Source organism: Alkalihalobacillus deserti (assembly GCF_020734105.1).
GTDB classification, from domain to species: Bacteria; Bacillota; Bacilli; order Bacillales; family Bacillaceae_D; genus Halalkalibacter; species Halalkalibacter deserti.
In genome coordinates this window covers 57,672-112,629 of record NZ_JAJAFR010000010.1, presented here as the reverse complement: position 1 = coordinate 112,629, position 54,958 = coordinate 57,672, and the positions used below count along the sequence as shown (strand labels likewise).

At 37.2% G+C, this 54,958-nt stretch carries 68 protein-coding genes (2 of these 68 only partly in view); 33 read left to right on the top strand and 35 right to left on the bottom strand.

Translation table 11 applies throughout. From position 1 onward, the window contains the following. From bcp to LDX58_RS26075, 3 genes are all read right to left on the bottom strand, one after another. Positions 1–192, bottom strand: the 5' portion of a protein-coding gene (gene bcp / locus LDX58_RS17160) for a thioredoxin-dependent thiol peroxidase (RefSeq protein ID WP_504753106.1). The gene continues 285 nt to the left of window position 1, outside the view; only the first 192 of its 477 coding nucleotides appear in the window; the start codon lies at positions 190–192; the stop codon falls past the left edge of the window. A gap of 52 nt (positions 193–244) precedes the next feature. Then, entirely contained in the window at positions 245–664 is a 420-nt protein-coding gene (locus LDX58_RS17155; protein ID WP_227938032.1) for an ion channel, read from the bottom strand. Between the two features lie 393 nt (positions 665–1,057). Next, positions 1,058–1,183 (bottom strand): helix-turn-helix domain-containing protein, encoded by a 126-nt coding sequence (locus LDX58_RS26075; RefSeq protein WP_265416732.1) that lies wholly within the window; start codon positions 1,181–1,183, stop codon positions 1,058–1,060. Positions 1,184–1,426: 243 nt separating this feature from the next. On the opposite strand from LDX58_RS26075, the gene LDX58_RS17150 reads away from it, so the two are divergent. Beyond that, the gene (locus LDX58_RS17150) at positions 1,427–2,722 is read left to right on the top strand and encodes a glutamate-1-semialdehyde 2,1-aminomutase (RefSeq protein WP_227938031.1); all 1,296 of its coding nucleotides are present in this window, start codon (positions 1,427–1,429) and stop codon (positions 2,720–2,722) included. Between the two features lie 283 nt (positions 2,723–3,005). Then, positions 3,006–4,091 carry an FUSC family protein gene (locus tag LDX58_RS17145; RefSeq protein ID WP_227938030.1) on the top strand — a complete coding sequence of 362 codons (1,086 nt, stop codon included), beginning with the start codon at positions 3,006–3,008 and terminating at the stop codon, positions 4,089–4,091. A gap of 28 nt (positions 4,092–4,119) precedes the next feature. On the opposite strand, the gene LDX58_RS17140 is transcribed toward LDX58_RS17145, so the two are convergent. From LDX58_RS17140 to fabL, 4 genes are all read right to left on the bottom strand, one after another. After that, positions 4,120–5,874 carry an ABC transporter ATP-binding protein gene (locus tag LDX58_RS17140; RefSeq protein ID WP_227938029.1) on the bottom strand — a complete coding sequence of 585 codons (1,755 nt, stop codon included), beginning with the start codon at positions 5,872–5,874 and terminating at the stop codon, positions 4,120–4,122. 187 nt (positions 5,875–6,061) lie between these two features. Then, positions 6,062–6,589, bottom strand: coding sequence for a nucleoside tri-diphosphate phosphatase (gene ntdP, locus LDX58_RS17135; RefSeq protein ID WP_227938028.1), 528 nt, complete (start codon positions 6,587–6,589; stop codon positions 6,062–6,064). A 305-nt stretch (positions 6,590–6,894) separates the two neighbouring features. Continuing rightward, positions 6,895–7,077, bottom strand: a complete 183-nt coding sequence (locus LDX58_RS17130) for a gamma-type small acid-soluble spore protein (RefSeq protein WP_227938027.1) — start codon at positions 7,075–7,077, stop codon at positions 6,895–6,897. Between the two features lie 81 nt (positions 7,078–7,158). After that, the gene (gene fabL / locus LDX58_RS17125) at positions 7,159–7,908 is read right to left on the bottom strand and encodes an enoyl-[acyl-carrier-protein] reductase FabL (protein ID WP_227938026.1); all 750 of its coding nucleotides are present in this window, start codon (positions 7,906–7,908) and stop codon (positions 7,159–7,161) included. Positions 7,909–8,007: 99 nt separating this feature from the next. On the opposite strand from fabL, the gene yfhS reads away from it, so the two are divergent. The 3 genes from yfhS to LDX58_RS17110 all read left to right on the top strand — a co-directional run bounded on the left by yfhS (position 8,008) and on the right by LDX58_RS17110 (position 9,973). Continuing rightward, positions 8,008–8,229 carry a mother cell protein YfhS gene (gene yfhS / locus LDX58_RS17120; RefSeq protein WP_227938025.1) on the top strand — a complete coding sequence of 74 codons (222 nt, stop codon included), beginning with the start codon at positions 8,008–8,010 and terminating at the stop codon, positions 8,227–8,229. Positions 8,230–8,364: 135 nt separating this feature from the next. Further along, complete coding sequence (locus tag LDX58_RS17115; RefSeq protein ID WP_227938024.1) at positions 8,365–9,333, top strand: NADPH:quinone reductase; 969 nt, start codon at positions 8,365–8,367, stop codon at positions 9,331–9,333. A 265-nt stretch (positions 9,334–9,598) separates the two neighbouring features. Then, the gene (locus LDX58_RS17110) at positions 9,599–9,973 is read left to right on the top strand and encodes a hypothetical protein (protein ID WP_227938023.1); all 375 of its coding nucleotides are present in this window, start codon (positions 9,599–9,601) and stop codon (positions 9,971–9,973) included. 54 nt (positions 9,974–10,027) lie between these two features. Here LDX58_RS17110 and LDX58_RS17105 read toward each other — a convergent pair whose 3' ends face one another. The 3 genes from LDX58_RS17105 to LDX58_RS17095 are packed head-to-tail and all read right to left on the bottom strand — an operon-like array spanning position 10,028 to position 12,213. Next, positions 10,028–10,786 carry an SDR family NAD(P)-dependent oxidoreductase gene (locus LDX58_RS17105; RefSeq protein WP_227938022.1) on the bottom strand — a complete coding sequence of 253 codons (759 nt, stop codon included), beginning with the start codon at positions 10,784–10,786 and terminating at the stop codon, positions 10,028–10,030. 15 nt (positions 10,787–10,801) lie between these two features. Then, on the bottom strand, positions 10,802–11,905 hold the full coding sequence (mutY, locus tag LDX58_RS17100; protein ID WP_227938050.1) for an A/G-specific adenine glycosylase: 1,104 nt from the start codon (positions 11,903–11,905) through the stop codon (positions 10,802–10,804). Beyond that, positions 11,896–12,213: a hypothetical protein gene (locus LDX58_RS17095; RefSeq protein ID WP_227938021.1), complete on the bottom strand. Its 318-nt coding sequence runs from the start codon at positions 12,211–12,213 to the stop codon at positions 11,896–11,898. Before LDX58_RS17095 ends, mutY begins: the two co-directional genes overlap by 10 nt. Positions 12,214–12,585: 372 nt before the next feature. Here LDX58_RS17095 and LDX58_RS17090 point away from each other — a divergent pair, with 372 nt between their 5' ends. Continuing rightward, the gene (locus tag LDX58_RS17090) at positions 12,586–13,566 is read left to right on the top strand and encodes a metal-dependent hydrolase (protein WP_227938020.1); all 981 of its coding nucleotides are present in this window, start codon (positions 12,586–12,588) and stop codon (positions 13,564–13,566) included. 81 nt (positions 13,567–13,647) lie between these two features. Here the strand turns inward: LDX58_RS17090 and LDX58_RS17085 are convergent, their stop codons facing one another. Then, a complete protein-coding gene (locus tag LDX58_RS17085) occupies positions 13,648–13,917 on the bottom strand; it encodes a YfhJ family protein (RefSeq protein ID WP_227938019.1) in 270 nt (89 codons plus the stop codon). Positions 13,918–14,009: 92 nt separating this feature from the next. Between LDX58_RS17085 and sspK the strand changes: the two genes are divergently transcribed. Further along, positions 14,010–14,168: a small acid-soluble spore protein K gene (gene sspK / locus LDX58_RS17080; RefSeq protein WP_227938018.1), complete on the top strand. Its 159-nt coding sequence runs from the start codon at positions 14,010–14,012 to the stop codon at positions 14,166–14,168. Between the two features lie 59 nt (positions 14,169–14,227). Continuing rightward, on the top strand, positions 14,228–14,389 hold the full coding sequence (locus tag LDX58_RS17075) for a YpzG family protein (protein WP_227938017.1): 162 nt from the start codon (positions 14,228–14,230) through the stop codon (positions 14,387–14,389). Between the two features lie 31 nt (positions 14,390–14,420). On the opposite strand, the gene LDX58_RS17070 is transcribed toward LDX58_RS17075, so the two are convergent. Then, positions 14,421–14,756, bottom strand: coding sequence for a YfhH family protein (locus tag LDX58_RS17070; RefSeq protein WP_227938016.1), 336 nt, complete (start codon positions 14,754–14,756; stop codon positions 14,421–14,423). 286 nt (positions 14,757–15,042) lie between these two features. Further along, the gene (gene recX / locus LDX58_RS17065) at positions 15,043–15,849 is read right to left on the bottom strand and encodes a recombination regulator RecX (protein WP_265416730.1); all 807 of its coding nucleotides are present in this window, start codon (positions 15,847–15,849) and stop codon (positions 15,043–15,045) included. Between the two features lie 83 nt (positions 15,850–15,932). Between recX and LDX58_RS17060 the strand changes: the two genes are divergently transcribed. From LDX58_RS17060 to LDX58_RS17035, 6 genes are all read left to right on the top strand, one after another. Beyond that, the gene (locus tag LDX58_RS17060; protein ID WP_227938014.1) at positions 15,933–16,841 is read left to right on the top strand and encodes a TIGR01777 family oxidoreductase; all 909 of its coding nucleotides are present in this window, start codon (positions 15,933–15,935) and stop codon (positions 16,839–16,841) included. Positions 16,842–17,179: 338 nt separating this feature from the next. After that, positions 17,180–17,734 (top strand): GNAT family N-acetyltransferase, encoded by a 555-nt coding sequence (locus LDX58_RS17055; RefSeq protein ID WP_227938049.1) that lies wholly within the window; start codon positions 17,180–17,182, stop codon positions 17,732–17,734. Between the two features lie 65 nt (positions 17,735–17,799). Further along, positions 17,800–17,919 (top strand): YfhE family protein, encoded by a 120-nt coding sequence (locus LDX58_RS17050; protein WP_227938013.1) that lies wholly within the window; start codon positions 17,800–17,802, stop codon positions 17,917–17,919. A 334-nt stretch (positions 17,920–18,253) separates the two neighbouring features. After that, positions 18,254–18,763 (top strand): diaminobutyrate acetyltransferase, encoded by a 510-nt coding sequence (ectA, locus tag LDX58_RS17045; protein WP_227938048.1) that lies wholly within the window; start codon positions 18,254–18,256, stop codon positions 18,761–18,763. A 74-nt stretch (positions 18,764–18,837) separates the two neighbouring features. Continuing rightward, positions 18,838–20,121 carry a diaminobutyrate--2-oxoglutarate transaminase gene (ectB, locus tag LDX58_RS17040; RefSeq protein ID WP_227938012.1) on the top strand — a complete coding sequence of 428 codons (1,284 nt, stop codon included), beginning with the start codon at positions 18,838–18,840 and terminating at the stop codon, positions 20,119–20,121. Between the two features lie 85 nt (positions 20,122–20,206). Then, complete coding sequence (locus LDX58_RS17035) at positions 20,207–20,599, top strand: ectoine synthase (protein WP_227938011.1); 393 nt, start codon at positions 20,207–20,209, stop codon at positions 20,597–20,599. A gap of 19 nt (positions 20,600–20,618) precedes the next feature. On the opposite strand, the gene LDX58_RS17030 is transcribed toward LDX58_RS17035, so the two are convergent. Then, entirely contained in the window at positions 20,619–20,996 is a 378-nt protein-coding gene (locus LDX58_RS17030) for a hypothetical protein (protein ID WP_227938010.1), read from the bottom strand. 198 nt (positions 20,997–21,194) lie between these two features. On the opposite strand from LDX58_RS17030, the gene LDX58_RS17025 reads away from it, so the two are divergent. After that, entirely contained in the window at positions 21,195–21,488 is a 294-nt protein-coding gene (locus LDX58_RS17025; RefSeq protein WP_227938051.1) for a hypothetical protein, read from the top strand. Beyond that, positions 21,370–21,999: an ABC transporter permease subunit gene (locus tag LDX58_RS17020; protein WP_227938047.1), complete on the top strand. Its 630-nt coding sequence runs from the start codon at positions 21,370–21,372 to the stop codon at positions 21,997–21,999. Before LDX58_RS17025 ends, LDX58_RS17020 begins: the two co-directional genes overlap by 119 nt. A 149-nt stretch (positions 22,000–22,148) precedes the next feature. On the opposite strand, the gene LDX58_RS17015 is transcribed toward LDX58_RS17020, so the two are convergent. The 3 genes from LDX58_RS17015 to LDX58_RS17005 form a co-directional block, all read right to left on the bottom strand. Next, positions 22,149–23,105 (bottom strand): 2-hydroxyacid dehydrogenase, encoded by a 957-nt coding sequence (locus LDX58_RS17015; RefSeq protein ID WP_227938009.1) that lies wholly within the window; start codon positions 23,103–23,105, stop codon positions 22,149–22,151. Between the two features lie 24 nt (positions 23,106–23,129). Next, on the bottom strand, positions 23,130–23,426 hold the full coding sequence (locus LDX58_RS17010) for a hypothetical protein (protein ID WP_227938008.1): 297 nt from the start codon (positions 23,424–23,426) through the stop codon (positions 23,130–23,132). Between the two features lie 532 nt (positions 23,427–23,958). After that, positions 23,959–24,861 carry an aldo/keto reductase gene (locus LDX58_RS17005; RefSeq protein WP_227938007.1) on the bottom strand — a complete coding sequence of 301 codons (903 nt, stop codon included), beginning with the start codon at positions 24,859–24,861 and terminating at the stop codon, positions 23,959–23,961. A gap of 89 nt (positions 24,862–24,950) precedes the next feature. Between LDX58_RS17005 and LDX58_RS17000 the strand changes: the two genes are divergently transcribed. Continuing rightward, positions 24,951–25,214: a hypothetical protein gene (locus LDX58_RS17000; RefSeq protein WP_227938006.1), complete on the top strand. Its 264-nt coding sequence runs from the start codon at positions 24,951–24,953 to the stop codon at positions 25,212–25,214. Positions 25,215–25,250: 36 nt separating this feature from the next. Here the strand turns inward: LDX58_RS17000 and LDX58_RS16995 are convergent, their stop codons facing one another. Further along, positions 25,251–26,195, bottom strand: coding sequence for an alpha/beta hydrolase (locus tag LDX58_RS16995; protein ID WP_227938005.1), 945 nt, complete (start codon positions 26,193–26,195; stop codon positions 25,251–25,253). A gap of 36 nt (positions 26,196–26,231) precedes the next feature. Next, positions 26,232–27,593 (bottom strand): 23S rRNA (uracil(1939)-C(5))-methyltransferase RlmD, encoded by a 1,362-nt coding sequence (gene rlmD / locus LDX58_RS16990; RefSeq protein ID WP_227938046.1) that lies wholly within the window; start codon positions 27,591–27,593, stop codon positions 26,232–26,234. Between the two features lie 165 nt (positions 27,594–27,758). Between rlmD and LDX58_RS16985 the strand changes: the two genes are divergently transcribed. Next, positions 27,759–28,121 carry a GAF domain-containing protein gene (locus LDX58_RS16985; RefSeq protein WP_227938045.1) on the top strand — a complete coding sequence of 121 codons (363 nt, stop codon included), beginning with the start codon at positions 27,759–27,761 and terminating at the stop codon, positions 28,119–28,121. A 283-nt stretch (positions 28,122–28,404) separates the two neighbouring features. Here LDX58_RS16985 and pdaA read toward each other — a convergent pair whose 3' ends face one another. The 4 genes from pdaA to LDX58_RS16965 all read right to left on the bottom strand — a co-directional run bounded on the left by pdaA (position 28,405) and on the right by LDX58_RS16965 (position 32,086). Beyond that, complete coding sequence (gene pdaA, locus LDX58_RS16980) at positions 28,405–29,208, bottom strand: delta-lactam-biosynthetic de-N-acetylase (RefSeq protein ID WP_227938004.1); 804 nt, start codon at positions 29,206–29,208, stop codon at positions 28,405–28,407. A gap of 205 nt (positions 29,209–29,413) precedes the next feature. Further along, a complete protein-coding gene (locus tag LDX58_RS16975; protein WP_227938003.1) occupies positions 29,414–30,958 on the bottom strand; it encodes a fumarate hydratase in 1,545 nt (514 codons plus the stop codon). Between the two features lie 286 nt (positions 30,959–31,244). Next, on the bottom strand, positions 31,245–31,886 hold the full coding sequence (locus LDX58_RS16970) for a histidine phosphatase family protein (protein WP_227938002.1): 642 nt from the start codon (positions 31,884–31,886) through the stop codon (positions 31,245–31,247). Positions 31,887–31,897: 11 nt separating this feature from the next. Further along, complete coding sequence (locus tag LDX58_RS16965) at positions 31,898–32,086, bottom strand: SE1561 family protein (RefSeq protein WP_227938001.1); 189 nt, start codon at positions 32,084–32,086, stop codon at positions 31,898–31,900. 158 nt (positions 32,087–32,244) lie between these two features. On the opposite strand from LDX58_RS16965, the gene yfkAB reads away from it, so the two are divergent. Further along, positions 32,245–33,360, top strand: a complete 1,116-nt coding sequence (gene yfkAB / locus LDX58_RS16960) for a radical SAM/CxCxxxxC motif protein YfkAB (RefSeq protein WP_372459227.1) — start codon at positions 32,245–32,247, stop codon at positions 33,358–33,360. 220 nt (positions 33,361–33,580) lie between these two features. Here the strand turns inward: yfkAB and LDX58_RS16955 are convergent, their stop codons facing one another. Further along, positions 33,581–34,387 carry a YfkD famly protein gene (locus LDX58_RS16955; protein WP_227938000.1) on the bottom strand — a complete coding sequence of 269 codons (807 nt, stop codon included), beginning with the start codon at positions 34,385–34,387 and terminating at the stop codon, positions 33,581–33,583. Between the two features lie 506 nt (positions 34,388–34,893). Here LDX58_RS16955 and proC point away from each other — a divergent pair. Next, positions 34,894–35,703 (top strand): pyrroline-5-carboxylate reductase, encoded by an 810-nt coding sequence (gene proC, locus LDX58_RS16950; protein WP_227937999.1) that lies wholly within the window; start codon positions 34,894–34,896, stop codon positions 35,701–35,703. 55 nt (positions 35,704–35,758) lie between these two features. Here the strand turns inward: proC and LDX58_RS16945 are convergent, their stop codons facing one another. From LDX58_RS16945 to LDX58_RS16930, 4 genes are all read right to left on the bottom strand, one after another. Then, the gene (locus LDX58_RS16945) at positions 35,759–36,373 is read right to left on the bottom strand and encodes a YczE/YyaS/YitT family protein (protein ID WP_227937998.1); all 615 of its coding nucleotides are present in this window, start codon (positions 36,371–36,373) and stop codon (positions 35,759–35,761) included. Positions 36,374–36,398: 25 nt separating this feature from the next. Then, the gene (locus LDX58_RS16940) at positions 36,399–37,778 is read right to left on the bottom strand and encodes an MATE family efflux transporter (protein ID WP_227937997.1); all 1,380 of its coding nucleotides are present in this window, start codon (positions 37,776–37,778) and stop codon (positions 36,399–36,401) included. A 305-nt stretch (positions 37,779–38,083) separates the two neighbouring features. Further along, complete coding sequence (locus LDX58_RS16935; RefSeq protein WP_227937996.1) at positions 38,084–38,266, bottom strand: YitT family protein; 183 nt, start codon at positions 38,264–38,266, stop codon at positions 38,084–38,086. 54 nt (positions 38,267–38,320) lie between these two features. Next, a complete protein-coding gene (locus LDX58_RS16930) occupies positions 38,321–38,710 on the bottom strand; it encodes an OsmC family protein (RefSeq protein WP_227937995.1) in 390 nt (129 codons plus the stop codon). A 143-nt stretch (positions 38,711–38,853) separates the two neighbouring features. On the opposite strand from LDX58_RS16930, the gene LDX58_RS16925 reads away from it, so the two are divergent. Then, a complete protein-coding gene (locus tag LDX58_RS16925; protein WP_227937994.1) occupies positions 38,854–40,008 on the top strand; it encodes an MFS transporter in 1,155 nt (384 codons plus the stop codon). A gap of 329 nt (positions 40,009–40,337) precedes the next feature. On the opposite strand, the gene LDX58_RS16920 is transcribed toward LDX58_RS16925, so the two are convergent. The 3 genes from LDX58_RS16920 to LDX58_RS16910 form a co-directional block, all read right to left on the bottom strand. Then, on the bottom strand, positions 40,338–40,712 hold the full coding sequence (locus LDX58_RS16920; RefSeq protein ID WP_227937993.1) for a hypothetical protein: 375 nt from the start codon (positions 40,710–40,712) through the stop codon (positions 40,338–40,340). Positions 40,713–40,809: 97 nt separating this feature from the next. Beyond that, a complete protein-coding gene (locus tag LDX58_RS16915) occupies positions 40,810–41,769 on the bottom strand; it encodes an MBL fold metallo-hydrolase (protein WP_227937992.1) in 960 nt (319 codons plus the stop codon). A 77-nt stretch (positions 41,770–41,846) separates the two neighbouring features. Next, the gene (locus tag LDX58_RS16910) at positions 41,847–41,993 is read right to left on the bottom strand and encodes a hypothetical protein (RefSeq protein WP_227937990.1); all 147 of its coding nucleotides are present in this window, start codon (positions 41,991–41,993) and stop codon (positions 41,847–41,849) included. A 414-nt stretch (positions 41,994–42,407) separates the two neighbouring features. On the opposite strand from LDX58_RS16910, the gene LDX58_RS16905 reads away from it, so the two are divergent. From LDX58_RS16905 to LDX58_RS16890, 4 genes are all read left to right on the top strand, one after another. Continuing rightward, positions 42,408–42,557: an FbpB family small basic protein gene (locus LDX58_RS16905; RefSeq protein WP_227937989.1), complete on the top strand. Its 150-nt coding sequence runs from the start codon at positions 42,408–42,410 to the stop codon at positions 42,555–42,557. A gap of 206 nt (positions 42,558–42,763) precedes the next feature. Beyond that, complete coding sequence (locus LDX58_RS16900) at positions 42,764–44,098, top strand: cytochrome ubiquinol oxidase subunit I (RefSeq protein WP_227937988.1); 1,335 nt, start codon at positions 42,764–42,766, stop codon at positions 44,096–44,098. Between the two features lie 28 nt (positions 44,099–44,126). Next, positions 44,127–45,161 carry a cytochrome d ubiquinol oxidase subunit II gene (locus LDX58_RS16895; RefSeq protein WP_227937987.1) on the top strand — a complete coding sequence of 345 codons (1,035 nt, stop codon included), beginning with the start codon at positions 44,127–44,129 and terminating at the stop codon, positions 45,159–45,161. A gap of 331 nt (positions 45,162–45,492) precedes the next feature. Beyond that, a complete protein-coding gene (locus tag LDX58_RS16890; RefSeq protein WP_227938043.1) occupies positions 45,493–45,834 on the top strand; it encodes a zinc ribbon domain-containing protein YjdM in 342 nt (113 codons plus the stop codon). A gap of 219 nt (positions 45,835–46,053) precedes the next feature. Here the strand turns inward: LDX58_RS16890 and LDX58_RS16885 are convergent, their stop codons facing one another. Beyond that, on the bottom strand, positions 46,054–46,773 hold the full coding sequence (locus LDX58_RS16885) for a YebC/PmpR family DNA-binding transcriptional regulator (protein WP_227937986.1): 720 nt from the start codon (positions 46,771–46,773) through the stop codon (positions 46,054–46,056). A gap of 337 nt (positions 46,774–47,110) precedes the next feature. On the opposite strand from LDX58_RS16885, the gene LDX58_RS16880 reads away from it, so the two are divergent. Continuing rightward, positions 47,111–47,254, top strand: coding sequence for a BH0509 family protein (locus tag LDX58_RS16880; protein ID WP_227937985.1), 144 nt, complete (start codon positions 47,111–47,113; stop codon positions 47,252–47,254). Positions 47,255–47,266: 12 nt separating this feature from the next. Further along, positions 47,267–47,407, top strand: a complete 141-nt coding sequence (locus LDX58_RS16875) for a hypothetical protein (RefSeq protein ID WP_227937984.1) — start codon at positions 47,267–47,269, stop codon at positions 47,405–47,407. Between the two features lie 330 nt (positions 47,408–47,737). Here the strand turns inward: LDX58_RS16875 and rnhA are convergent, their stop codons facing one another. Further along, positions 47,738–48,358 (bottom strand): ribonuclease H, encoded by a 621-nt coding sequence (rnhA, locus tag LDX58_RS16870; RefSeq protein ID WP_227937983.1) that lies wholly within the window; start codon positions 48,356–48,358, stop codon positions 47,738–47,740. 87 nt (positions 48,359–48,445) lie between these two features. Between rnhA and LDX58_RS26070 the strand changes: the two genes are divergently transcribed. Then, positions 48,446–48,580: a hypothetical protein gene (locus LDX58_RS26070; protein ID WP_265416728.1), complete on the top strand. Its 135-nt coding sequence runs from the start codon at positions 48,446–48,448 to the stop codon at positions 48,578–48,580. A gap of 67 nt (positions 48,581–48,647) precedes the next feature. Next, on the top strand, positions 48,648–48,899 hold the full coding sequence (locus tag LDX58_RS16865) for a hypothetical protein (RefSeq protein ID WP_227937982.1): 252 nt from the start codon (positions 48,648–48,650) through the stop codon (positions 48,897–48,899). A 343-nt stretch (positions 48,900–49,242) separates the two neighbouring features. On the opposite strand, the gene LDX58_RS16860 is transcribed toward LDX58_RS16865, so the two are convergent. Further along, complete coding sequence (locus tag LDX58_RS16860) at positions 49,243–49,578, bottom strand: hypothetical protein (RefSeq protein ID WP_227937981.1); 336 nt, start codon at positions 49,576–49,578, stop codon at positions 49,243–49,245. Positions 49,579–49,986: 408 nt separating this feature from the next. Next, entirely contained in the window at positions 49,987–50,742 is a 756-nt protein-coding gene (locus tag LDX58_RS16855) for a YkgJ family cysteine cluster protein (protein ID WP_227937980.1), read from the bottom strand. Positions 50,743–50,933: 191 nt separating this feature from the next. On the opposite strand from LDX58_RS16855, the gene glcT reads away from it, so the two are divergent. The 4 genes from glcT to mreBH all read left to right on the top strand — a co-directional run. Continuing rightward, on the top strand, positions 50,934–51,764 hold the full coding sequence (gene glcT / locus LDX58_RS16850; RefSeq protein WP_227937979.1) for a glucose PTS transporter transcription antiterminator GlcT: 831 nt from the start codon (positions 50,934–50,936) through the stop codon (positions 51,762–51,764). Between the two features lie 190 nt (positions 51,765–51,954). After that, entirely contained in the window at positions 51,955–53,988 is a 2,034-nt protein-coding gene (gene ptsG, locus LDX58_RS16845) for a glucose-specific PTS transporter subunit IIBC (RefSeq protein WP_227937978.1), read from the top strand. Between the two features lie 263 nt (positions 53,989–54,251). Then, positions 54,252–54,380: a DUF2639 domain-containing protein gene (locus tag LDX58_RS16840; RefSeq protein ID WP_227937977.1), complete on the top strand. Its 129-nt coding sequence runs from the start codon at positions 54,252–54,254 to the stop codon at positions 54,378–54,380. A gap of 257 nt (positions 54,381–54,637) precedes the next feature. Then, positions 54,638–54,958 carry the start of a rod-share determining protein MreBH gene (gene mreBH / locus LDX58_RS16835; protein ID WP_289623512.1) on the top strand. Its footprint extends 681 nt past the window's final position, so the window shows 321 of its 1,002 coding nt (coding positions 1–321); it begins with the start codon at positions 54,638–54,640; the stop codon falls past the right edge of the window.

Genomic DNA, 54,958 nt, shown 5'->3' with positions numbered 1-54,958 from the left:
TAGAGAAGAAAAATCTGCTATTTTATCGCGAAAATCACATGCCTGTGTTGTACATCCAGGTGTCATATCCTTAGGGTAAAAATACAATACAACATTCTTACCAAGGTACGTTTCTAATCCTACAGTTTGTCCGTTATTTGCTGGTAACAAGAACTGCGGTGCTTTCTGACCTACTTGAATCATTAAAATCATCCCTTCTACTTATTGTTATAATAAGCGTAGCTGAAGTTTAAAAGAAAGACAACTATTCCTTTTTTGTCACCTGAATAACAGACGTTATCACGAATGCCGCCGGAAGAAGATAGCCAAATAAAGCTTCGACAATTGAAATAAACCGTCCAATTCCAACTGGCACTAGATCCCCGTAACCAACAGAAAGCAAAGTAACTGCACTAAAGTAAACAATATCTTCTATTAAGTGAGAGACCGTTCCTCCTACACACGCATTTCCTTCTTTTAAAACTTGTATCCCCATTAACTCAAGCCCTAAATACAAGATAGAAAAAGATAACATAACCGTTATATAAACAAGTACAAGTAATGCAAAATGCCTTAAAGAAACAGAGTGCCTTCCACGTATAGGTCGATAACGAATCAGCATGAGTATACTAACAATTGTTCCGATTGTAGCTAAAATTAAAAAGAAAGATATGATCCAATCCATCTTCTAATTCACACCCCCCAACTAAACTCTATGTAGCTAATCCACATTCTAGAATGTGAAGGGGTACTAGGTATTTATCACTTGAATTACATCCCTTATTGTTATTGTTATAAAAAAAGTAGGATTAAGGGGGTCTCGTCCATCCCGATGCACTCATGATGAATTGTTAATTCAAATTTATCGCCTTGCAATCAAACAGAAACTCAGAAAGATTTTATAGATATGTTGTTTTTAGAGATTTCAAAACGTAATCTTCAGTCTCGACTACATCCCCCAACTCTCGAATAAGAGCAATACCAACCTAAAGCTTACTTCCTCTTTCATTTCCATTACTTTTAATAAAATTCCCTTTTGAAGTTGACTCTCTATTTTTATATGAGGGCATACATAGGACTAATCGGTCTCAAGTGCATGGAGCACAGACTCTAGCTTTTCGATACTTACATTCACATCTCCCCGTTCGATTTGAGCAAGATAATCAAGTGTAAGGCCGCTCTTTTCTGTTAAGCAATGGTCCACTTTTTATCCTTCCTCAACTTTCTAATTTGGTTTCCGATATGAATTAACGTTCTACCCACTTTCACTAATCATTGGTGTATAACAATCATTATAATTATTTTCTGCTTTTAGAAAACTAAATTTCGGTAATTTATATTCATATGGTATTTTTTGATCTAGCTAGAGTTGTATTTGCTCTACTCACTCGTCTATGATTGTAGAACAAGGATTAACTTGTATAGATGGTTTAATAGGAGGAAGAAAATGAACTGGACAAAATCTGAAATGTTATATAAAGAGGCTGAGGAACATATTGTTGGCGGAGTCAACAGTCCGTCTCGTGCTTTTAAAGCGGTAGGTGGTGGGAGCCCTATTTTCATGGAAAAGGCAAAAGGGGCCTATTTTTGGGATGTAGATGGAAACCAATACATAGATTATCTAGCGGCCTATGGTCCGATTATTACTGGCCATGCCCACCCTCACATAACAGCAGCGATTCAACAAGCTGCTGAAAATGGAGTTTTATTTGGGACTCCGACAAAACTTGAAAATACATTTGCAAAAATGCTCAAAGACGCGATCCCTTCTCTTGAAAAAGTACGCTTTGTTAATTCAGGTACCGAAGCTGTCATGACGACAATTCGAGTCGCTAGAGCCTACACAGGAAGAGATAAAATCATTAAGTTTGCTGGTTGTTACCATGGCCACTCCGACCTTGTATTAGTTGCTGCTGGCTCTGGACCTTCAACCCTTGGTACGCCTGATTCCGCAGGAGTGACGAAGAGCATTGCCAAAGAAGTCATTACCGTTCCTTTTAATGATATAGATGCTTATAAAGACGCACTTTCTAAATGGGGAGATGAAATTGCCGCCGTCCTTGTTGAACCGATTGTCGGGAATTTTGGTATTGTTGAACCAGTAGAAGGGTTCCTAGAAGCAGTGAATCAACTCACTCACGAAGCTGGTGCGCTTGTGATCTATGATGAAGTCATTACAGCATTTCGCTTTATGTATGGAGGCGCACAAAATTATTTAGGTGTTGAACCTGACATGACAGCCTTAGGAAAAATCATTGGTGGTGGACTTCCAATTGGTGCATACGGTGGTCGAATTGATATTATGGAGAAGGTTGCTCCTCTTGGCCCTGCTTATCAAGCTGGAACCATGGCTGGTAATCCATTATCAATGAGCGCGGGAATTGCGTGCTTAGAAGTGTTAAAAGATGAAGGTACTTATGATAAACTCGACCAATTAGGAGCTATTCTCGAAAACGGTATTCTTACACTAGCTGAAAAACACAAACAAACGATCACAGTGAATCGTTTAAAAGGCGCATTGACCGTTTACTTCACAGATGAAAAAATTAAAAATCACGAACAGGCTGAGAATACAAATGGTGAGCTTTTTGGGATCTTCTTTAAAGAATTACTAAACCGTGGAATCAACCTCGCTCCATCCAAATATGAAGCTTGGTTTTTAACGATTGCTCATACAGAGCAGGATATTGCCGAGACACTTAAAGCTGTTGATGAAGCGTTTGCAGCCATGGCTTCTATTTAAGTTATTACCATCATTAAGTTTAAAATCGAAGAGGAGATATCCAAATTGAAAAATTTGGTATCTCCTCTTTTTAAAATATTTACTCTGGTCCACCTAAATTTGTTTCGTGTCTGAAATGCTCGCCTACCTTTTCTCATACTTTTTCAAGAGAAAACTCTTGATTAAGACAACCATTACATTGTATAGTTTCCTTCGGTGTCTATTAAGGTTATTAGTCTTTTTTATTTGAAATACTAATAGAGGTACCCATAATAATGCTTATCAAAAGGAGTTTTTTTCACTTATGAAACTTGGGGCTCGTATATTTAAAACAGGGCTTGCCGTAATGCTTTCACTTTATTTAGCGATGTGGGTTGGTCTTGAACCACCTATGTTTGCTGCGCTCGCTGCGGCTATTGCCGTTCAACCATCGCTCTATCGAACATTTCAAACAATTTTAGAACAAGTTCAAGCCAATATTATTGGAGCTGTCGTAGCTGTTATCTTTGTTATGACTTTTGGTCACCATCCTTTTGTCGTCGGGCTCGTTGTCGTACTGGCAATATCGATTATTTTAAAGGTGAAGTTAGAGCCGACAACCATTCCATTGGCCATTGTCACAGTCATTATCATCATGGAAAGTCCGGCTACAGACTTTATTCAGTTTGCAGCAGGTCGCTTTACTCTTGTCATCAGTGGAGTATTATCTGCATTTATTATTAATCTGTTTTTTCTTCCTCCTAGATACGAAACAAAGCTTTATCATCAACTGTCAAAAGCAACTGAGGACATCAATCAATGGACGATGTTATTAATTCGTAACGCAGCAGACCACCGGGCGTTGAAGAAAGATTTAAATAGACTAGAGGAAAAAATGGTTAAGCTCGAAAATCTCTATTTGCTTTATAAAGAAGAACGAAATTATTTCATGAAAAATAAATATAGCAAAGCGCGTAAGGTCGTTCTTTATCGGCAAATGCTTATCACCGCTAAGAAATCGCTTTTTGTTTTAAAAAACTTAGAAAGACGATCGGAAGAACTTTCTATTATGCCTGATGAAACGTATAAAAAATTTGAGAAGCAGCTTGATTATTTAACTGCTTACCACGATCGCATTTTATTACGTTACATCGGAAAGGTTCACTCCAGTCACTCAGATGAATTAATTGAAAAAATGAACATCGGAAAAGAAGAATTAATGAATTATTACTTTAGCCTCCAAAACCAAGCATGTATTGATTACAATCAATGGCTTCATCTTTTACCCGCTGTATCGCAAATGATTGAATATCAAGAACAGCTAGAGCACTTAAGTCATTTAGTTGATAGTTTTTTCACGTATCATCAAGAACATAATGAAGTGAAAATTGAAGCACTAGAAGAAGAATAAAAGGCGTGCCACACGAGTGGCACGCCTTTTATTGAAATTGCTGTACATCAAATAATTTCTTATAACTACCTTCACGCTTCATCAGATCATTATGACTACCCACTTCAACGATTTCTCCGTTTTCAATCACAACAATACGGTCTGCATGGGTAATCGTTGAAAGCCGATGAGCAACAATGAAGGTCGTTCGATCTTTTGCTAGTTTTTCAAGTGCTTCTTGAATAAAATGTTCACTTTCAAGATCCAGAGCTGATGTAGCTTCATCAAAAATAAGAATAGGTGGATTTTTCAAGAAGACCCTCGCAATTGCTACACGTTGTTTTTGGCCACCAGAGAGTTTTACTCCTCTTTCACCAACTTCCGTGTCATACCCAGCAGGAAGCCCAATAATAAATTCATGAGCGTTCGCTGCTGTGGCTGCCGCTATGACCTCTTCATCAGTAGCATCTGGTCTTCCCATCAAAATGTTCTTTTTAATAGAGTCACTAAAAAGAATATTATCCTGAAGCACCATTCCAATATTGTCACGTAACGTTCTTACTTGGTATTTTCGAATATCCGATCCGTCTAACAAAATTTCACCAGAAGAAACATCATAAAAACGTGGAATCAGACTAATGATGGTACTCTTACCACCACCACTCATCCCGACAAACGCAATCGTTTCCCCTTGTTTCACATCGAGATTCACATTTTTCAGTACAGGTTTATCGCCTTCGTTGTATTGAAACGTTACATTACGAAATTCAAGATGTCCCTTTGCTCTTGTTAAAGGCTTAGACTCAGGCTCATCCTCAATATCATATTTCTCATCAATGAACTCAAACACTCGATCCATCGAGGCAACTGCCTGCGTCAGTGTCGTCGATGAATTAATTAAACGTCTAAGCGGTCCATAAAGTCGCTCCATATAAAGGACAAAAGCAGTCATGGCCCCTACTTCTAACTGGCCTATGATTACAAAGTAACCGGCAACAAAAATAACCAGTAAAGGTGCTACATCGGTTATCGTATTCACAACCGCAAACGTTTTTGCATTCCATTTCGTATGATCAATCGCTCTATTAAGGAAATGGGTGTTTCGCTTAGCGAATTGTGCTTGTTCATAATCCTCTAGGGCAAAGCTTCGAATAACACTCATCCCCTGAACTCGCTCATGCAAGTGACCTTGAACTTCTGCTAATGCTTGCGAGCGAACTCTCGTTAGATGACGCAATCTCGCATAAAAATACTTCACAGAGAACCCATATAAAGGAAACATCGATATAGCAACAAGTGTCAACCAAACATTAAGATTTAACATAATGATAATAGCAATAATGATCGTAAATAAATCAAGCCAGATATTCATTAATCCCGTGATGACAAAGTTTTTCGTTTGCTCAACATCGTGAATCACACGAGAAATAATTTCCCCGACTTTACGATTTGAATAAAACTTCAAACTTAGTTTTTGAATATGAGTAAATAATTGATCTCTAATATCGTAAAGCACTTTACTTCCAATCCACTGCGCAAAGTACTGACGATAATATTCAATCGGCGGACGTAAGAAAACAAAAATAAAAAACATACCAACCATTATTTTAAACAATAATGAGATCTTATCATCCTGGGTCATCGCTTCTGCAAAAATAATATCATCAATAACGTACATCATCACTAATGGCAAAAGAAGCGGAATCCCAAATTTAAAAATCCCAATCAAAATTGTAATACCGATCTCTTTCCAATACGGCTTGATGAATGCCATATAGCGTTTTATACTATCCAGCTTCGCCATCCCCTTTTTTTTAAAAAGCTCCCCTGCCTAACCTTTTCTCCTGAAAATTAGGCCATGCTTTTATTTTCCCTTAAATTCAAACCCTTCATCCACTTAAAAAGTGGATCTCTAATTCACTTACGTACAAAGGTCTGACTTGATTAGAACCTTGGGTCGGTTCGCTAACCATAGTCAGACCTACTGTATTTTAACGGTATTGTAAGAAGCGTTCATACCAATTCTCAACAAATTGAGGAGCAAACGGTCCTTTTCTTTGGTGAATCCATGAGATTAATTCATCAACACTTCGTTTTAGAATATCATCTACTGCTTGTGGATAATTCATAAGTTTACGGTGCAAATCATATTCATCTTCATCTAAGAGCTTAAAGGTCATATCTGGGTACACCTTTATATCGAGGTCGTAATCAATATACTTTAAAGCCTCGCTGTCCCAAGTAAAAGGCGAACCAAGGTTGCAATAGTAATAAATACCATCAGATCGAATCATACCGATTGTGTTAAACCATTGTTCGGAATCAAAATAACAAATAGCAGGCTCACGAGTTCTCCAGTTTCTACCATCCGATTCCTTCACTAGAATACGGTCATTCCCCCCAATTACAACCTTTGACGTCCCTTTAAGCACGATTGTTTCTTCCCAAATGCGATGAATCAATCCATTATGTTTATAGCTATGGATTTGAATATTGCTGCCTTCTTTGGGAAAATTCATAAATAACTCCCTTCTATGCCATTTTTTCGGACGTCAGTAGATAGAGTAGGTAACCAACTATCAATTGAATTAACTTGCCCTACTACCATTTCTACTATAGTTTTCTAAATAAAAACGTTTTCTTTTTTTCAAGTCTTCTATATTATACCGTTTTTTCATCTATATTGAAACTTCAAGGATAAAAAGTTTAATTATTCTTATAACCATCTAATACTATAAAAACCATGCCTGATTAATTTTTATGAGAAAAAAAACAAGCACCCTTTGGACGATATCACCAAGGGTGCTTGTTTTAGGTAATACTATTATTTTTGTTGAGAAGAGTTTTGTTGCTTACGAGCTGCAGATTGAGCGTTTTGCTGACGTACTTCTTGTACATCAGTTTCGCTTGCAAATTCTGTTTGGTTGCTAGAACCTTGTGCTGAAGCCGCGTTTTGTTTTCTTACTTCTTGAGCATTTGTTTTTGATGCTTGTTGTTGTCGATCCATGTGATATCACCTCCACGCTTATTAAGATGTCCGGAGGAGTAATTTTTTATTCAATTACATCGTTAAATTTCAAAAGCTATTTTAGACTAAAAGGGAGATGCCACCATCTACAACAATGGTTTGCCCTCGAATCATTGCTGCTTCTTCAGAAAGCAAAAACAAGACAGTACTTGCCAAATCTTCTGCTTCTACAATACGCCCAGCTGGAGTTCGCGCTGCTGCATCTGCAAGTAATTCTTCCCGATTAGGAAAATGAGTTAACGCATCTGTATCTACAGCGCCGCCTGAAACTGCATTTACGACTATGTTTTTTTCAGCTAACTCAACGGCTAAATAGCGTGTTAATGCTTCTACTGCCGCTTTTGATACCCCTATTGTTGTGTAATTTTTCAAGTAACGAATTGATCCAAGCGAACTTAAACTTACAATATGACCTCCACCTACCTTTTCCATTCTTTTTGCTGCTTCTTGAGCACAAAAAAGAAGGGCCTTACTATTAATATCCATTGTCCAGTCCCAATGACTTTCCTCAAGCTCCATTAACGGGCGTAAAACACCAGACGCCGCGTTATTAACTAGTATATCTAAACGGCCATACTCTTCATCTATTCGAGTAAATAACTCCTTAATTTTCTCAGGCTTTCCTACATTCGCTTTTACAACCAATGCTTTTTGTCCAAGTGCTTCAATTTCCTTTGCCGTATCTATTGCGGCTTGCTTGCTTCTTGCATAATTGATTACAAGATCATAACCCTGTTTTGCTAATTTCAAGGCAATAAGTTTGCCAATTCCACGACTACTACCTGTAACTAATGCAACTTTTTGATTCATATGTAAAATCCTCCAATATCGTCTAATTACTTTATTATATCGTATAGCACCTCTTGCGAACAGGAACACTAAGTGAAAAGAATTGAAGGAGGGTTCATCATGTATGTAGGAAGAGATATGACAGAACTATCAATGATGTCTATCGATCAGTGGACTGAGAAGGAGTTAGCTTATTTTCACCATGGTCTTCAGCAAATGACACCATACTTAAATATCGAAGGGACAACCATTCATCGTGAAATTATTCGTGAAATTGAAACACGCGGTGGCTTACATCAAGAAGCCACGTGGACCCAAGGCACCGAGCCTCATCCTGATTGATTACAAAATTTAATTATTATGTGGGTGATTCAAAAGATCAAAAAAGGTCTTTCGAATCACTCTTTTTATATGAATTTTATTGAATTTCGTTTAAAATCAAGATAAATATTTAATTTTTAAAAAGGAGCGATGGAAATGAAAGCGGTTGTTTATGAAACATACGGAGATCCTCATGTTCTAAAAGTTTCAGAAGTCCCAAAACCTACAATTAAACCTAACGAAGTACTCATCCGCGTTAACGCAAGCGGCATTAATCCTGTCGATACATATTTTCGGAAAGGTATTAGGGAAGTAGAATCATTCCCTCATATTCCTCATTTTGATTTAGGTGGAGAAGTCATAGAAATTGGTGTCGATGTTACAGACACTCAGATTGGTGACCGCGTTTGGGCGACGAATGCGAAAGGAGCCTCAGCCGAATATGTAGCTATTTCATCAGCTTACGTATTTCCACTTCCTGATAACCTTACCTTTAAAGATGGAGCTGCGCTCGCTATGCCCTTTATGACCGCATACCTGTCTCTTTTTAGTCGTGGGCAACTAAAGGATAATGAAAGTGTATTGATATACGGTGCAGCAGGTGCTGTCGGACATGCCGCCGTTCAAATGGCAAAAAAAGCTGGGGCCCATGTTCTTGCGACCGCCAGCAATCCAGAAAAAGCCCTACTTGCCAAACAAGCTGGAGCGGATCAGGTTATTTTATATAAAGAAGAAGACTTAGTAGCAAAAGTAATGGAGCTTACTGATCAAAATGGAGTCTCTCTCATTTTAGATATGTCCGTTAGTGAAAACTTAGTGAAAAATCTTGAAATGATTGCTGTTACTGGGCGAATTATTACGATTGGCTCTCCTGTTAATAACACTCCTCCCCTTCTATGGAGAGAGTTAAATATGAAGCATGCCTCTTTAATTGGTGTCTTGCTTTTTACTGCACCAACTGAAGAATTACGAACAGCAGGTAAAGCCATTTCTGCAGGATTTGCGAATGGATCCTTTGCTACTCATATCGGTAACGTCTTTTCTTATGAAGAAGCAGCAACAGCGCATGAAGCATTAGATTCAAAACAATACGATGGTCGGATCATTCTTGAACATCTCAATTAAGAAGCTTGTTGTAGGAGATTCAAACTAGTATAGGTTTGGGTCTTTCTTTTTATGCTGAGTCGTTCATCCAAAAACGGTTTAATGGGATCAACTTTAGTTCTGATTACCCAACCTACTCATTTTATAGTTACTTTCAAACTAGTTGCGTCAATTTAGCACACTTATCCGTCCTTTATATTTAGCTTGCCCCACCCATCAATCGAATTAGTAAGATTTTAAATCAAGGGGAAACTAAATGATAGCTTTATTAGAAAGGAGTCTGTATATGGAAAAGCAATTGTACTATGTTAATTTAAATCCGATAAGTATGGAAGATATTAGTCCGACCCCTGTGAATGATGGTCAGTTAATTGAATATGAGATTGAAGCAACGTTAACGGAGAAAAAAGCATTAGAGGATTTGCTGCGTGAAGTACAAGCTCACGATCTAGAACTTGGAAATTTATTTACATTCAGGCATTTTGATGATGAAAAGGAAGATAGAGATCGTAATGAATACCAACGCGGTTTAAATGATGTATATGAAGCGATTTATCGCCTTGGAACCGCTGAAACAAAAGAGAAAATAAAAGAAATCCACATGATTAATGATGATGCCTTTCCTTTAAATAACCAGATTGAGCGTGATACCCCGCTTTAAATCATAAAATGCCTCAAAGGTGTACACTAACTAACCCCTTTGAGGCATTTTCCTTTAAAAATTGGACTTTGATTGTCCGCCATCGACATTGATCGTTGCCCCAACAATCCAACTCGCTTTTTCTGATGCTAAAAACGCCACAACATTTGCTATCTCTTCGACAGTTCCAAAACGTCCAGCTGGTATTTCTGCTTCAACAAACTGATTGATTTTTTCAGGGTTCTCTTCCAGTCTTCTTTGCCAGTTTCCAGAGGAATGTAAGATCGATCCCGGTGCGACACCATTCACTCGAACCCCATCTTTAATCACTTCATCTGCTAATGATTTTGTAAAGCTAATCATTGCTGCTTTCGCACTGTTATAAGTGACCTTCCCACCAGCCTCACGCCCAAAAATAGAAGAAATATTAATAATGCTTCCTGCTTGTTTTTCTTTCAAATACGGCAACACGAGCTTGCTAAAATGAACAGCAGAAAAATAATTGAGCTCAAAAGCTTCGTGAAATAGTGTTAGATTGGTTTCAGCTGTTGTTGAACCGTTACTCCCACCTAGATTATTAACAAGAACATCAATGGTACCGTAATGTTCCACCACTTCTCGAATTACACGTTCTCTTTCTTTTTCATTATACAAATCGGCTTGTATTGGCAAAATCTCACTAAACTGAGCTTTCGCCTGTTCTAAGCTGTCTTCTCCTCTTGCTACAATAGCAACCTTTGCTCCTTCATTTATAAAAGCAGCAGCAATTCCAAGGCCAATTCCTTTTGAGCCACCTGTAACAAGTATAATTTTATTTTTCAAATTCAGATCCACTTAATATCCAACTCCCTACGCTAAACTCGAGTCCATTAATGAATGTTGAATAATTTTTTGATGTGAGACTGGAAAAGCGTACTTTTCTATACTGTCTGTGGGCACCCATTTTCTCGTTTCGCTTTCGAGGTTAGCTCTACCTTTGACTTGTCCTTCAAAAACAGTTATATTCCAAACTAAATGAGAAAAAACATGCTCAACATGTTGAATAGCCCTTCCAACTTCAGCACCGATTTCAAAATCATTAACAAGAAACTCTGAAAGTAATTTACGTTGATCGTCCATGCCCGTTGTTTCCATATTCGGAAATTGCCATAATCGAGCTAGCAACCCCGTTTCCGGGCGTTTTTCAATGAGAACTTCACCATACTGGTTTTTTAACACAATTGCAGCCATCTGCTTAACAGTTTGCTTTTTCTTTTTTGACTTTATTGGTAATTCAGCTTGTATGCCTTTTTGGTTTGCACTGCAACGAACCTTTACTGGGCAAAGCAAGCAACCAGGGGACGTGGGCGTACAAATTAGTGCGCCAAGCTCCATTAACCCTTGATTAAACGCAGAAGGATTTTCTTTTGACACAAGGTCATATAAAATACCCTCAAATATCTTTCTCGTAGCTGGTTTGGCAATGTCTTCTTCAATTATGAATACTCTTGAGAGAACGCGCATCACATTGCCATCAACTGCTGGTTCTGCCTTTCCATATGCAATGCTTAAAATTGCACCTGCTGTATATGGTCCTACCCCTCTTAACGATAATATCTCTTCTCTTGTATTAGGAACGGTTCCCTCATACTTTTCAACTACTTCTTTAACTGCCGTTTGTAAATTACGAACGCGAGAATAATACCCTAACCCCTCCCACGCTTTTAAAATTTGATCTTCTTCAGCTTCAGCTAACGCTTCTAAGGTTGGAAATTCTCTTATGAAAGCTTGATAATAAGGAATGACTGTATCGACTCTTGTTTGCTGTAGCATGATTTCAGATACCCAAACACGATAGGGATCTTTTGATTCACGCCATGGCAATGCTCTTTGGTTCTCTAAAAACCAATTGACTAAATTTTCTTGGAAGCCTGTTACATCAAAATCTCTAAGCTGCTCTTGTATCACTTGAATGATTCCTTTCTTTGAAAAGCCCAGCAATGAATTTTTTCTGCGCCTCCCTCAATATAGGGAACAATTTTTCCAAAAACTGTATGATCTGCTTGACGACGTATTTTTTTCAATATTTGGTAATGGGACGCAGTCGGTACTTCATACATTTCGACATAAAGAAATGGCTGATCATCTGCTACATACCATTGAATCTTTTCAGCTTCGTAGTCTGCGAGCGTCTCGATAACTTCTTTCATAACATGTTCATATGCTTCAACTGAATTCTCTTTTACTTTGTATTCCATAAAAATCTGTAAACTTTTTGTCATTTTTCCTAATCCCCTTTTTAATCGATGATGATTCGGGTATAAATAAACTATATCAGAGATTTTCCCAAAAGGTTCGTTTTTACCTTTTGGGAAAACTTCGAAGCAATATGTCGAGCACTGTCTTAGCCTTCTTTAAAGCGTACTACTCAAAAAGGCGCACACCGTGTGGATCCATTACAACTACTTCGACTATAATATAACTAAGTTCTAATAAGTTGTACTTTTTCTTTCTATTTGGTTTACATGAAGTACAAGTAGACCCTTTTGCAAATATTGTCTTAAACATGTTACCGTTTCAATAAAACTAGAGAAAATAAGCTTTACCTTATTTAAAATTTACTAACACAGAAAGTTAAGGAGGTATCATAAACGATGGACACAGGTACTCATGTAGTAATGGGGATTTCGCTAGGCGGACTTGCCACACTAGATCCCACCATAGCAAGCGATCCATTACTCCCCAGTTCGGTCATGATTGCCACCATTATTGGCTCTCTAGCCCCAGACTTTGATACCGTATTAAAATTACGAAATAATGCGGTGTATATACGGAACCATCGTGGGATAACACATTCCATTCCAGCTGTTTTTTTATGGCCGCTTTTGATTACGGGTGGTATTTTTGCTTTTACTCCTGAGACCAATTGGTTAACGGTTTTACTATGGTCATTTATTGCTGTTTTTCTACATGTATTTGTCGATATTTTTAATGCGTATGGAACTCAAGCTCTACGCCCCCTTTCAAATAGATGGATTGCTTTAGGTGTTATTAATATTTTTGATCCATTTATTTTCTTTAGTCATTTAGCCGCTTTTTCATTTTGGGCTCTCGGATTACCTCCTGGGCGCACGATCCTTGTTTTATATTTAGGACTGATCGCCTATTATATTTGGAGAATAACTGAGAAAAAACGTGTTGTTCATCACGCGAAAAGGCTTCATCCCGATGCAAGCCATATTTTTGTATCACCAACGATCAGATGGAATCAATGGCATGTCGTCATTCGAACGCCTGATGTATTATTTGTGACAGAATCACGTAACCATGAGATTGAGTATTTTGAGCAGTATTCATTTGATCCTATCCCTGATATACCGGTCATAAACGCAGCAAGAAAAGACTCAAACCTTTCAGCCTTTTTATCTTTTTCTCCGACATACAGATGGGAAATTGAAGAAAAGGATGATATTACTGAAGTTCGTTTTGTTGACTTGCGCTATCGTAGTAAAGGACATTATCCATTCGTCGGAATTGTCCAATTAGACCAAAACTTGAACATAGTTAGTTCTTATACGGGTTGGGTATTTAGTGAAGAAACACTTCAAAAGAAATTAAATATTGTCACTGAGTAAACTATAACAGTGCGTGATAAGCCTGCCATGAACCATTCATTCATAGCAGGCTTAGTGTATAATTTGCTGACAACTACATTTTTAATGCTTTAGATGACCTTCATCCTTATTTAAATGTGAAAATTTTTCTTTCGTTGCAGCATATCTATGCAAAATGGGTCCGTATTGTTTAATCCAACGCGTGACAATTTGTTCCGTCACATCTTGTCCCTTATACGTCCAACCGCCTTTTGCACGCGTTACTTCAAAATCTTCCCATAAGCTTTCTACCCAAGTTCTTGCTTGAGCAGATGTAATTTCTGAATTAACAGCTAAAAGTTGCTCCGTTAAGCGCCTGAAACGATCTTCCATCTTTCTTTCCTCCTTTGACAATCTTTACGTCTTATATCTTTCAATTAAGTGCTCATACTATTATAGAACACGTTGGAAAGGAGGGTCACCAGATGCGTAACAAAGCAAAAGGCTTTCCAAATCATATTAAATTCGATGGGAATTCACCAAAGGATATCAAAAATAAAAACGAATCCAAACGAGCTGATTTAGAAATCAACACTCGTCCTAGAGAACGTATGAGAACTAGTGATGGTGATACGAATAATTAGGTGATTACTGATTTAATTGGCTTAAATCAATTTCCAACGTTTCTGGAGGTGCTAGAGCTATGGGTAAGGGGAAAGATACATTTAATTTCACAGAATATAAAAGTCCATTCGACTCACCACGTGCAAAACCGAAACATGCTTCTAAACAAATCGGTGGAGAAACGCAAATGAGTCAAACGGGTATTAAAGTTCGCTTACACCGGAAGGCCGAACAAAGATAAGCCTTCCACCTTGTACTGAATAAGGAGAGGTCTACTTGACTTCTCCTTCTTCTTTTACAAACAAAGAAATAGGAATTCCTTCAAGAGAGACTTCGTTATCGCGATATCCCCAAGCAAAATAACCATTTAAATAAGAAATCTTAAAAGTGGAACCACCCTCAATTGTATATGTCTCTCCTGGCTTAAAGTCCTCAGGATTAAGTAAATAAGCTTTAGCTAGAAGAACACGTCGTTCATAAACAGCAAATTCACTCGACATCCCTAATTGTTCTGCTTTTTTCGCTTTTTCGTTCAAACGAGCAATTTCTGTTCGTAGCTCATATTCAGTCAATTGACTAAACCTCTTTTGTTGTTCCATTTTGTTCATCCCTCTCTCTCATCTTCTTTATTATAGATGAAACAAGCAAGACAAACAAAGAATTGGCTACAGAAGATAAGCTAAAATTAATCCAATTATCCCTGAGAAACTAGCATAATAAAGCATCGGCAACATGGTCATTCGGATAATGGCCTCTTTCTTCCCTACTAGCCCAACAAACTGAAGCGGCTACAACTATATTTACAACTCAAATTATATTTCCAGCATTTGATCCAAGAACCTGTAGGCCTAAGAAAAGAAAAGAAAAGAAATAAATTCTCTTCTTCTAAACTGTTTAATTTGTTTCATTCAAGTATCTATCTATTAAAGCGAGAGAAAAACCTTTCCGATAAAGAGCTTGCTTCACTCTTTGCTTGAACTCCCAATCTGAATATTTCTCTGCATATTTTTTCTTGACCTTTTCCCCTTGGAAACAAATTGATTCCCACTCTACTTCATTTTCATTTGACATATCAACTTCTCGAAGTGCTTCATTAATCACTTCACGTGAAAACCCTTTTGTTTGCAGTTGATTAGATAATTTATCGATAAATGCTTGATTAGATAATTTATTGCTACGCATTTTTTGTTTCTCAAGCCATTTTATAATGGAATGAATTTGATCTTTTTTCTGAAATTGCTCGAGTGCCCCATCAATGACAACATCTTTTACCCCTTTTTGTAGAAGCTCTTGTTTTAACTTTAATGGACCTTTCATTAACGTTAATTGCTTCGAGCGAATATAGGCATGTGCAAATTCCTGATCATTTAATAACCCTTGTTCGAGAAGTTCCTCAATGACTTCATCTATATGTCGCTGGTCTTTTTCCTTTTTATAAAGATAGACCCTCATTTCCTCGATTGAGCGCATACGATAGGATAAATAATTTATCGCTAAGTAATACGTTTTTTTCTTTTCATCTTCATCAATTAATTGGATTAATGATTCCTCGTTTAACTCCATTCCTTTCTTTAAACCACGTTTAATTAGGATGTCTTCATCAACACTAAAGGCATACTCTTCTCCTTTGCCTCTATTAAGAAATATATTATAGCGACTTTTATTCCGCTGTTGCACTTGGATTTTTGTAATAACAGCCAAATAGGTCACCTCCAAACTTTTATTTTTGCAAAGATCCTTTAAAAGGACGTAAACTACTGTTAAAACGACTAGGAGGATTTAAAATGAGAATTGCGATAGCAGGCGGAACCGGTTTTATTGGCACAAAGCTTACAAATCATTTAGTAAGTCTCGGTCATTCTGTTTACATTTTAACAAGAGATGCAACGAATAAACCAGCAAAACCAAATGTGATTTATGTCGAATGGCTTAAGGATGGCACGAACCCAGCTGCATCCTTAGATGAGATTGATGTGATTGTTAACCTTGCTGGTGAGTCAATAGGTGCCAGTAGATGGACATCTGCACGTAAGAAAAGCATTCTCCAAAGTCGGATTCAATCGACACGCTCAATTGTTAACCTCATTGAAAAGCTAACATCAAAACCTAAAGTACTCGTGAACGCTTCAGCCATTGGCTACTACGGGAATTCCTTAACACATCCATTCACTGAAGAATCTAAACCAGCACAAGATAACTTTCTATCCCTCGTTGTTCAAAAATGGGAACAAGAAGCAGAAGCTGCAACCGCTTATGGAGTGAGGGTCACTTATTGTCGTTTAGGCGTTGTACTTGATTCTAATAAGGGTGCCTTAGCACGAATGCTATTACCATTTCGTTTCTTTGCCGGAGGACCTTTAGGGTCAGGAAGTCAGTGGTTCAGCTGGATTCATATTGATGATGTTATCCACATGTTTACTTTTGCGATTGAACACATTGAATTACAAGGTCCATTTAACTTAACAGCTCCCGCCCCATTAAAAATGGATGATTTCGGTAAAATAATTGCTCGTGTATTAAGCAAGCCTTATTGGTTACCAGCACCATCTATCGCTTTAAAGCTTTTACTTGGTGAAATGAGTACCCTCGTTCTTGATGGTCAAAAAGTCTTGCCATACAAGGCTGAAACAGCTGGTTATCGCTTTCTTTATCCATCTTTAGAACCAGCTTTAACAAATTTATTAAAGAGTTAGAAATATCTTAATATTCCTTATGAAATTGGGAGATTTTTTCACGAAAAATTTATAAAAAATAGGTATCTTTTTCGTAAAAAAACATTTAATATATAGAAGGATTCAAGAGTATATGAGCGTATTTGTTTCTTATAAATACATTTCACCAACATAAACAGGCTAGAATCCTAATTATCGCTATATAAACCAATATATAAACATTGGGAAGGCAATTGGTGCGCCACCAGCAAGGCTGGTTCTAGTGGGTTCGATTCCCACCCCGAATTTGATATGTACGACTATTAAATTCGAGGGTGGAGCGTTTTTTCTGCCCTCATCAAAAAGGAGGGCTTTTTGTGATTTTGAAAAAAAGAGACGTTGCTGATTGTCATGCTTTGTTCGAGTTGTTAGTGGACCCGGCTGTGTTTCCATTTGTTCGTCAGAAGGCATATTCATATGATGAGTTTGTTTTCTTAACCAAACAGACAATTGAAGCAGAAGAACGCGGGGAGCTCATCTCCCGCACGATTGTTGATGAGTGGGGATCACCAATTGGAACGATTAACTTATTTGATATCTCAAACAGCAGTGGCTTTTTAGGAACATGGATCGGAAAGCCCTTCTTTGGAAAAGGGTATAACAAGATTGCAAAGGATGCTTTTTTTGATGAATTATTTTTTACTTTGGATATTCAAACAGTATTCATGAGAATTCGCAAAGAAAATGTTCGTTCCTATATGGCGGCGAATAAATTACCTTATTGCACCATTGCTAACGAGTTCAGGCATGGTGTTTATGATCAAATTAATGCAAATGGTGATGTATACAATCTCTTTCAAATTGAAAAAGATCAGTATCATCTTCATTTAATGAGAACAGAGCAAGAAGAAATGCTTGATATCAAAGAAGCTTAAACAGTGATTAATATGAAACTATTTAGACCATACTGATACTAATCTTAAATAAGGTGGTAATCAGTATGGAAAATAAAAAAAGACGTGGTCAAGAGGAACGAAAAACATTACGTAAAGCTCAAGAAGTGAACTATGGTTCGGAATTTAGAGCAGCTGATCGTGCAGCAAATCGTAGTAAATCGTAGCTCCGACAGTGCCCAAATGAGAGAAAACAGCCCTTTTAGAGGTTTGTTTTCTTTTTTTGTGTTTTAAATCGTTTTTTTTCTATTAACTTCTAAACCCTATTCCCATGCGACTTCCCCTCTAACTTATTGGTCTGTCTATTTCAATTAGTTAGAAATCTCAACTATTTGGAAGCATTTACAGCAATGGTTGCCCTTAGGAACTTTAATCCCATCTAAGCCTTCCATTTGCTATTTAATCCCTGTTGAGCTAAGTTGCGTCCTTTCCCGACTCCCCTTATTATTAAAAAGTACACAAAATAGATTGTTTAAGGGGGACACCGACATTAAAAGTCAAATGGCTCCCGCTCCGTCAAAAACAGGCGCGGTTCAGTTCAAAAAACCGACTGTTGAAGATGGTGCGGCAATGTGGGAACTAGTAAATGAGTCAACACTCGATCAGAATTCTGCATATAAATATATTATGATGTGTGAATTTTTTGCAGAAACGTGTGTTGTCGCAAAAGAAAACGATCAACTTGTTGGATTCGTTACTGCTTTTATTCCTCCCGAGCGACAAGATGTAGTTTTCGTTTGGCAAATTGGAGTTCATTCTTCTCAACGAGGAAAAGGCTTAGCATCTAAGTTATTACATCAACTTGTTCACCGTTCAGGTTGCGAGAAAGTTGAATATGTTGAAGCCACAGTTACTCCATCAAACGAAGCATCTCAAGCGTTGTTTCGTCGTTTAGCCCGTAGTTATGATACTGAATGTGAAGTAAGTGCTTGTTTTTCTGAGGACTTATTCCCTGAAGAAGGACACGAAGAAGAATTAACATTTCGTGTAGGTCCTATAAAAAAGAACTAACACACAGTAAACTAGGGATGAACGAAAAACAATAAATACACTACCCGGTATAGGTAATAGGAGGAGAAAAGAAGATGAGTCAAACAGATATGACGATTTTTGAAAATCTTGAATCTGAGGTACGTAGTTATGTCCGAAGTTTTCCAACTGTATTCACAAAAGCAAAAGGTTATAAAATGTGGGATGAGCAAGGCACAGAATACGTTGACTTCTTTTCTGGTGCAGGTGCACTAAATTACGGTCATAATGATCCTATGATGAAGGCAAAACTAGTCGATTATATTTTAAGTGATGGTATCACACATTCATTAGATATGGCCACAGCTCCTAAAGCTGAATTTCTTACAACTTTTAATGAAGTCATTTTAAAACCTAGAAATCTTAATTATAAAATCATGTTCCCAGGACCAACTGGAACAAACACAGTTGAAAGTGCACTGAAGCTTGCTCGTAAGGTAACTGGACGAACAGATATTCTTAGTTTCACAAATGGCTTCCACGGAATGACCATTGGAGCTCTTTCCGTTACAGGTAATGCTTTTAAGCGTAAAGGTGCCGGAATTCCATTACAAAATGTTGTAACAATGCCATATGATAGCTTTGTTAATGACAACCTCGACACTCTGGAGTATCTCGAGCGTTTCCTAGAGGATGGCGGTAGTGGTGTTGACATCCCTGCAGCAATGATCCTCGAGACAGTCCAAGGTGAAGGCGGTATTAATGCTGCAAGTTTCGAGTGGTTACAACGCATAGAGCAAATCTGTAAGCGTTGGGACATTCTGCTTATCGTTGATGATGTTCAAGCAGGTGTCGGTCGTACTGGAACATTCTTTAGCTTTGAAAAATCAGGAATCAAGCCTGACATCGTATGTATGTCTAAGTCGATTGGTGGATATGGATTGCCACTAGCTATTACGTTAATTCGTCCTGAATTAGATATTTTTGAACCTGGAGAGCACAATGGTACATTCCGTGGGAATAACCATGCTTTTGTAACAGCTACTGCTGCTCTTTCTTATTGGGAAGATCCAAAATTCGAAAAAAATATTGAAGAAAAGTCAGTGAAAATTTTCAACTTCTTAGAAGGTATTGTAGCGAAGTACCCCGAGTTACAGGGTGAAGCTAAAGGCCGTGGTTTTATGGTTGGAATTGAAACCAAGATTGAGGGACTCGCTTCAAGTATCGCAGCCGAAGCGTTTGAGCGTGGCTTAATTATGGAAACATCAGGTCCTAAGGACGAAGTTTTCAAGCTTTTCCCACCACTTATTATCGATGACGAAGGTCTAGAAAAAGGATTTAAAATCATTGAAGACAGTGTAAGGGCAGTACTTGGAGCAAGAGAATTAGTTATATCATAAATGAGCATACTTTGTTAGAAGACAACTAGAGGAGCATTCTTGCTCCTCTACATAATTTTAAAAGATAAACTGGAGGTAATGATTCATGAAAGTAGTTAAACTAGCAGATGTATTAGGAACTGAATACGAAGTAGATGGAGGAAACTGGGTCAGCCGTCGCCTAGTTCACAAAAAAGATGGCATGGGCTATTCCGTTAGTGATACTATTATTAAAGCTGGTACAGAAACTCACATATGGTACCAAAATCATCTCGAATCTGTTTATTGTATTGAAGGTGAAGGTGAAGTTGAAACACTAGCTGATAATAAAGTATGGCCAATCAAGAAAGATGAAATTTATGTGTTAGACAAGCATGATGAGCATTTACTTCGCGCAAGTGAAAAGGGAGATATGCGCATGGTTTGTGTGTTTAATCCTCCACTTTCAGGTAAAGAAGTACATGATGAAAATGGCGTTTATCCTGTGGATGAAGATTAATACAGGAAAAACAGCTGGCTTACGAGTAGTCAGCTGTTTTTTTGCGCTTGATTCTCTCTTTTAATAAGCCATAGAAAAATAGATGGGTGATTTCATCCACTAATTGTTCTCCCTTTTCACCAGTGAACACCTCATAATGCTTTTCAATCGCCGTTTTTAATAATTGATAATAGACAAGGATCGATTCCATCGATATGTTTTCCTTCAAATACCCCTCTTTTTTTCCCTGATTTAAAAAAGCCATAAACACTGGCATGGATACATTTTGGTGAAACCCTTCTACATACTTACGAAGATCTCCATTTTCAGCGAGAATACTTTGCAAGACTTGAATGCAAATGATCGCATAGAAGAAATGAAAAAAACAACATAAGATCTTTGTCGTTTCTTGTGTCATGTAAGCCGATCTCGGAAAACTGGAGCAAATTCCTTTTACTTCTAACAAAGTTTCTAATTTAACAATTGAAATAACTGTACAAAGGAATGTGAACGAATTTCTTGATCTACTAACACATGCCAATATCAAAGATTTATCGATGAACAGCGAAAAGCTAGAAGATATTTTCCTTGGGTATTATGGACAGGAGGAGAAAGTATGAACAGTCACCTCTACTTTCAAATGATGAAATCAAATCTTAAAAGTATTCTTGGCTATGGAATTGGTTCGGGCCTTTATATTCTCTTAGTTATCTCTATTTTTCCTAGCTTTGAAAATTCTGCTAAGTTTCAACAGTTGCTGGATTTATATCCTGAATCGCTTCTTGCTGCTTTTGGAATCGAGGGCTTATCGGAGTTATCGGATTTTCTATCGGGACAATACTACGGGATGTTTTTCCTATTACTTATTATCTATTTTTTCAATTACAACCGCAGCGAAATTACTAGCTAGATTCGTCTCACAAGGCTCGATGGCTTATTTACTTGCAACTCCGACTACACGGGTTCAAATCGCATTTACTCAGGCCACTGTTTTACTAGGAAGCCTAGTTCTGATTACTGGAACAGCCACTTTGTTTACGTTTATCGGTCAGGCCATCTTTCTAACCGAACCAGCCATCCATACTGGTTCATTTTTATTAATGAATGCAACAGGACTCTTTCTTTTCTTTGCCATTAGTAGTTATTGTTTTCTTTTCTCAGCGATCCTTAATGATGATAAAAAAGCAATTGGATTGTCTACCATTGTCACAGTCTTGATGTATGCATTTGATTTAATTGGAAAATTGGCCGTTGACTTTGAATGGTTACGAAACCTTTCTCTCTTTTCTGCTTTCAACCCTTCTGAACTAGCTAGAGGAGAAACCAGCGCCATCACCTCAATGGTCTTATACTTGTCTATAACCATTGTATTATATAGCTTGGCAATCGTTAGCTTTAAAGAGCGTGATCTACCTTTATAAAAGAATTCGTTTCTCTCACTGATAAAGACGCTACGATCCTTTGTATGATCCTAGCGTCTTTTAAATATATTCTTTTACTGGTTGAAATGAAGTTGTAGATAGCCCTTTTCTCCATCACCTTTACGGCTTTTTTATATGCCTTAAGACAACTATTTCACTTGATGAACAAGTGGTTTTCCTTCTAACCCATTTACGAGATTGGCCATTGCTAAACGAGCCATTTCCAAACGCGTCTCAATTGCAGCACTTCCAATGTGAGGCAATGCCGTAACGTTTCTTAATTGCAACAGTTTATGATTGGAATTAATTGGTTCCGTTTGAAAAACATCTAAGCCGGCAGCCCAAATTTCATTAGATTGTAAAGCTTGATATAAAGCTTCCTCGTCAACATTCAGTCCTCTTGATGTATTAATGAATACCGCTGAATGTTTCATTTTTTTAAATTGTGGTGTACTCATCATGTGGTACGTTTCTTTGGTAGAAGGGGCGAGAAGGACGATGTAGTCACTTTGTTCCAAGAGCGCATCAAGTTCTAGATAACTTGCATCTAATTCCATTTCCGCTTCTTCGTTTCGACTACGATTATGATAAAGGATGTTCATAGAAAATCCCTTTGCTCTTTTAGCGACGCCAAGTCCAATTTTCCCCATCCCTATAATACCAATGGTTTTTCCGTAAATTTCTTGACCTGTTAAGAAGAACGGTCCCCAGCTTTTCCATTGATCATCCCGAATGACATCCATGCCTTCGATCAATCTTCTTCCGGTAGCCATTAACAAGGCAAATGTTAAATCTGCTGTTGCTTCTGTTAAAACACCTGGTGTATGGCCAACTAATATGCCACGGTTTCTAGCTACTTCTAAATCAATATTGTCATAGCCTACAGCCATTGTGCTTACTACTTTCAACTGCTTAGCACGGTCAAATACTTCTTGATCGATCACATCTGCAACATTTGTAAATAGTCCGTCTGCCGCTTCTATTTCTGATAGTAAACGCTTACGCGGCATCGGTTCATTTTCATTATCAGCCATAACAACTTCATATTTCTCTTTTATAGGTGCCATTAATTCTTCAGGTAATTTACAAGTAGCAAGTATTTTCATATTATATCCTCTCAATCTAAAAATTTAATGAAGAAATAATTGTTTGAAAGTGAGATCATCTTTTTGTACCCCTAATTGCTCTAAAAATTGATAGACTTCATCAAAGGAGTTAACTGGATATTGGGTTTGACATATATTAGACGTTTGACTAATATTGTCTAGAAAATCCTCATCTTGTGTGAGTCCTATTTCAAGTTGTAGTAAGAGTTTCAAGATCTCATTATCTTTTTCGAACGTAACATATCCATCTCTTTTATTAAAATAAATAATGAGTGGCACTTGAGTGTGCGGATGGATAAAATGAGCTATATACATGTCCATATCATCTCTCCTTTACCTCATATTTTTTCTTGCTTATCATCTACATGTCAACTACGATTCATTTAATTTTCTCCGAGTTCCCCCATATACCCTCTTACTATTTTGGATAAACTACCATAAAAAACAATCAAAATGGTTAACCCAATAGATCGTATTCAACCCGAAAAGATTGTGACTAACATAAATGTGAACCTACTCGCACCTATTATTATAACATCAGAATTGTCAAACATACGAAAGATCTCATTTATGATAAAAGAGTTATTAATACGCCATCAGGGGCTAGAGTTGTTATCGACCATCTAAGGGTGAAATTGACCTTTTTATTCGAGAATTCGGACTTTATTAATGTTGAAACATTTGAAAAACGAGGGCCAATTGCTGCTTCTGATACCATTGCCGAAGTGATATTGGTTTGCTTACTTCAACAACCTTTCCAGTAGTAAAGGTCAGAAATGTTAAAAATTATCTTTAGATTAACAACAATGGACATCTTTTCCATTAGGAGGAGATGTCATTCTTATATTTACTCTTAAGGGACATCATGCCCCATCGAGCTCTGAAGAATCTCGAACCATTGATCTATTGTCAATTGATAATCAAGTGCCCTAACCGCGCGAGTAATTCTTTCTTTTTGACTAGATCCGATAATCGGCATAATCTTTGCCGGATGAGAGAGCAACCAAGCATATGCCACTTCATCAATGGAAGAAGCTCCAACTTCTGCTTTTACTTTTTCAAGAGCGTCTCTAAGCCTTACACTCTTCTCGTCTGTCCCCTTAAATAGAGCTCCACCTGCTAAAGGCGACCATGCCATTGGAGTGATTCTATTTTCAAGGCAGAAATTTAATGTACCATCTTCAATGTTTTCTAACTGGTATGGCGAAATTTCTATTTGGTTCGTAATAAGTTTTTCATCTATGTAGGATTGTAACATCGTAAACTGATGATGTTTAAAATTAGACACACCAAAATGGCGGACTTTACCTGCTTCTTTTAATTGTCTGAATGCGTCCGCCACTTCTTCTGGATTCATAAACGGATCCGGTCTATGGATAAGTAAAACATCGATATAGTCCGTATGCAATTCTGATAATGAATTCTCTACAGACTCTATTATGTGTTTTTTTGACGTATTATAGTGATGGGATTTGTGTTGTGGCCTGGTCGGTGCCTCAATAACAATTCCACATTTTGTCACAAGCTCCATTTTGTCACGCAAAGACGGCTCTATCGCTAATGCTCGTCCAAACAAATTTTCACAAGTGAACTTCCCATAAATATCAGCGTGATCAAATGTCGTAATCCCTTGCTCTATTGCATACTTGATTAAATCAAGTGTTTCTTCTTTTGTCTGATTCCAACTATCCAAACGCCATAAACCATGTATAAATCGAGAAAAAGATAAATCTTCCGTTAATTGAATACGTTGCATGATATCCTCCTCTTAACTTCTGGTCATTAATTTTACAAACAGATAATACGCTTAATTATAACAGTTTAATAACTAGGGGGGAAAATAACATGTCTAGACCGATTGTCCAGCCTCTTAAAAATTCTGGTTTAGCTGCTGTTCTTAGCGCTCTTTGGTGCGGCTTAGGCCAAATCTACAATGGTCAAATTGCTAAAGGTATTGCTTTTATGATTATCCAATTTATTAATGCCTGTCTTATGTTTGTTATTATTGGTTTTATTACCTATCCAATTATGTGGATTTGGGGAATGTTCGACGCTTATCGGCAAGCCGAAGAGATCAATCGCCGGAGTAAGTATGACACAGAAGCGTAAGTTTAAAAAGAAGATAATGATGAGTGGACCTCATGATTATCTTCTTACTTGAAGATATTTTAGTAAAATAGAAAAGGTTTGTTCTCTGATAATTTCCCCTTCGTTTAAGAGCTGATGATGACCATTGTCCATTAGGACCATTGAACTCTTAGGGTACAAAGATTGGACCTGCTTTAATCCATATTTAGTATCAATAGTATTATCCTGATTCCCTTGTATCATTAAGAATGAAAGTTCTTCTGCGCGATTAGCTCTGTTGTTGTTCAACCAAGTGTTTAAGGCGTTAATCCAAGCAACAGGTAATCGTTTTTCTTGAAGTGGGTCGTTTTCCGTGAATAACAAATAGTTTTGATCACTAGAATTTTTTTTAAATACTCTCGTTAGTGTTTTAAGAAATGGTTTGGTCAAGAAAAGTCCTAGTTTGGATAGTTTCCATAGATGTGGTTGAAAAAGAGGTGCAATGAGAGCCATCTTTTGAAAACTTCCTTTTGCTCTCTTGGCAAACTCAAGAGCAATCATTGCTCCTGTACTATGTCCAACAAGCAATGGGCTAGTCGTAAACTTCAGCAGCACGTCATCATAAACAACCTGTAACGTTTTTAAATAATCTTCAAACTTTTTAATGGTTGCGCGCTCCCCACTAGATAGCCCATGTCCAGGTAAGTCATACCCAATCACTTCATACTTATTCTTCACTAGAAAATGGATGACTTTGTCCAATGATCCTATATGATCAAGATAGCCATGCATTAGTAAAATCGTTCCAATTGGTTCACTCGGACAGAAACGTTGGACAAACAGCTTAAATTCACCTGATTCTATATACCCATACTCATACTTGCAAATATGTATAGGTAATTTGTAAAAGTCGGTATATGCTTTAATATAGGAAGATGAGTACCCAAATGGAAGACATTCAGCTTGAATTTGGGTAATTGATTTTTTAATCCATTCTTTTTTCTGGTTTAATGTGTCTTGCAAATCAATTCCTCCAACTTCAATTTGTGATCACAAGAATTACAATTCCCTCACTAATTCCGTTACACTCTCTACCTGAGCCGTCCATGGGAACATATCAACCGGTTGAATCAACTTCACCTTATAGCCTTTCTTACTAAGACGATCAACATCTTTAGCCAGTGTTGATGGATTACATGATACATAAACCATTCTTTTTGGCTTCACTTCCATTATTGTCTCTAACAACTTATCATCACAGCCTGTTCGTGGCGGATCGACGACGACTACATCTGGCTTCCATCCTTCTTTTTTCCACCGCGGTAGCCAATCTTCTGCTTTTCCAACTTCATAAGAAACATGATTATATCCATGGTTTCTTGCATTCGCTCTAGCATCTTCAATTGATGCCTCAATGACATCCATTCCCCGTACTTCAGCAGCCTCCTTAGCAAGCCACAATCCGATCGTACCTACTCCACAATAAGCATCGACTACTTTTTCATTGCCGGTTAATTCGGCTGCCTTTTTTACAAAATTATAGAGTTTAACGGTTTGTGTCGGGTTAAGTTGGAAGAATGCCCGTGCTGATAATTCAAAAGAAAGATCACCTAACTTTTCTTCAATCGTTTCTTCACCAGCTAAATGAATCGTTTTCTCGCCAAAAATAATTGAGGTTTTTTGTTCATTTACATTTTGGATAATCGATGTTACTTCGGGTAATCTTCTTTGGATTTCTTCTATAATCGCATCTTGTCGAGGCAAAGTATCGTCTTTTGTCACGAGTACTACTTGCACCTGCCCTGTTTCAAATCCAACCCTAGTTACAATAGTTCTTACAACACCCTTATGTTTTCGTTCATTATAGATAGAGATATTTAAATCAGCTAAGATTTGTTTGACCGTTTGCGTCACTTTATTGGTGGCTTTATGCTGTACCTTACATTCAGAAAGATCAATAAGCTTATGTGAGTTCGACGCATAAAGGCCAGCAATCACATTTTCTCCTCTTTTAGCCACTTGAAGTTGACTTTTGTTACGATAATCCCATGGATTTTCCATCCCAATTGTTGGTAAGAGTTGCAATTGGTTGACATCTATTTTGGTATGGCGCTCAAAAGCCTGTTTGATAATATCGCGCTTTTCTCTCAATGTTGCTTGATACTCCATATGTTGTAATTGACAGCCTCCACACTCAGCAAAAATAGGACAAGGTGGCTCAATACGCTCTTTAGAACGTTTTCGAATTTTTACGACTTTCGCTTCTGAAAACCGTGGACTTACTTTTGTTACTTCAGCCACGATTTCTTCTTCCGGCAGAGCACCAGGGACAAAGACAACTTGTCTTTTGAAGTAACCTACCCCTTCTCCATTAATTCCAAGGCGCTTGATCGTTAAAGGAAATTGCTGGCCAACTTTCATGGATACTGTCTGATTCACTTGTTTTGGTTTCAATATTCAACGCCTTCCTTTCAGTGCGACCTTATTATAGCATGTTCGCACATTTCTTCCTAAACTTACTAGACCGAAAAGGGGTGGTAATCTGCTAAAATAGGACAAAGAAGAATGAAAAAAGGAGAGATGACGTTGTCTATACCTACAGATGTAGCATCGCTACAAATTATGGCGCAAGTATTTAAGAAAGAGAGTTTAAATTCAATTTTTAATAAGACTGTGGAGAGTCTTGTTGAACAAGTACCTTATATTGATTGGGTTGGTATTTATATGTATGAGAATTTAGACCATAAATTAGTGGCTGCTTCTTCATTTGAAGATGATCTAAGATGGGATTGCAATGGTGAACTGAAGTTTCCAATCACTAATTCTACGAAAGATGAAATTGGGATGATGGTTGTTCGTAGCAGACAACCGATCGCTTTTGATGTAACAGATGTTAGCACATTAGAAACAATTGCAGCTGCAATTGGTCAACAAAGCTATGCAAATTAGTGAAGTGCCGCTATGAACTATCTCATAGCGGACTTTTTTTGTTTAACTTATAGATTTACTTTGACTACATACACCAGTTATCTTAAGTAAGGTGAGAATCAGGTTCCCTCAAATTGCGTTTTTTTAAATAGTTCAGCCGAAATTAGTTTTCATCAGCGAAAACGAAAATATATCGGTGAAAATTTAATTTAAACAGCGAATTTAATTTATTAAGCAAGTTCCCACTGATATCGCGATATTTACAGTTACATTGTGAAAATTCCAACAAAAACTCGTTCCTGTTTTAAGGAAATGGCAATCCTTCTGTTTGCTTCTTGAACATATAATCATCAAGGCTCTTAAATACATAACCTTGCTTACGAGCATCATCAATAACTCGAGGTAAAGCTTCAGCATTATCACTTGAGACAGAATGAATTAGCATAACTGCGCCTGGATGAATGCGTTTCATAATTTGATCATAGGCATAATCTCCCCCCTTTTGCTTATCGACTTCCCAATCCTTATAAGCCATCGACCAGAAAACATTGGTATAACCAAGCTTTTCAGACAACACTAAAGAACGCTCACTAAATTGACCTCTTGGCGGGCGCAGATAACTCATTTCCTTAACCCCTGTGATCTCTGTAAATCTTTCTTTTACCTTGGTTAGTTCATTCGTTAACCGACCATCTCCCACTTCAGGTAGGCTTGGATGATGCCACGAATGATTTCCGACAATATGACCTTCCTCAACCATCCGTTTGACTAAATCTGTTGCGTCGTTTAGATAATGACCAGTAACAAAAAAAGTGGCTGGAACTTCTTTTTCCTTTAAAACATCAAGGACTTTTTCAGTGTATCCATTTTCATATCCGTTATCAAAGGTTAGATAGAGCTCTTTTTGGGATGTGTCTCCAATAAAAAAGCCATTTGTTTTTTCTAGCAATTCTAAGTATTCTAGCTCGGTAGTAACTGGCTTATTATTTTTCTCAGGCTTATAACTCCAGTTATAGGTCGTATTGCTATATGCTGAAACGACTGGAGATAAGCAACAAAAAATTGCTATAAGTAAAAATGTAGCATGTACTGATGTTTTTTTAAACATTAAATATCTTCTCCTTTTTTTGTGTTAGTTTCTCACGTTAATAAATCCTTTATGTATGATTACCTATTCTCAATAAAATGGAAGAATTGCAATTGTAGAAGCTATCCATTGATAAACTGTGACCTAAGGAATTACTAACTCAAGGCAGAAACTATACTTTTTCCTCAAAAGAAAAAGAGCCGCATTTACAGCGACTCTAACTAGATTATTTAAAAACGGGCTCTTTAAATTGGCCAAGTTTTTCTAATGATGATTTATCTACATCCGCATGCAAACTGTTACCATGGGAATCCATTGTCACAATCGCTGCAAAACCTTCCACTTCTAAGTGCCACATCGCTTCTGGGATCCCAAACTCCATTAAGTCTACGCCTTTAACTTTCTTAATACAATCAGCGTAGTATTGAGCTGCTCCACCAATCGCATTTAGGTACACGCCACCATGTTCTCCTAATGCTTTTAGTGTTTTAGGCCCCATTCCGCCTTTTCCGATAACAGCACGGATTCCAAACTTTTTCATGATATCACCTTGATATGGCTCTTCACGAATGCTTGTAGTTGGACCAGCTGCTTTGACATGCCACTCACCTTGATCATCTTTCATCATAACTGGACCACAGTGATAGATGACTTGACCGTTTAAATCGATTGGAGCGTCATGATCCATTAAATGATGATGAATCGCGTCACGACCTGTATGCATCATGCCGTTAATAATAACAACATCGCCGACTTTTAGTTCGCGAATTTGCGCTTCTGTGATTGGTGCTTGTAAAACTACTTCACGCACTTCACTAGTTGTTTCTTCCGTATCAGAAATTTCTTTTTCAACTTCGTTTAGATCTACTTTTTCTCCATCCTTATAAAGCCATTCTTTAATATCTCCTGTTTCTTGATCTAGAACAACTCCTAAACGACGATAAGCCCAGCAGTTATAAGCAACTGATACGAAGAAACTTGCCGGTAAACGGTTCATGGCACCGACCTTACAGCCAAGTAAAGTAGCTTCTCCTCCGAAACCCATTGTACCTATTCCTAGTTTATTTGCATTTTCAAGAACATAGTCTTCAAGCTTTTGAAGCTCTTGATTTTCATTGACATCATCAACCGTACGGAAAAGTTGTTCTTTTGCTAATGAATAGCTCGTCGTTCGGTCCCCACCAATTCCTACACCGATGAAGCCGGCACTACAACCTTGTCCTTGAGCTTGATAAACAGAATGCATAATACATTTACGGATTCCATCTAAATCACGGCCAGCGCGACCTAAACCGTCTAATTCAGTAGGCAAGCTATATTGAATGTTTTTGTTCTCACAGCCACCACCTTTTAATATCAAGCGGACATCAATAACATCCTTTTCCCATTGATGAAAATGAATAACCGGAGTTCCTTCACCAAGATTATCACCCGTATTTTTTCCAGTAAGAGAATCGACAGAATTCGGGCGAAGCTTAGTATCTTTTGTTGCTCTTGCAATCGCAGCATAGATCGCCTTTTTCATTTCAATTTGGTTCACACCAACAGGGACCTTCACTTCAAATGTAGGCATCCCCGTATCTTGACAGATAGGAGAAACGTTTTCATCAGCCATCCCAATATTTTCAGTGATTGTAGATAATGACAGTGCCGCACGAGTGCCGGCATTCTCTTTAGCCTTAGCTGCAGCAATTGCACGACGTACATCATTTGGTAGATTAGTAGATGTTTCAACAATCAGTTGATACATGCTTTCTTCTAATTTCTTCATTTCATCCATCTCCCTTTCCGTTCAAACAGATTCCTTATCATATCTATTATAATGCTAGTCCAAAAATTCCGAAAGAGAAAAGTGGAAGCATGGTACAAGCCAAGTAAAGAAAAAGTTTCTCTTTTTGAGGATAAAGTTTTATATCTCTTCATTATCTGAACCTTACTCTGATACGCTCTCACCGGGGCTTCGACGGCTTTTCCTAACTTATCAACGACTTGTCCACATATTTAATTACCATATTTGGAAATAAAAATAAACGTCCCTACTTTTAGGAACGTCACTATTATAATAAACCCATATTGTTCGTTTCATCAATAAAGTGCTCTAAATGTCCGGTTCGATTAATATAATGAATAAGTGGTTTTTGTCGATTTTTCGGCCATTCTATATGGCTTATACTCGTATTGCCAATTTGGAACGGACGATGCAATGTGTGCCACTGTTCTCCTGTAAGGAGGTACATAAGCAAAATACTGATGAATCCACCATGTGACACAATAGCAACATGATCACTTTTATGAGCACGTTGCAGCTGATCTACCACATATTTACATCTTGCTGTTAACTCTTCAACCGTTTCGGTTCCTTTAACACCGGATGTTAATATCGATTTTTCACCGGCCTCTGGAAACCTTTCATAAATCTCCGAACGTGATAAACCTTGTAACGGTCCGAGATGAACCTCTCTTACTTTTGCCCATTCATTTACTGTTTGCTTCTTTATCTTAGCAATCACTCTTGCAGTGTCTAAAGCACGGATGAGATCACTACTATAAATGTAGTCCAACTGTATGTCTTTCAAGTAATTTGCGACAAGTTCAGCTTGCCTGCGACCTAATTCAGATAAAGGGAAGTTCTCCCACCCTTGAATTTTACCAGCAAGATTCCCTGTTGATTCACCATGTCGAATCAAATACAAGTTCACGATACCACTCCCTATTCAGACCAATCGTGACGGAATTGCTTACATTTTGTCTCAATGTCGTCTAGCATTACAAGAAGACGATCAATTTCTTCAACCCCAGCTTCTTCTGGCTCAATTGTATCTAGAACGGTCATAACCATATTTAATCTATTGTGCAAATAGTTCATTTGCTCTTTTTTATTATGAATTGGTCCACCCATTACATTCTCTCCTTTTTATTACACTTCATTTCAAGTAGAGTGTAACAGATTCTTTCCTCATTCACAATGAAGGTTCCGGATGGAAACTAGCCCTTTTACAACATCGATTTTTACGTTATGATGATACAAGTAATATTTTTAAAAGGAGTACGATCTTTGTGATTGATTCATCACTACCTACTATAACGCCCTCCTTCGACCCTTGGGAAGCGTATGAAGATATAAAAAAGTTTGGAAAACCGACTTTAACAAATATTGAATTCACTACGACCACTTTATGCAACATGCGATGTGAACATTGTGCAGTTGGATACACATTAAAGCCAAAAGACCCCAACCCATTACCTTTGGATTTACTTATTAAAAGATTGGATCAGGTTTCCTCTTTGAGTACATTTAGCATAACAGGAGGAGAACCAATGCTATCAATGAGATCGGTAGACGATTATGTCGTTCCACTTCTAAAATATGCGCATGAACGTGGTATTCGTACTCAAATTAATTCTAATTTGACATTAGATCTAAAACGTTACGAGAAAATTATTCCATATCTTGATGTACTCCATATTTCGCATAACTATGGAAGTGTTGATGATTTTGCTGAAATTGGATTTGCGGTGATGGAACGTAAACCAAGCGTTGAACAAAGAGCTTCTCTCTTTTATCGTATGGTGGAAAACGCGAAAGTTCTAACTAATCAAGGCGTTTTTGTTTCAGCTGAAACAATGATTAACAAACGAACACTTCCACACTTAGAACAAATCCATGAACAAATTGTTCAAATGGGATGTCAGCGTCATGAAGTTCATCCGATGTACCCGAGTGATTTTGCGAGCAACCTTGAAGTAGCTACTTTAGAAGACATTCGCTCAGGTATACACCGCTTGTTAGATATACGCGATCCAAATGTTTGGATGCTTTTTGGTACTTTGCCTTTTTACCCTTGTAGTGACAATGAAGAAGATTTAAGTTTGCAGAAACGGTTATATTCAGAAAAAAATGTAACCGTCCGGAACGATCCCGATGGACGTTCCCGTCTTAATGTAAACATTTTTGATGGCAATATCATCGTAACGGATTTTGGAGATACTCCTCCATTAGGCAATATTCAGACAACCAGTTTAGAAGATGCCTATTCAACTTGGATGAAATCAAGCCTTGCTGCAACACTTAACTGTCATTGCCCATCCGTACAGTGCTTAGGACCGAACGTACTTGTAAAGGACGCTTACTATCCTAGTGTTGATTTCACAAAGAAAAAATCAAACATTTGACATTTGAATCGAACCGGAATAATGTGAGCGGATACTGATTCCGTTATTTAGCTCAGATACGGCAATTCAAGAAGGTTTAGTGGCCTCTCGTTCCACTATTTTAAATAATTCACAATACATTTCCATTAATTGAGTAAATCCCCAATCCTAGTCTGTTAAAGTTAGCTGTAAGTAAAAAACACTCGAATCGATCCGAGTGTTTTTTGCATTCATTTTTGTACTATTTAGGCTCATTTGTAGCAATAAAACTAAAAGATAAATGATCTTGAATTGGAATCCAAGCGCCAATTCCTTGTTGTGTAACATTCTTTATTTCTAGCTTGCGCTTGCCACCTTTAAAGGTTAAGTACACTTCACCATAAGTGACCTTTCCTTTTTCGTTCGCGGCTGGTACAAAACTATTTAAATAGCCGACTTGTTTAGGCGCTATGTTGTACGTGTTTCCTTTTTTTGTTCCTTGTCCGATGACCGTTTCAAATGATAAGGGCAAATTCGTATGCTCTGTAGCTTTAATCATCATCATTTTTTTTACGGCATCACTATTCGGTATTTTAGCCGTAAGCCCACCACTTACTTTCTTTTGTTGTTCTTGAAAATAAGTGAGTTTTTGCTGAGAACGTCCTCCACGATTATCCATATAATTCGTATTTACTTTTTGATATTCCCAGTTTACTTCTGTTCCATCTGAATTGTAAGCTAATGGCCATTCTCCTAAGTATATTGAAGCACGAAATCCAATTGCTAACTTTGAATCATTAATCGTAGACTCATTTAAAATACGAATTAAGTCAGGGTTTTCAATTTTTACATCTGTACTTTCTAACAATTCTTTCGCTAATTCACTCGGTTGTAAATATGGCAAATCTTGCGTTGGATTGGTATACGTATTTTCCTTCGAAATCTTAATAACAGAATCCGGAACTGTAAATACCTTTTTTTCTTCTTTATCTCCATCTTCTTCTGCCAAAATATGTGCCGATGTTGCTAATAAGAATATCACAACCAATGCTACGATTATTCGGTTCATCTGTATTACCTCCTTAGTTGTTCTAGAAGACATTTTGATAATCTTTAGTGTGAGCGTTCCGACAAATATTATCCATAGGTTCCGAAAGCTTTATTTTTCTGGTAACGTCAAAGATACAATAAAAAAAGACGGGTTTACTTTTTTTATTGTATCTTTGCAATGAGCGGAACCGTTGCAATCTTTTAAGCCTTCTATGGGTGGGTTTCTCATAGAAGGCGCGCAGCGTGTGGAGCCATTGCGCCTTCTATAAAAAAAAGACGGGTTTACTTTTTTTATTCTATCTTTGCAATGAGCGGAACCTCTGCAATCTTTTAAGCCTTCTATGAGTGGGTTTCTCATAGAAGGCGCGCAGCGTGTGGAGCCATTGCCAACATGTATGCAGAATACAAGATTGAAGGGATCTTTCCTTTTTGAACCTCTTCGATGCATGAGAAAAACAGCTTGCGGAACCATTGTAGTATCTTTTTTTATTCAATATTATAAAACATTAATTTAGGAGGGCTACTATGCAACAACCACTACATATTTTATTTATCGGAGCCGGGAGGATGGCTGAGGCTATTTTTTCTGGAATGATCCAAAATAAATTAGACGTAAAGATAACCATATCCAACGAACAAGATATGAAACGTCTTAACACTCTTAAAGATCAATATCGAGTTGAGACAGCCTCAGATTGGGTAGACGTTTTTCCTGAAGCTGATGTTATCGTCCTTGCTTGTCCTCCCCATGTACACGACAAAATTCTAGAAAGAATGAACATAATGATTCAACCGCAACAGTTTGTTATTACTGTAGCTGCCGGAATCGGACCAACTAAATTAGAAGCTTCTTTACCAAAAGAAACAGCAGTCGCTTGGCTGATGCCAAATACCGCTGCTGATGTCGGTAAATCGATGTCTATTTACGCATTTGGTCATTATGTAAATGAAAAACAACAAGTACTTTTTAAGCAGATCGTTGGTGCGATTGGCCCTTCAGAGCAGTTAACGGAACAACAGGTGCATGATCTAACGGCTGTTACTGGCAGTGCACCAGCCTTTTTGTATCATTTTGTCGAAGCTCTAGAACAAGCAGCTCTATCTTTTGGAATATCAGAAGATCAAGCAAGAAAGCTTGTCATTGAAATGGTCATTGGTAGTGCCGCTATGTTAGAAAAACACCGCGAACCCGCTCAATTAAGAGAACAAGTCACCTCTCCTGGGGGCGCAACAGCAGCTGGACTGGCCACACTCGCCAACCATCACTTTGCTGAAATAATTGGTAAAGCTATTGAAGCAACAAATAAAAGAGCTAAACAACAAGGACAAGAGTAGAAAAGCTGCCTGAGAACTTTCCCCCTCAGGCAGCTTTTTAGGATATCATAACAATCTAATGTGTGGCTTTCCAATTGATTCTCTTTTCGATTCTCGGAAAGAAAAATTGAATTAATGGGCCAATTAAAAACGTAACAAGAATCGTTCCAATTCCAATTGGACCACCGACAAAAAACGCAGCTACTAAAGCCGTTAACTCTGCAATTGTTTTTGCCACCATTAAATTAACTCCTAGAACGTCTCTTAGTACAAACATAAAAGCATCTATCGGTATAAGCGCGAATTCAGCTTGCATATATATCGATGCTCCAAAAGCAATTAGAACAATACCAAGTAATAGAATGATCATTTGCAACATGAATCCACTAAACAAAGTATCGTTAAACACAATAATCAGCCAAAAATCAATGAAGTATCCTAAGATGAAAATTGTTAATAACGAATGTACTACCGGCTTCGTCCTCGTTAAAAGTGCATTTAAACCGATTAAGATGATTCCAACGAATATGACCCAATTCCCCACTGAAAAGCGTGTTTGGATCGCCAGTCCAACGTTCAAAGCATCCCAAGCACCGGCACCAAGGCCAGCTAAAATTGTCAATGTCACCCCAAAAGAAACAATTAACAAACCTCCTGTATAACTTAGAGCTCTAATTATTACTGATCTCATATAAACATTTCCTCAATTCCATCAATCAAGTTTCCTTAATATTTTCTTTATTACCCGTTTTTTCGCCAATATCCCCACTAATTTTCCGCCAATTTCCGCGGAAATAATAAGCAGTAGCTACTATACTACTAATAACAAAACTTAGTCCCATACCGATTGCTATTCCACTTTCCCCTAACCATTTCGAGAATATAGCTGTTAATGGATATCTTAATATCCAAAATGAAATGATGTTAAGGATTAAAATTGGAAACATTGCACCAGCTGCTCTTGCTATTCCATTTAGAACAAAGTTCACTCCTAAGAACGGGTAAAAGAAAGCAATCGTCTTGATATACATAGCGCCGAATTGCACAGTCTCTTCATCCTGTACAAACATTCGAATAAGCTGCTCAGCTCCTAAAAAAATAACTGTGCTTATCAAAATGGAAACCACGCTTATGAGAATAATCGCTTGTTTGGCGATTTCATTTACTCGCTCCCATAGCTGTGCTCCAATATTTTGACCAGCCATACTATTTACTGCCGATCCTAATGTTAATGCTGGAATCATAATTAAACTGTCTAACCGTTGAGCAGACCCAAATCCTGCAACAACCTCTTCTCCATATCCCGTTACAACGGTCATGATGGCTAAAATCCCTGCTGAAATCGCCATCATTGATAATCCTGCAGGCAAACCTAGCTTAAACAGAACGATAAAGTATCTTCTCTCTGGAAGATGAGGAATTTGAAAAGGTACACTCGCTTTATATACGGAGTATAAAAGTCCGTAAACAAAGGCTGTTCCTTGAGAAATAATTGTAGCATATGCTGCCCCATCAATCCCCCATTGGAATACGTGGATAAACAAAGGATCTAACACAGCATTCAGGATAACCGCAATGATTATAAAACGTATTGGTGTTTTACTATCACCTAAGGCCCTTAATACGGTGCCAATAAAGTTGTATCCAAATAAAAACAAAATTCCAATAAAATTAATTTGTAAATAAGATTGGGCTAGTGGCAAAATATCGTCAGGAGTTCCCATTAAGCGTAAAATATGACCTGAAAACAAAAATCCAATTAAACCAAGCAAGAGAGCAAACAATCCTAGAACAAATACAAATGCATTAAGAGATTTTTTTAACCCTTCTTCATCATCGGCTCCTTTTCGTTGACTTATAACAGTTAATGTGGCACCATTCAAACCAATTATAAAAGAAAGAATCGTAAAAACAACCGTTGCTGAAATCGTAATAGCACCTAACGCACTTGGTCCAAGTAAATTCCCTACCCAAATAGAATCAATCAATTGATAAGAAGATTGCAGTAAATTCGTCAAAAAAATAGGCCAAGAAAACAGGACCATTTTTTTCATAATAGGCCCTTCTGTAAAATCTAATTGTCTAGATTGTAACATTTTCTTCTCCTTTTTAAACGAAGGCAGGAAAACACCTATGCCGAAACACCGGTATCTTCCGGTTCATCTTTGATAAATTTAAATAGAACGACTTGATTTAGAACTTGTGTTGCAATCCATTGTGTAACAACAGCAAATAATGAGGTTCGTTTTGGCTAACACCAACCGTCATTCTTCTCCCTTTACCGCAAAGTTAAAGTCCTTCCCGCGCTTGAAGAGGGAGTCTTGTGTAGGGAAAAGATAAATTGGAGTATAGAATACGATTGGCAGAGATTGAATTATGAGAATCGTTAACGATGTCATCGTTACTGTATGATTGTTTTAAAACTACATTTATAACCTATCCATCTAAAAGCTAGAAGGAGAAGAAGAAAATTCAAGCACCAAATTGTGACAGAATGCGGAAGAGCAAACCACGATTCAACTAAAATGGCTATTCCTGCAGCTCCACCAGATGGAATGTTTTGCGGCAACAAAAACAAAGCCATATCCGCCCCTTACAAAACTGCTCACAAGCTAAGACGAGCAGAGATTGCACTTTCTTATTCATTTCCTATGCGTTCAAACGTCTCGGTTATTCGAATAGATTCTTTTACAGACTGAACAATGGGACAATTTTTCGTTGTAATTTCTAACACTTTCGCTATTTTCTCATCGGTTGCATCCGTACCGACGATAACAAAATGGATATGAATATCTGTTACTTCATTTATTTCTGCTTCATTTCGTTTAACGTCAGTTTTTATTTTAATATCTTTATATCCAATTCGTTTTTTATCTAACACTTTCCTTAACACTCCACCACTACACACAGCAATTGAAGAAACCAGAAGTTGATAAGGTCTGAATCCATATTCAGCATTCCCTGACACTTCAAGTTGACCAAATTCCAGTTCTGTTACAAAACTATTTTCCTTCATAGTAAATTCCATTGATTTCCCTCCCAAATATACATGCCTCCTATTGTACCAGTCTCCTAACTTAACGTCATGTTCTTTCACTTATTTACATATGGTCAATTGGGGTAGAAGAAGATAAAATGAAAATGTCGCGTTTAGAAGTGAGGGGATTATAAATGGATCGTTTACGTTTTTGGGTATTAGTAAGCATTGTTGCTGTAAGTGGATTTAGTCAAGGCATGCTTCTCCCCCTAATCTCCATTATCTTTGAACAAGATGGGGTATCGGCTACCTTAAATGGTTTAAATGCAACAGCGCTATATATAGGTATTCTTATTATCTCTCCATTCATGGAACCTCCCCTTAGAAGATTTGGATATAAGCCAATTATATTAATAGGTGGCTTAATCGTAGTGATTGCATTAGCCTTATTTCCTTTGTGGAAAACCTTTTGGTTTTGGTTTTTCTTACGTATATGTATAGGTATTGGAGACAATGCTCTCCACTTTGGCACCCAAACTTGGATTACATCTTCGACCCCACAAGAGCAACGGGGAAGAAATATTAGCATTTATGGAATTTTCTTTGGAATTGGATTTGCCACTGGTCCGTTAATGACACCATTAGTTTCAATTCACGAAGCATTACCATTTATGATTTCAGCAGGACTTTCTTTAGTTGCTTGGTTGTTCTTATTTATTTTGCATAATGACTTCCCTGAACAAGCAATAGAGCTTTCTTCTTTTCGAGACACAGCAAGCCGTTTTGGAAAAACACTTAAATACGCTTGGGTTGCTTTGTTACCCGCGTTAGCCTATGGATTTTTAGAGGCTTCACTAAATGGGAGTTTTCCGATTTATGCGTTAAGAATTGGTCTAGACGTAACACAAGTATCTCTTTTATTAGCATCATTTGCTTTTGGAGGGATCATTTTTCAACTTCCACTCGGTATTTTAAGTGACAACTTTGGAAGAAAAAAAATCTTATCATTCATTCTGCTCTCTGGGAGTCTATCATTTCTTATCGCTAGTTTCTTAGAGCAAACGTTCCATGGGCTGACGCTCTGTCTCTTCCTGGCTGGCACACTTGTTGGATCGACTTTTTCTTTAGGCATTAGTTATATGACCGATTTGACACCCAAGTCTCTACTACCTACCGGCAATATCCTTTGTGGGATTGCTTTCAGTTTAGGGAGTTTAACCGGTCCATACTTAGGTGGTTTATTTATTCAATTCATTAATGGGATTAGTTTTTTTATCATTATAAGTACGATGCTATTCCTTGTCTTTATTGCTGTTACTATCTTCAAGAAGCCACTTACGAATTTGTGATAGCTATATTTTTTTAAAGAGATTGTAATGATTTCAGCTAAGATTACGAAACATAGGAAACACTCTATCCTTTGATCTACTTTTTTGTTGCAACCTTCTGAACGATCGCTGTTTTGGGGAGGATTCAACACCAATAGCATGTATTGCTTTAGCAAAAATGTCTAATGATAAAGGAATTGAGTTTTTAATTACCTGCTTATAGTTTGACCTGCACAGCTAATAGTTGAGCGTCCTTTAAACCAATTAGAAATCGAAAAGTGAAGAAAGATTAAAAGGAAAAAGAGACTCAAAAAAGTTAACATACAACCTTTTTGAGTCTAATCTAGCTCCTAGTTATAAGGATTTATGTCTGCGTTATGTAAGTTCTTTTTCAAATTCTTCATTTCATTTGCCGCTTCTTTGGTCGCTTTGACGATTTCATCTGAGCTTTCTTTCAAATGGGACGCAGTTTCACCAATCTTCTTCACATCACTTGTGATATCGCGCACCACAGTAGAAATATCACTTACAGTGGTTCTCACTTGTTCAAAAACTTGTTCGCGGTTGTCTCTGACGAACTCAATTGTGTTTTCAGTCGAATGTTTGGCTTGCTTTAACTCATCTAATATTCTGTTTCTCCATTCCTTCTTAGCTAATACAACTGAAACAATCAGTAATCCAAAAACCCAGATTAACTTTAATGAGTTGCTTTTTTTCTTTTCCAACAGAGTCCCTCCTCTTTTTAACTTATATTCTTATTTTAGCAAGAAAAGTCAGAAAAAGAAAAGATGAAGTCATTATACATGAATGATTAATCATTCATCATTTGTGAAACAGAAATAACCCGTCTTCTTTTGTAACACTTATATCTCCCAGCTCTACCAATAGATCTAAATGTCCAAACGTCTCAGAAAAAGTCAACTCCGCTTGTTTACGGTGCTTTTCCTTAAATAACTGAAAGCTAATTTCGTGAGCACTCCAACGGTTATCTGCCAATAGATTTTTAATTACATTGGCTCGAGTAATATGTTCTTGTAGCCGCTGTCCAATTAGTTCATTGACGTTTTTTATCATTTCCCCATGTCCAGGCATTAATATATTTAAATTTAAATCATGAACTAAAAGTAAAGTTTCTCGATATTGTAGCAATGTTTTTGGCCTCTCCTTGCCCTCTTCCATTGGAGCTTCCAATAGAGCATTTGAAGAAATCGATCCAAGTAGTACATCTGCTCCAATCGCTGTATGATCCTCTGTTCTTACGATCATAATATGATTTTGGGCGTGACCTGGTACTTCCAATACTCGCCAGCCCTTCAGACCAGGAACATTATCACCATGACTTACGATCACATCAAGGTCTGTTTTTTCGATCAAGTCCATATATTTCTGACCTGACTGTAAGACTTTATCAATGACGGGGCGTGGGAAGCCATGAGCATGATAAAATTCATCAAAGAACATCTTATACTTTTGAAAAAATTTCTCTTCTTTTCTAAGCCATGGGCGTAAAAAACGATGACCAATTAAAACAGCTGATTTAAAAAGTCCAGCAAGTCCGACATGATCTGGGTGATGATGGGTTAAGATAACTTGTTCGATATCATCGATCCTATAACCAAGTGTATCCAACTGACTTACCAGCGATGTTTTTCCTTCAATTGTTAATGGTCCTGTATCAACAAGTGTTAAAGTGTCACTACTAATTAAATAGCTGTGAACAGGCCCGACCGGGAATGGAGTAGGAATGGTTAGTTGATGAATCGTTTCCTCATGAACGGTCATGAGTGAACACTCCTCTATTCAATTTTATTAACCAAAAAAGAGTACCCTAAACAAAATTAGGCACCCTCTATTATACTTTAATTATAAGCTTGCGTTAAGAAATGATCTGTTTCTAATTTTTCAAAACCATCGTTCCCTGATCTCTTAAGTTCATTTAATTCACGTGCTAGACGATCTAATTTCTTTTGCATTTCTTCAATCATCTTTTTTTCTGATACTGTCATGGTTCTCTCTCCCTTTTTATCTTATATATATGCTTTAATCGATCGAGCAGTCGCTCAGTTCCAACACAGCGTGATAGTTAGCTTTTTTAATTGTTAAAAATATTCTAACAATAATAATTGGTTTTGTAAATACTTTTTTATTTTGTACTTGCACATTTTTTATGCACAGTGTTATCCACAGTTTTGTTGATAAATACCTTTATATTTGTGGATAACACCCATTTCACTGTGGACATATGAAAATATATCTACTTACCTGTGGATAAGTATGCAATTTTCGCTTTAATTTCTAATTTCGACATTATTTGCTAAAATTCTTTTATTCTAAAAATTGTAACAATTAAATGCTTTTTTATTCTTATTATACTGATACAATGGTTATAGATTTATTCACTACTAAAGGTGGGCTGAAATATGCGAAGACAAACAACTTCATTTAAAGAATTAATGTTAGAAAATAAAAAGCAGTTACTGAATGATCCTGAAGCTTTAGCAAAGATCGAAGAACGACTCGATGAACGTTCTTCTAAGTCAACTGAACAAGATAAGAGCTATACTAAATAAAAGAACGAGTTACCAATTAAGGTAACTCGTTTTTTTATTTTATTTTATTGGATATTTTAGCGAATATTACTAGCGATGTTAACGCACAGTATAAGCATTAGAGAGATTTACTGTTTTAAATCATAAGTATACTCCTACATGACTAAGGGGCGTGTATCATCATTTTATAATCGTTATAGCTAATCGAATTGAAAGGAAGTAAGGAAATGGATAATGTTATGCTAGCGCGAACTATTTTTGGTTCTTCTATTGCTTTTCATATTATATTTGCAACTTTAGGTGTAGGGATCACTTTAATGATTCTACTTGCTGAAATCATGCGAATCATACGAAAAGATGAGGATTATGGGACCCTTGCAAAAAGATGGACAAAGGCTGTCGCTATTTTACTCGGGGTTGCGATTCCTTCAGGGACAATCGTTGCTGTTATGCTTAGCCTTCTTTGGCCAGGCTTCATGGAAATCGTAGGGCAAGTGATCGCTCTTCCCTTTCAAATTGAAATTTTTGCTTTCTTTCTTGAAGCTTTATTTCTCTCTATCTACGTCTATGCTGCTGATCGTCTTTCTCCTACAATGAGAATTATTAGTGTCTTCTTCGTCGCTCTTGGGGCAACAGCTTCAGCCGTTTTAATAACAGATGCCCATGCATGGATGAATACCCCTAGAGGGTTTGATATCGTTGATGGACAAATCATCAATGTCCAACCTTTGGCCGCTGTGTTCAATCCTAGTTTTTTTGTTACTTCGCTACATGTAGTCGGAAGTGCTTATATGACAGGAGCCTTTATTCTTGCAGCGGTTGCAGCATATAAGCTCTACCGCGGAGGGCTTAGTGATAGAGAAATGACATATCATCGGAAGGGATTGTCCTTATCGCTTGCTGTCGCTCTGATCATGTCTGTCTTCACGTTAAACAATGGTCACGATACAGCAATTATGTTGCATGAACATATACCCGTTAAACTAGCAGCAGCAGAAGGATTATTTGAAACCCAACCAAATGCTCCATTAGCGATTATGGGGACACCAGATCCTGAAGCTGGAAGAGTTGTCGGCGGGATTGAAATTCCAGGTATGCTAAGCTGGCTCGCAACCGGTTCTACTGATGGGGTTGTTCGTGGGTTATATGACTATCCCCAAGAAGAATGGCCACCACTTTTTGTTCATACGTTATTTAACGTTATGGTCGGAATTGGCTCTGTCCTCCTTGCACTTGCCGGAGTCTACTGGTTGTTTTGGTTTCTAGGGCGTAAAAAGCAGAAGTCTCTTCCAAAATGGCTCTTAGCTGGGATTGTTGTGTCAGGTCCACTTGCTATGATCGGCATTGAGACGGGGTGGATTTTCAGTTGTACGGGTCGTCAACCTTGGACGATTTATGGGTTTCAATTGACTAGTGAGGCTGCCACCAATTCAGGTAATTTAGGAATGCTTTTTGTGTTGTTCATTTCCCTTTATGTTGTGCTTCTCGTTATCACAGCGTTAGTCATGCATTTTTACTTTAATCGGAATCCTGTATCGCAAGAATTGCATACACTTGCTTAAAAAATAAGGTGGGAAAGGAATTGATGATATGGAGTCAGTTTATATTGCGATTATTATTATATGGGTCTTTCTCTTTATGTATGCTGTTGCGGGATCAATTGACTTTGGAGCAGGCTTTTGGGCAATGTACTATCGGAAACGAACTGATACAAAAGCCGCAAGCATTGCTAATCGCTATCTGTCCCCATCATGGGAAGTGACAAACGTATTTCTAGTCTTGCTTGTTGTGGCCTTAGTTGGTTTTTTCCCCGGTGCTGCAGCGACATTAGGGACATTAATGATCGTTCCTATTTGCTTGGTACTTTTCTTTTTAACCATTCGGAGTGCGTTTATGGTCTATTCTTACACTGTTCAAAAATATACCAATATGCTCGTTATTATCTCAGGTGTTACGGGCTTATTGATCCCTGCCTTACTTATTAGTATTTTACCAGCAGCGATCGGCGGGTTTGTTGAAACAGTTGGCGATAGACAATATATCTTACTCAACCAACTGTTCACAAGTCCTACCTTTTATACCCATTTAGGGTTTGGACTTAGTACGGAGTTGTTTTTGTCCTCTTTACTATTAAGTGATTATGCACGGGAGGCAAATTCAGAAGAAACGTATCATGTGTACCGAAAAAATGCGATTATCCTTGGACCAATTACCTTATCCTTTGCTGTTGGTGCCATTTTCACGTTAATCCCTGAGGCGTTTTGGATGTTTGAAAACATGGCAAACGAGTGGTTGCTTTTCACCTTATCTTTACTTGCTTTTGCGATCGGCTATAGTGCCCTTTGGTGGCCATCTAAGAAAGTAAGTGTTGGTCAGCCGCGTGTAGCTGTTCTATTAATCGCCTTGCAATTTGGTTTAGCGAGTTTTGCCTATGGGTCAGCTCATATGCCCTATTTTCTATACCCAGATGTCACGCTTTACGATACATTTACAAATGAGATCATGTTTCGATCTCTGTTAATTGGTTACGGGGTTGGAATGGCCGTTCTCATTCCTGTTTTCATCTGGTTCTGGCGTCTCTTTATGAAAGATAAGCGTTATTTAAGAAAGGAAGCACACCATTAAATCTAAAAAAATTACAAAAGCCTTGAGGGAAATGTTCTCAAGGTTTGTTATCATTCCTCTTTAGATTGACCTTTTTTTTTTCCAAGTAACTAAGATGATGCAATTAACAATACTTTTGCAGCCTTCAAGATCCCTTTATACAAAAAAATAACTCTGTTATAATACATTCAGCATATGTAAAATAGTCCTTGAGAAAAGTTTATCAATGGAACTTAATATACATATAAGGAGCATTATGCTTCTTTGTGAAAATTGAAGTTCTTAATCACAAAAGTTACAAACCAATTCTTATTACTAGAATTAATATTAACGAGCGGAGGAAGTAAAAATGATGGCCGGTTTGCCAAATTGCCCAAAGTGTAATTCGGAATATACATATGAAGATGGAATACTTCTTGTTTGCCCAGAATGTGGACATGAGTGGACACTTGAATCAGAAACGGGTACTAGTGAAGATAAAAAGACTATCAAAGATTCAAATGGAAATGTTTTAAATGATGGTGATTCTGTAACAGTCATTAAAGACCTAAAAGTAAAAGGTAGTTCACTAGTTGTAAAAATAGGTACAAAAGTAAGAAATATACGTTTAGTAGATGGAGATCATGATATTGATTGTAAGATTGATGGTTTCGGAGCGATGAAGTTAAAATCTGAATTTGTTAAAAAGGCTTAAATCGGGTTTCACACTTTAAATAACGTATCAACTTTCAATGATAAGCTTTCATCGCTTGACGGCTTTTATTTTGTAATATCAAACCCTTCCGTATCTCCGAAAAAAGGAGCCCTTCATATAAGACCTCTCCTTAGCTTATAATTCTCTAAAAAAATCGAGTGTAAAACCTATACGATTTTACACTCGATTCCTGTGTTCGATACTATGTGCACTTATCTATTATTCACCAAAATCAACATTGTGGTAGACTTGCTGAACATCTTCTAAATCTTCTAATGCATCAATCAATTTTTCAAATTGAACTTGGTCTTCTTCCGAAAGTATTACATCATTTTGAGCGAGCATCGATAACTCCGCAACGGTAAAATCCGTTATCCCAACATTTTTAAATGCTTCTTGAATAGCATGGAACATATCAGGTTCAGCATAAACGATAACCGCTTCATCCTCTTCTAAAATGTCACGAACGTCGACATCTGCTTCCATTAATAATTCAAGTACTTCATCTGCTGCTTTTCCCTCAAGACCAATAACAGCCGTTGCATCAAACATAAAGGCGACAGAACCACTTACTCCCATGTTCCCGCCATTTTTTTTGAACGCAGAACGCACTTCTGCGACCGTACGGTTCACGTTATTTGTTAGTGTATCTACAATAATCATCGAACCATTTGGTCCGAATCCTTCATAGCGAAGTTCGTCATAGGTTTCTTCTGAACCACCTTTTGCTTTTTCAATCGCCCGATCAATAATTGCTTTCGGTACACTATATGTTTTGGCGCGTTCAAGAACAACTTTTAAAGCACGGTTTGATTCAGGATCTGGTTCACCTTGCTTTGCCGCTACATAAATTTCACGACCAAATTTTGCATAGATCCGGCTTGTACTTGCATCTTTTGACGCTTTTTTTTCTTTAATATTATTCCATTTACGACCCATAACGTAACTCACTCTCTTTCCATTTGTATCTTACATTAGCATCTAATAACTTTATAAATTCTACAGCATTATCACATTAATTCTATTTACTAGTTATAACTAGGTTATATTATACCTTAATTACGTAAGTTTTTTCGAGCATAAAAATCAAATACAGTCATTTATCGATTAGAGTTGTATGACTCTTATTGGCTTAACATCAAATGCTTCAACAAAAGAAATCATAAAAAAAATAATAATATTCAAACTAACTATTGACTCAGATTTAATCTGTTATATAATAGTAAATAACAAAGGCATTATTGTTATAATACAGATTGTGGAAGGGGTACTAAACATGAGCAGAATCGAACGCCGAAACATGGTAAAGTATATCGAACAGATGAGAGGTATTCATCGTGATGACATGCTCTTTATGACAGATGCAGACATTGAGCATATTTACGAAACAACTTATTTTGAAGAAGAAAACGCTGAGTAAAGGAGACTGACAATGGAAATTTACGAGAGAGCCTATCGACAATATATTGAACAATGTGAGATGTTTGAAATTCAGCCAATTGACATGATTAAATTTATTCAAAACGTAACACAAGAACAAGTTGAATTAATGATAACTAGTTACACTAATTAATCATTGGAGTGAGAACATGAATAGTGACGTTGAGGTCTAAAAAAACCACCCGTTTTATCCTAACTCTAGGAAAACAGGTGGTTTTTACTTTTTCTATTCGCCTAAAAGTCACGCTTGATTTAGTCTTTAATTTAATCTACTTGTTTATCTGTTAGTTGCATGAAGTTATAAATAGCTTTATCTTATTCTTCAATATTAAACCAGTAACAAGATTTGTTTCGTACACATTCCCCTTCTAAGGCATGCCGATCATAAGGATCGTCATGCCTTAAGCACGAAGAACATAGAATTTGAGCTCCCTTTCCCGTTTTCAAGACAAAGGGATAAACACTATTTGCGTCCGTAATCTGCTTTGATTTCTCCCCACTTTTCTGTATGCCACTTTGTTACTTTGTTTTTATAACTATTCGTTTGTAACCACTTTTCTGCTCGATCCATCAGTGACCATATATAAGCCGTTTTCTCATTACGCTCTAATGTTGACTTTGCTTGTTTTTGCTTGACCCATTTAATCGCCGTCATCGAATCGGAGTAAATGGTTTTGGAACTGCCTTGTTCTTTTAAATAAGCTAAACCATGGACAATCGCAAGGAACTCTCCCATATTGTTTGTTCCAATATGGATTTCATCATGAGCAAATAAGACCTCTCCTGTTTTTGTATCGACACCCTTATATTCAACAATTCCAGGATTTCCACGACAGCCTACATCAACAGAAATACTATCCCAGTCCACTTCCTCATTTAATTCTGGCTTTACCGTTTTCGATTTAATATTAGAGTCACTTGGACTTTTCCCTCCTATAAAAGCAGCCTCAGCTTCTTCTTTAGTTGGAAAGGATTTAAATCTAGCACCTGTAAACCCTTTTACTTGCGTCTCACATTCAGCCCATGATGTAAAAATCCCAGGTTTTCTTCCTTTCCAAACGACATAATACTTTTTTTTGGCCACAACGACACCTACTCTTTGCATAAGTTTTTGATCTAATGAAATAGTAACAGTGAAACCATTTTTAGACAATCACAAGGAGGGTGAACCATGGATAAACGAAATAGACAAAAAGGCAAAGCTTTAACAAACAATCAAACACCTAAAGAGAATTTGTTAAATGAGGATGTTTCAAGTGAAATGATTGACAATGGGAGCAATAGAGCGAACGAAAAGAAAAAATAATGAACTATTTAGTTTATAGGTAGTAAATTTTGTCAATAATGGTGCTAAAAACGAGGTGCAATCCAGCATGAATGTAACTATTAATCGCAAACGTTCAATTAAAGAGCCTGGTGACCTTATAAGCACAAAAGGAAATAAACTTTACGCCATTATTGAAGATTGTGGTGAAAAATTCCCGTACCACCTTCTCTGCCTGGAAACGTTCACGATCATTGAGAGTTATGATTCTCTTCCATCAAACCAAGAGATTGAAGAAGATATTGGTGACAAACTCGATGGCATCTATCAACATCGCGACTCGCATATTACATTGAACTGAAAAAGAGAAGGCCATGGTGACCTTCTCTTTTCAACTACTTTTCATCCGTATGTATCTTTGTTTCATCTACATTCTACCCCACTGAAGTGGTTGACGATTTTCATTTGCAGTCAAATAATATTGTCATTTTTTCTATTACCTTTTCATCAGTTTCCTTTTCCGGAACACTCTTTATTTCCTCGATATTTAAAGCTAGATCCTCTGCTTTTCGTTGATTCTCTACAATTGATTGACAAGCTGTAGTAATCAAAACTAAAAACAAGATTACTAATGAGAACTTTTTCCTCCTATTCCCTTCCTCTCAAAAAAAACATCCCCCTAAAATAACTTAGGGGGCCATAAATTATTCATTTTTAGAAGACTCAGTTTCTAACTTTTCCTGTTCTTCATACCAATCATCTAATACTTTTGCATCAAGCACTCTACCTTCAACAAAAGCAGCTTGTTTTTCTAAAAACAAATCTTTCCACTCTACTTCCATATCTTCAGCAATCTTCACTACTGTCAGTAATTCCTGCCATGCAACATAGCGTTTATACCAGAAAAATTGAGGCTGTTCCGTCATATACGGATAAAGATCATCAAACTCCGTATGCTTACAATCAACCGTTCGTTCAAATTGATTTTTGGCTTTTAACACTCGATCTTCAAAATACGTACAAACTTCTTTCTTCTCCACCAACAATCCCTCCCGAAAAACATTCTATCTGGAAATCATCAAAAGACAGCGAGTAACATTCAATGGTTATAGTAACTAAGCCTATGCTAGAAACCTCGAATTAGAATAACTATCCACCATATTTTAATCATACCACGAGTAATGCACATACTAAACGAAAAAGATTTAGAAAATTTTATTAAAGTCATTTTTTCATAAAAAGTGGGGTTTCTTTTTATGGAAAAATGACTTCCTTACTTCATAAAAAGTGGGGTTCTTTTTATGGAAAATGACTTCCATCAGAAGACTTCAGCAATAAATCTGAAAACTAAACAAAACTCTCGAATAAGTAAGTCGATCCTTATTTATCACGATAATTTATTACGAAGTGACTTCTTCCATTAGCTAGTTGGGCAAAAGTTATTCCTGTTATTTTAAATTAGCTTCTAACTCTTCTTGGAGTAAGATCGGTAGATAATTGACTTCTTCAGCATCACTAGGATAAGAAAAACCAAGGGACCGGGCCTCAACCACCTCGAGTATTTCTTGAATTACTTCATCCATTCCCTGAATATAAAAACGTTGCATAAATTCGAAGTTAAGCGGTTCCTTCGGCAGATGTTCATTTGAGCAAACACTGACATCTACATAGTTCACATACGTACGACAAGGAATTGGTCTAATCTCATAGACCGTGCATCGTTTTGTCTGCTGATCTAGAAACACACATGGGATTCCTAATTTTTTGTATTTCAATTTAAATGAGTCATCTTCTTTAAAGTTAATTTGCTTTATATCGTTTATCTCCGACGAATAGTTCTCCACATAAGAAGATACTTGTTCTATAACTTTTTGCTTTCTTTCCTCTGGCAATTGGTTAATGTACAATATCATTAACTTTGCTTCAAGGCGAGTCATGATAACCGGAAAAAAGCAACAGTGTGTACATCCAGATTTACATGATGAGCTTATATTGATCTCATTTTCAATTTTGTCTATTTCGACATTAACTTGAGACAACAGCTTTTCAAATGCCTCTACTAGGACATTTTTAACATGCTTGCCTTCACTATCATCTAAAATTTGATCAACAACATCTAGAAAAGGAGGTTCATAATCATACTGACGTTTATTTATCTCTTCTACCTTGCTTCTCAACTCTCCATAACTCAAAGCGTTCTTCACTAAAAACAGCTCCTAACGGTAAATTCAATCTTCATCGTAGTCGATTTATCCTAAAAATGCGACTGTTTTTTACAATCACATGAAATAGAAGCAGTTAATTGACTAGTAAGCCTTTACAAGCTAAGATTAACAAGGAGAATAACACATAATTCGACAAAATTCATCAACGTTCTTATGAGAGGAGGAGCACCATGTTAATAGTGAAGAAAGTATTAAATAACAATGTCCTCGTTGCAGAACATCCAGATTATGAGGAAGTCGTCTTAATCGGAAAAGGATTAGGGTTCGGAAAAAAGACTGGGGAATCTGTTGCTGGGGAACAGGCTGAAAAGTTTTTTGTTTTAAGAGAAGCGAAAGATCAAGAACAATACAAACGACTCCTTGATTATGTTGATGAAAATTTCATCGGTCTTATGAACGACATTATTGAAATTGTGGAAGAAAGGTTTTCAAATCGCCTTCATGAGCACATTCATATTACTCTGACAGACCACTTATTCTATGCTATTAAGCGAGTAAAACAAGGGTTGGATATAAAAAATCCATTCCTCTCTGAAACAGAACTTGCTTATCCAAAAGAATTCACAGTTGCCAATGAATTAATCGATTATTTAAATAAACAGTTAAATATTGACATTCCACCTGATGAAATCGGCTTTGTCGCTTTGCATATTCATAGCGCCTTAACGAGGAGATCCCTTCAGGAAGTGAATCGGCACACACAATTAATTGCTGAGTTAATCCGTGTTATCGAGGAATCACTCCAAATTGAGATGGATCGAAAGAATATTAATTACCTCAGGCTTGTTCGCCATCTCCATCACGCTATTGAACGTATCAACAAAGACCAATACACGGAAAATCAAGAACCCCTAAAAAAGGTGTTGCAAGCGGAATATCCAATATGCTACAATTTGTCATGGAAATTGATGAAAATTATGCAACAATCTATAAAAAAGACGATTCCAGAAGCTGAGGCTGTTTATCTTACAATGCATCTACAGCGATTTTCAAAGCAATAACAATACTATCATATTCTTTTTTACGTGTTACTGATAACGCAGGCATGAGAGGAAAGGAAACGATTACATTTAATAAAAATAGGATTATTTCTTATTTTTATTAAATGTAATTTATCCTACCGCTCATGTCTTTTTTTGTTGCATAATATTCAATTAACGATTAAAACTACAACTATAAGGAGGAATCATTATGTTTAAAAATTCGTTTGGTGTTTTACAACGTGTTGGTAAAGCACTTATGCTTCCAGTTGCATTACTGCCCGCTGCTGGTATTTTGCTTGCATTTGGTAATGCTCTTCAAAATCCGGATTTAGTGGCTCGTATCCCTGCTCTTAATGCAGACTGGATTATCATGATTGCTAGCATTATGGAAAATGCTGGTGATATTGTTTTCGCAAACTTAGCTCTTTTGTTTGCTGTAGGGGTTGCCATCGGCCTCTCAAATGGAGATGGGGTTGCCGGCCTTGCTGCTCTTATTGGTTATTTAATTATTAATGTGACCATGAGTGTCATTGGAGGCTACGGTGAATGGACACAGGAAATGGTCGCCGGAGATCCAGGGATTTCCTATGTACTAGGTATTCCTACTTTACAAACGGGGGTATTTGGAGGGATCATAGCTGGTTTGCTCGCCGCTTATACGTATAAAAAATACTTTAACATCGAGCTACCATCTTATCTGGGATTTTTTGCAGGAAAGCGATTTGTTCCTATCGCAACCGCATTTTTCGGATTACTATTAGGTCTCGCCTTATACTTTGTTTGGCCAACGATTCAAGTTGGATTAAATAATCTTTCTTACCTAATGGTTGAAACGAATCAAACCGTATCAGCTTTCATCTTCGGTATGATTGAACGTGCACTAATTCCATTTGGACTTCATCACATTTTCTATTCACCATTCTGGTTTGAATTTGGTCAATACACAAATGCAGCTGGAGAAATTATTCGCGGTGATCAACGAATCTTTTTCGCACAGATTCGTGACGGTGCTGAATTAACAGCTGGTACATTTATGACAGGCAAGTTCCCATTCATGATGTTTGGTCTACCTGCTGCGGCATTAGCCATTTATCACTGTGCACGTCCAGAGCAAAAGAAAATTGTTGCAGGTATCATGGGTTCTGCCGCTTTAACTTCCTTCTTAACTGGTATTACAGAACCAATTGAATTTAGTTTCTTATTTGTTGCTCCTGTCCTTTTTGCGATTCACACGTTTTTTGCAGGTTTATCGTTTATGGTTATGCAAATTCTTAACGTAAAAATTGGGATGACGTTCTCTGGTGGAGTAATTGACTTCTTATTATTTGGGGTATTACCGAACAGAACGGATTGGTGGCTCGTTATTCCAGTCGGCCTTGTTTTCGCTGTTATTTATTACTTTGGTTTCCGTTTTGCTATTAAGAAGTGGAACTTAATGACTCCGGGTCGTGAAGCTATGGCTGAAGACGATAAGTCGGCATCCACTGGCAATACGTCCGAGTTACCTTATGAAGTATTAAAAGCTTTAGGTGGCCAAGAAAATTTAACGAATTTAGATGCTTGTATTACTCGTCTTCGTGTAAGTGTGAATGATGTAGAAAAAGTACAGAAAGACACTTTAAAGAAGCTTGGCGCTTCTGGCGTAATGACAATGGGTAATAATATCCAAGCAATTTTCGGACCTCGTTCCGACCAGATTAAAACACAAATGCAAGATATTATTAGTGGCCGTACACCTGTTCCAACGGAAGAAGCAACATCAAACGAAGCAGTTGTAGGAGATATTTCTTTTGTTTCTCCAATTGCAGGAAAAGTACTTCCTATTACTGAAGTTCCTGACCAAGTATTCTCAGGAAAAATGATGGGTGACGGTTTTGCGATCGAACCGACAGAAGGACTTGTTAAGTCACCTGTTTCAGGTACCATCATTAACTTGTTCCCTACGAAACACGCAATTGGTATCTTATCAGATGAAGGAAAAGAAATTTTGATCCATGTTGGTCTTGATACCGTTAACTTAAAGGGTAAAGGGTTTGAAACCCTTGTTAAACAAGATGATAAGATCAAACAAGGACAAGAACTTCTCCGCTTTGATTTAGACTATATTAAAGAAAATGCAACCTCAACCATTACACCGATTGTATTTACAAACCTTGCAGAAGGTGAATACATCCAAATCAATAAAGAACAACAAGAAGTTGAACTAGATGAAAAAGCTGTTATTTCCATTAAACAAAAGTAATTTCTGAAACAGAGAAAAATATAACATATTAAAGGAGATGAAAACAATGCAAGTTTTCATCTCCTTTTTCTTTAATAAAATCAATAAGCTCCATTAATTGTTTTTCTCCCTCCATCGAAAACTTTTTTATTTACTTAAGCATTATCTTACGCTTCCCTGCATATATATGTAGAAGTCAGGGATTTCACTCCTATAAAACAGAACGAGTTAGCCATAAGCTTACTCGTTCTGTTTGTTTTGTTTTACGAAAGGGTGTTGTACAGATGTATATTGGTAGTAAAGGTTGGTATGTTCAGAAGCTTAAAGACAAAGGAATTCGGTATATTGAAGGCCGTAAAATTGAACAGTATAAAGCCCACGTTTTAGCAAATCTTTATAAAGAGAATAAATAATTTTAACTTTTACAATCTTTCATGTATTTTTTTAAAGAGTGACATCAAAGGTCTTTCTACGTCCTTTTTCGTCACTTTTTTTATAAAATCCAACTAAAGTCTCATAAAAACCTGAAATTCGTCAAAATACCTTACTAGTCCCATATTTTTCTCATATTATTACATAGAAGATGAGCACACAGTCATCTATGTTTACATTTCTTTTACTGTTACAATCAGTACCAGCCTAAACTAAAACACAAAAGATGGTGAAAAAAATGTGGAAACATGCAGAAATAGGAATAGACCTAGGAACAGCGAATACACTCGTCTACAGCAAAGAAAAAGGCATTATTCTAAACGAACCATCTGTTGTTGCTATTAATATAGATACAAATGAAGTACTAGCAGTTGGTTTAGAAGCTAAAAATATGGTAGGGAAAACTCCAGCTAACATCGTCACTGTCCGTCCCCTTAAAGACGGTGTTATTGCTGACTATAATATGACAACACATATGCTTAAAGCTATTATGAAAAAGGCTAGTAAAAAGCTTAACTTATCAATCAGAAAACCTAGTGTCGTCGTTTGTGCGCCCTCT

What these genes read in the sequence shown, in the direction of transcription:
- pdaA (WP_227938004.1), bottom strand. Translation starts at nt 29,208, where the DNA reads ATGTTTAAAAAAACATCAGTACATGCTACATTTTTACTTATAGCAATT.
- LDX58_RS16935 (WP_227937996.1), bottom strand. Translation starts at nt 38,266, where the DNA reads ATGGCTTTGTTTTTGTTGCCGCAAAACATTCCATCTGGTGGAGCTGCA.
- LDX58_RS16885 (WP_227937986.1), bottom strand. Translation starts at nt 46,773, where the DNA reads ATGGGTCGTAAATGGAATAATATTAAAGAAAAAAAAGCGTCAAAAGAT.
- LDX58_RS17060 (WP_227938014.1), top strand. Translation starts at nt 15,933, where the DNA reads ATGAGAATTGCGATAGCAGGCGGAACCGGTTTTATTGGCACAAAGCTT.
- LDX58_RS16910 (WP_227937990.1), bottom strand. Translation starts at nt 41,993, where the DNA reads ATGACAGTATCAGAAAAAAAGATGATTGAAGAAATGCAAAAGAAATTA.
- LDX58_RS16875 (WP_227937984.1), top strand. Translation starts at nt 47,267, where the DNA reads ATGGAAATTTACGAGAGAGCCTATCGACAATATATTGAACAATGTGAG.
- LDX58_RS16865 (WP_227937982.1), top strand. Translation starts at nt 48,648, where the DNA reads ATGAATGTAACTATTAATCGCAAACGTTCAATTAAAGAGCCTGGTGAC.
- LDX58_RS17050 (WP_227938013.1), top strand. Translation starts at nt 17,800, where the DNA reads ATGGAAAATAAAAAAAGACGTGGTCAAGAGGAACGAAAAACATTACGT.
- LDX58_RS16840 (WP_227937977.1), top strand. Translation starts at nt 54,252, where the DNA reads ATGTATATTGGTAGTAAAGGTTGGTATGTTCAGAAGCTTAAAGACAAA.
- LDX58_RS17075 (WP_227938017.1), top strand. Translation starts at nt 14,228, where the DNA reads ATGGGTAAGGGGAAAGATACATTTAATTTCACAGAATATAAAAGTCCA.
- ectB (WP_227938012.1), top strand. Translation starts at nt 18,838, where the DNA reads ATGAGTCAAACAGATATGACGATTTTTGAAAATCTTGAATCTGAGGTA.
- LDX58_RS17025 (WP_227938051.1), top strand. Translation starts at nt 21,195, where the DNA reads ATGAACAGTCACCTCTACTTTCAAATGATGAAATCAAATCTTAAAAGT.
- yfhS (WP_227938025.1), top strand. Translation starts at nt 8,008, where the DNA reads ATGTATGTAGGAAGAGATATGACAGAACTATCAATGATGTCTATCGAT.
- LDX58_RS16955 (WP_227938000.1), bottom strand. Translation starts at nt 34,387, where the DNA reads ATGAACCGAATAATCGTAGCATTGGTTGTGATATTCTTATTAGCAACA.
- LDX58_RS16940 (WP_227937997.1), bottom strand. Translation starts at nt 37,778, where the DNA reads ATGTTACAATCTAGACAATTAGATTTTACAGAAGGGCCTATTATGAAA.
- LDX58_RS17150 (WP_227938031.1), top strand. Translation starts at nt 1,427, where the DNA reads ATGAACTGGACAAAATCTGAAATGTTATATAAAGAGGCTGAGGAACAT.
- LDX58_RS17030 (WP_227938010.1), bottom strand. Translation starts at nt 20,996, where the DNA reads ATGACACAAGAAACGACAAAGATCTTATGTTGTTTTTTTCATTTCTTC.
- LDX58_RS17005 (WP_227938007.1), bottom strand. Translation starts at nt 24,861, where the DNA reads ATGCAACGTATTCAATTAACGGAAGATTTATCTTTTTCTCGATTTATA.
- sspK (WP_227938018.1), top strand. Translation starts at nt 14,010, where the DNA reads ATGCGTAACAAAGCAAAAGGCTTTCCAAATCATATTAAATTCGATGGG.
- LDX58_RS17070 (WP_227938016.1), bottom strand. Translation starts at nt 14,756, where the DNA reads ATGAACAAAATGGAACAACAAAAGAGGTTTAGTCAATTGACTGAATAT.
- LDX58_RS26070 (WP_265416728.1), top strand. Translation starts at nt 48,446, where the DNA reads ATGGATAAACGAAATAGACAAAAAGGCAAAGCTTTAACAAACAATCAA.
- LDX58_RS17095 (WP_227938021.1), bottom strand. Translation starts at nt 12,213, where the DNA reads ATGACAAAAAGTTTACAGATTTTTATGGAATACAAAGTAAAAGAGAAT.
- proC (WP_227937999.1), top strand. Translation starts at nt 34,894, where the DNA reads ATGCAACAACCACTACATATTTTATTTATCGGAGCCGGGAGGATGGCT.
- LDX58_RS17110 (WP_227938023.1), top strand. Translation starts at nt 9,599, where the DNA reads ATGGAAAAGCAATTGTACTATGTTAATTTAAATCCGATAAGTATGGAA.
- glcT (WP_227937979.1), top strand. Translation starts at nt 50,934, where the DNA reads ATGTTAATAGTGAAGAAAGTATTAAATAACAATGTCCTCGTTGCAGAA.
- LDX58_RS17130 (WP_227938027.1), bottom strand. Translation starts at nt 7,077, where the DNA reads ATGGATCGACAACAACAAGCATCAAAAACAAATGCTCAAGAAGTAAGA.
- LDX58_RS17115 (WP_227938024.1), top strand. Translation starts at nt 8,365, where the DNA reads ATGAAAGCGGTTGTTTATGAAACATACGGAGATCCTCATGTTCTAAAA.
- LDX58_RS17155 (WP_227938032.1), bottom strand. Translation starts at nt 664, where the DNA reads ATGGATTGGATCATATCTTTCTTTTTAATTTTAGCTACAATCGGAACA.
- LDX58_RS17015 (WP_227938009.1), bottom strand. Translation starts at nt 23,105, where the DNA reads ATGAAAATACTTGCTACTTGTAAATTACCTGAAGAATTAATGGCACCT.
- LDX58_RS17035 (WP_227938011.1), top strand. Translation starts at nt 20,207, where the DNA reads ATGAAAGTAGTTAAACTAGCAGATGTATTAGGAACTGAATACGAAGTA.
- LDX58_RS17085 (WP_227938019.1), bottom strand. Translation starts at nt 13,917, where the DNA reads ATGGAAGATCGTTTCAGGCGCTTAACGGAGCAACTTTTAGCTGTTAAT.
- rlmD (WP_227938046.1), bottom strand. Translation starts at nt 27,593, where the DNA reads ATGAAAGTTGGCCAGCAATTTCCTTTAACGATCAAGCGCCTTGGAATT.
- LDX58_RS16890 (WP_227938043.1), top strand. Translation starts at nt 45,493, where the DNA reads ATGGCCGGTTTGCCAAATTGCCCAAAGTGTAATTCGGAATATACATAT.
- LDX58_RS16925 (WP_227937994.1), top strand. Translation starts at nt 38,854, where the DNA reads ATGGATCGTTTACGTTTTTGGGTATTAGTAAGCATTGTTGCTGTAAGT.
- LDX58_RS16945 (WP_227937998.1), bottom strand. Translation starts at nt 36,373, where the DNA reads ATGAGATCAGTAATAATTAGAGCTCTAAGTTATACAGGAGGTTTGTTA.
- LDX58_RS17000 (WP_227938006.1), top strand. Translation starts at nt 24,951, where the DNA reads ATGTCTAGACCGATTGTCCAGCCTCTTAAAAATTCTGGTTTAGCTGCT.
- fabL (WP_227938026.1), bottom strand. Translation starts at nt 7,908, where the DNA reads ATGAATCAAAAAGTTGCATTAGTTACAGGTAGTAGTCGTGGAATTGGC.
- LDX58_RS16895 (WP_227937987.1), top strand. Translation starts at nt 44,127, where the DNA reads ATGGAGTCAGTTTATATTGCGATTATTATTATATGGGTCTTTCTCTTT.
- LDX58_RS16905 (WP_227937989.1), top strand. Translation starts at nt 42,408, where the DNA reads ATGCGAAGACAAACAACTTCATTTAAAGAATTAATGTTAGAAAATAAA.
- LDX58_RS17010 (WP_227938008.1), bottom strand. Translation starts at nt 23,426, where the DNA reads ATGGACATGTATATAGCTCATTTTATCCATCCGCACACTCAAGTGCCA.
- LDX58_RS16930 (WP_227937995.1), bottom strand. Translation starts at nt 38,710, where the DNA reads ATGGAATTTACTATGAAGGAAAATAGTTTTGTAACAGAACTGGAATTT.
- LDX58_RS17140 (WP_227938029.1), bottom strand. Translation starts at nt 5,874, where the DNA reads ATGGCGAAGCTGGATAGTATAAAACGCTATATGGCATTCATCAAGCCG.
- LDX58_RS17145 (WP_227938030.1), top strand. Translation starts at nt 3,006, where the DNA reads ATGAAACTTGGGGCTCGTATATTTAAAACAGGGCTTGCCGTAATGCTT.
- LDX58_RS16880 (WP_227937985.1), top strand. Translation starts at nt 47,111, where the DNA reads ATGAGCAGAATCGAACGCCGAAACATGGTAAAGTATATCGAACAGATG.
- ptsG (WP_227937978.1), top strand. Translation starts at nt 51,955, where the DNA reads ATGTTTAAAAATTCGTTTGGTGTTTTACAACGTGTTGGTAAAGCACTT.
- LDX58_RS17090 (WP_227938020.1), top strand. Translation starts at nt 12,586, where the DNA reads ATGGACACAGGTACTCATGTAGTAATGGGGATTTCGCTAGGCGGACTT.
- LDX58_RS16975 (WP_227938003.1), bottom strand. Translation starts at nt 30,958, where the DNA reads ATGAAGAAATTAGAAGAAAGCATGTATCAACTGATTGTTGAAACATCT.
- LDX58_RS16900 (WP_227937988.1), top strand. Translation starts at nt 42,764, where the DNA reads ATGGATAATGTTATGCTAGCGCGAACTATTTTTGGTTCTTCTATTGCT.
- ectA (WP_227938048.1), top strand. Translation starts at nt 18,254, where the DNA reads ATGGCTCCCGCTCCGTCAAAAACAGGCGCGGTTCAGTTCAAAAAACCG.
- ntdP (WP_227938028.1), bottom strand. Translation starts at nt 6,589, where the DNA reads ATGAATTTTCCCAAAGAAGGCAGCAATATTCAAATCCATAGCTATAAA.
- LDX58_RS16965 (WP_227938001.1), bottom strand. Translation starts at nt 32,086, where the DNA reads ATGGGTGGACCAATTCATAATAAAAAAGAGCAAATGAACTATTTGCAC.
- LDX58_RS16915 (WP_227937992.1), bottom strand. Translation starts at nt 41,769, where the DNA reads ATGACCGTTCATGAGGAAACGATTCATCAACTAACCATTCCTACTCCA.